Genomic DNA, 55,284 nt, shown 5'->3' with positions numbered 1-55,284 from the left:
GCGTCGCCTACCCCCGCTACCTCGGCGCCGAGGGCGTGGAGCGCTTCTGCACCGAACTCGTCGAGCAGGCGGGGGTCCTGCTGCTGCCCGCGAGCATCTACCGTTCCGAGCTCACCGATACGCCCGCCGACCGCTTCCGCGTCGGCATCGGGCGCCGCGACCCCGCCCCCGCTCTGGAGGCCTTCGACGGCTGGCTGCGGGCACGCCGATGACCGTCCCCGTCCTGGGCCCGGCGGAGATCGAGGCCGCCGCCCGGCCCGGGCTGGTGCTGGACGCCGTCCGAGCCGCGCTGATCGCCCACGCGGCGGGCCGCACCACCGTGCCGCCGCCGACCCACCTGAACTTCCCCGCCGCGGACGGCGACTGCCATGTGAAGACGGGCTGGATCGACGGATCCGACGACTTCACCGTGAAGATCGCCTCCGGCTTCTACCGCAACCCGCTGCGCGGGGAACCCGTCAACCACGGCCTGGTCTGCGTCATCAGCGCGCACACCGGCCGGGTCCGCGCCGTCCTCGACGACGGCGGACGCCTCACGGCCTGGCGCACCGCCGCCGCGGGGGCGCTCGCCGGCCACGCGCTGGCCCGGCACGACGCCCGCAGCGTCGGGGTGTTCGGTACCGGCGAGCAGGCCCGGCTCCAGGTGCGGTGGCTGGCGATGCTGCGACCCGTCGGCCCGGTCCTCGTCCACGGTCGCGACGAACGGCGGGCGGCCGCCTTCTGCGACCACCTGGCCGGGCACGGGCTGAGCGCCGCGCCCGCCCCCGCGGCGGAGGCCGCGGGCGCCGACATCGTCGTCACCGCCACACCGGCCGTCGCGCCGGTACTGGACGCCGACGCCGTCCGCCCCGGCACGCACGTCACCGCCGTCGGAGCGGACATGCCGCACAAGAACGAGCTGCCGCCCGCGCTCTTCGCCCGCGCCGGCGTCATCGCCACCGACGACCACGAACAGTGCCTCCACCACGGCGACCTCGCGCACGCCGTCCGCGCGGGCGCGGTACCGCGGGACGCCGACGTCCCCCTCGGGGCGCTGCTCCTCACCCCGCCGGACCGCACGGACACCGCCGTGACGATCGCCGACCTCACGGGCGTCGGCGCCCTCGACGCCGCCGTCGCCTCGGCGGTGGTCCGGGAACTCCTGCGCTGAGGCCGGCGCCGGGCCGCGACCGCCCCGCCGCACCTCAACGCGGCTCAGCGGCGCGGGGCGACGAACAGGCTCTGCACACCGCGTCCGATGGGGCCCTGCTCGTCGTGGAGGGCGGCCTCCGCCATGCCCACCCCGTAGGGGTCGACGGTGGTGCGGGCGTCGAGGCAGACCCACTCGCCCACGGGGTGGCGGTGGAGGTGGACGGTGAGATCGGGGTTGACGAAGAGGTGCGTGGAGAAGTCCAGCACGTTGCTCACGCCGTTGCCGGAGTCCGCGGCCACCAGCACGCGGTCCAGGGGAGCGGTCTTCTCTCCCGCGACGAGCGGGACGCGCATGCGCAGCCAGCAGGTGGCGGGCCCGCGGTCGAGGAAGGACCCGGAGGTGAAGCGGGTCTCCATGGCCGTGTGGTAGCCGGTGTCCCACGGCACGGGGAAGAACGGCTCGGGGCGGGCCTGCCCGGGTCCGGGAAGGGCGGGCTCCTGGGCTGCGGAACCGGGATCGCCACCGGGGCCCGCGGCGGGTACGGTGCCGGGCGCGATGCGGATGCGCAGGGCCCGCGCCCGCATGATCTCCGCGCCGCCGTCCGGCGCCAGGGAGGCCTCGACCAGCTCCACGCTGCGCCCCTCGCGCAGCACGCGGGTGGTCACCGTGAGCGGGGCCAGCGGCACCGGGCTGTGGATCTCGAAGGTGATCCGCACCAGGCGCATGTCCTCGCGGGCGCCGGGACGCGTCTGCACCGCGCGGCCGAGCAGGGCCGCGGGCGGCCCGGCGTGCTGGCTCGCGGCGTCCCAGGGGCCGCGTGTGAGAGCGGTCGGGACGAAGCGATCGTCCGCCACCCGCTCGTAGAAGGCCTCGACATCACTGTGGTCCGGCATGCTCACCGCTGTTCTCCCGCCCGCTGACGACGGAACCGAGGCTACTGGCGAGTAGGTGCCGTGTCACCGGGGCGGGCCGGTCCGTCAGGCGGCGGGCACCGTCAGCTCGAACCACGTCGTCTTGCCGGTCGCCGTCCGGTCGGTGCCCCAGGCGTCGCTGAGCAGCGCGAGGATCTCGATGCCGCGTCCGCCCTCCGCCTCCCCGTCGGCGACGCGCCGGACGGGGGTGCGGGGGTTGATGTCCTCGACCTCGCACCGCAGGAAGGCGCCCTGGACGCGCAGGTTCAGCCGGACCGGCCCGCGCGCGTGGCGCAGGGCGTTGGTGACCAGCTCGCTGACCAGGAGTTCCAGGGTGTCGGCGAGATCGCCGAGGCCCCAGCCGCCCGCCTGGGCCCTGACCAGCCCGCGGGCGCGGCCGACGGAGGTCAGCTCGTGCGCCAGCGGCCAGGAGGAGTGCCGGGCGGTGGTGCGTCCGGCCGGTGCGTGCAGGGGGCGCACGGGCTCCAGCGTGCGGGACCACAGTCTGAGCTGCCTGGCGAGCCAGGACGCGGGGGTGTGCGCCTCGTCCGTGCCGACGGCCTGGGTGGCCATGGTGATCATTCCCTTCGCTGCCGGAGCGCGGAGCCCGGCGACGTTTCCTGTAGCACCCGCTACATCCACCAAAGATACATGTAGCGGGTGCTACGGTAAAGAAACGGCAATTCGGGTGAATCGGCCAACCGGAGGTGTGCGATGCCGCGACGGGCCGATCCCGCCAAACGGCGGGAACTCCTCGACCGCGTGCGCGCGTACGTGGTCGCACACGGCCTGGCGGATCTGTCCCTGCGACCGATGGCCAAGGCTCTGGGTACCAGCGACCGGATGCTCCTCTACTACTTCGGCAGCAAGGAACGCCTCGTCGCCGAGGCGCTCGCGCAGGACGCCGACCGGCCGATCCTGCGCTTCCGCAAGGTCGTCGACGCCGTCGGCACACCCCGGGACGCTACGGGCATGCGGCGCCTGGCGGAGGCGCTGTGGCGGGAGATCCGCGCTCCCGAGCGGCGAGCGCTGCTGCCGCTGTACTTCCAGTCGATGGCCTCCTCCATGCTGCGGCCCGAGCGGCACGGCCCCTACCTGGGCGGCGTGATCACCGAGTGGGCAGATCTCCTCGCCCCCGTCTTCGAGGGCCTCGGAATGAGCGGGGAACGGGCCCGTATCGAGGCCCGCATGCTGGTGGACGGCGCCTTCGGCATGCTCGTCGCGTCCCTCGCCGACGGCGACGAGGAAGGCGCGGACCTCGCGTACCGCACGCTCCTCGACCGCCTCGAAGCGGGCTGGTGCGCCGGGGACCGCACCCCCGGGCCCGCCGCGGCTCCGTGATCCCGGGCCGGGTGGCCGGGTGTCACGCCCCTGCCAGTGCCTCCTCGGCCGCCTTCAGCGCCGTCTCGCGGTCGGCCGGGACGAGCCCGACGCGGGTCCGCCGGTCGAGGAGGTCGCCGGTGTCGAGCGCCCCCTCGTGGCGTACGGCCCACACCAGTTCGGCGCGCGTGACGGGGTGGCCGGGGACGACCGGCTCCCGCAGGGCCGGGTCGGCGGCCCCTAGGGCGTGCACGGCGGGGGCCTCGGTGCCGTAGCGCTGCACCAGGCGGCGCGGGGCCTGCAGGCCGGTGAGCACGTGCGGCGCGGCGGCGCCCACGAGCGGCAGCGACGTGGTGCGGCAGGGTCCGGCGCCCAGCCCGCGGGCCGCGACGGCCGCGTCGACGGCGTCCTGGGCCATGCGGCGGTAGGTGGTGAGCTTGCCGCCGACGACGGTGACCACCCCCTCGGCGGAGGTGAGCACGGCGTGCCTGCGCGAGATGTCGGCGGTGCTGCCCGAGCCGTCGGCGGAGGTGTCGAGCAGCGGGCGCAGCCCGGCGAACGCCCCCACCACGTCCCCCCGGTGGACGGGGACGTCGAGCGCCGTGCCGAGGACGTCGAGCAGGAAGCCGATGTCCGTCTCGGGCACCTCCGGCACGTCGGGGACGGCACCGTCGACCGGCTCGTCGGTCAGCCCCACGTACACCCGGCCGTCGCCCTGCGGCAGGACGAGCACAAAGCGGTTGGACTCGCCGGGGACCGGTATGTGCAGGCCCGCGGGCAGGCCGCCGAGGCCGTCGGAGCGCAGGACCAGGTGCGTGCCCCGGGACGGCCGCAGCCGCACGCCGTCCACCAGGCCGCCCGCCCACACACCGGAGGCGTTGACCACCGCGCGGGCCCGGATCGTGTGCTCCGCGCCGGTCAGTTCGTCGCGTACGAGGGCGCCCGAGCCGCCGAGCGAGACCGCGCGCACCCGCGTCAGGACACGCGCCCCGTGCGCCGCGGCGGTCCGGGCGATCGCGGTCACCAGGCGGGCGTCGTCGGCGAGTTGCCCGTCCCAGGACAGCAGGCCGCCGCGCAGCCCCGCCGTGCGCAGGGCGGGCGCGAGATGGCGGGTCTCCACCGCGGACAGCCGGCGCGGCGCCGGGAGCGTGGCCCGCGCCGTCCGGGCCGACAGGCGCAGCGCGTCGCCGGCCCGGAATCCGGACCAGGCCAGCGCCGCCTGGCCGCGCGAGACCAGCGGGGTCAGCGGCAGCACGAAGGGCTGGGCGCGGACGAGATGCGGGGCGGTGCGCTCCATCAGCACGCCGCGCTCCACCGCACTCTCGTACGCGACGTCCAACTGACCGGAGGCCAGGTAGCGCAGACCGCCGTGGATCAGTTTGGAGCTCCACCGGGAGGTGCCGAAGGCCAGGTCGTGGGCGTCGATCGCGGCGACCGACAGCCCGCGGGACGCCGCGTCGAGAGCCGCGCCCGCGCCGGTCGCGCCGAGGCCGACGACGAGGACGTCCACCTGCTCACCGGCGGCGAGTTCCGCCAGTTCGCGGGACCGCCGCGCGGCGGTGAGCGAGGACGCGGGGGAGGGGGCCGGGCTGCTCATGGGGCTCATGGGGCTCATGGGGCGAGGATCCTCTCCAGGATGTCCCGCAGCTCCCCGAGGAAGGCCGCGGAGTTGAGGTCGGGGTCGTCCTCGTCCGTCATGGTGCGCAGCGAGAGCGTGAACGACTGGACGGCCAGCAGCACGGAACGGGCCTGCCGGACGGTGTGGCCGGGGCGGACCGAGCCGTCCGCGTGGCCCTCCTCCAGGGCGCCGGCGATGAGCTCCAGCAGTGCGTCCTGACTGGCACCCCGGCGGTCCAGCACATAAGGGAGGAGGAGTTCGGGGTCGACGTCGAGGATCTTGACGAACAGCGGATGGGCGCGGAAGGCGCGCACCCCCGCCACCAGCCCCTCGACCATGTGCGTCCGGGTGCTGGTGTCCTCGCGCCGCTCGGGCATCGCCTGCACCGCGACCGAGACCCACTCACGGGTCATCAGGTCGCCGACGAGCGTGCGCACGTCGGGCCACCGCCGGTAGAGCGTCATACGGGAGACGCCGGCGCGGCGGGCCACGTCGGTCAGGGTCGTACGGCGGACGCCGACGGCCAGGACGCAGTCGCGGACCGCGTCGAGCACCGGATCGCTGTCCGAGGTGTTGTGACGAATAGGCGCCATGTGTCACAGTGTAACGCCCAGCGGGGGCCGCAGGAGACTGCACCCCCGGAAACGACCGGTGAGGACGAGCCCGTGGACATGTTGTGGAGCGGCTGGGGCGACCCGGCCGAAGCGGCCCCGCTGCCCGACACCGTGACCGGCCTGCTGCGCGACCTGCTGGGCGTCAAGCCCCGAGGCGCGGAGACCACCGCCCTGGAGGACATCGCCGTACCCGGCTCCCCGCTCACCGAAGAGGCCCGGCAGGACCTCGTCGACTGCGTGGGCGACCCGGCCCACGTGCGCACGGACGCCGAGACCCGGATCCGCCACACGCGCGGCAAGTCCACCCCCGACCTGCTGCGCATCCGCGCCGGCGACGTCGACGACACCCCGGCGGCCGTCGTGCTGCCCGCCGGCCACGACGAGGTCCTGGCGGTCCTCGCGGTCTGCGCCGAACACGGCCTCGCCGTCGTCCCCTTCGGCGGCGGCACCTCCGTCGTCGGAGGCCTCGCCCCGCAGCGGCGGCGCCCCTTCGTCGCGCTGGACCTGCGCCGCATGAACCGGCTGCTGTCCCTGGACGCCGTCTCCCGGACCGCGATCCTCCAACCGGGGCTCCGCGCCCCCGAGGCCGAGGCGCTCCTGGCCGAACAGGGCTTCACCCTGGGCCACTTCCCCCAGTCCTACGAGTGGGCCACCATCGGCGGATTCGCCGCCGCCCGCTCCAGCGGCCAGGCCTCCGCGGGCTACGGCCGCTTCGACGAGATGGTGCTGGGCCTGACCGTCGCCACCCCGCGGGGCACCCTCGACGCCGGGCGGGCCCCCCGCTCCGCGGCCGGCCCCGACCTGCGCCAGCTCGTCCTCGGCTCCGAGGGCGCTCTGGGCGTCATCACCTCCGTGACGGTGCGGATCCGCCCGATCCCCCAGGTCAAGGTCTACGAAGGCTGGCGCTTCGCCTCCTTCGCCGAGGGCGCCGCCGCCCTGCGCCGGCTCGCCCAGGACGGGCCCCGCCCGACGGTGCTCCGCCTCTCCGACGAGACCGAGACGATGGTCGGCCTCGCCCAGCCCGACGCCATCGGCTCGGAAGGCGCGGCCCCGGCCGGCTGCACGGCGATCACCGGCTACGAGGGCACCGCGCAGGACACCGCGCTGCGCCGGGAGCAGGCCGCGGCCGTACTGCGCGAGTGCGGCGGCGAGTACCTGGGCGAGGAGCCCGGCGAGCGCTGGGCGCACGGCCGCTTCTCCGCCCCCTACCTGAGGGACTCGCTCCTCGACGCGGGCGCCTTCGCCGAGACCCTGGAGACCGCCGGCTTCTGGTCCCGGATCGCGGAGCTCTACGACTCCGTGCGCGAGGCCCTCACCACGACGCTGGCGGCGGCCGGCACCCCGCCGCTGGTGATGTGCCACATCTCGCACGTCTACGAGAACGGCGCCTCACTCTACTTCACCGTCGTCTCGGCGCAGGGCGAGGACCCCGTGGCGCACTGGACCCCCGCCAAGGCGGCCGCCAACGAGGCCATCCTCGCCGCGGGCGGCACCATCACCCACCACCACGGCGTGGGCACCGACCACCGCGACTGGTACGTCCGGGAAGCCGGACCGCTCGGCATCGAGGCCCTGCGCGCCGTCAAGGACGCGCTCGACCCCGACGGGCTCCTCAACCCGGGCATCCTGCTGCCCGCCCGCTGACCCCGCCCGCTGACCCGCTGACCCCGCCCGCCGTCCCCGGAGGCACACCACATGCGACAGTTCACGGCCGTCGTCAACCCCACCGCCGGGGGCTCCACCGGGGCGGCAGCTCTCCTCCCGCTGGCGAAACTGCTCCGGGAGGCGGGCGCGGAGCTGGAGACCGCTTACAGCGACAGCCTCCGGCACGCGCAGGAACTGGCACGCCGGGCCGGGGAGCGCGGGCACGTCGTCCTCGCCGTCGGCGGCGACGGCATCGTGGGCGGCATCGGCGGCGCCCTCAGCGGCACCGGTGCCGTGCTCGGCCTCGTCCCCGCCGGCCGCGGCAACGACTTCGCGCGCGCCCTCGGCCTGCCCACCGGGCCAGCCGAACTCGCCCGGATCCTGCTGCGGAACGAGCCGCGCGCCGTCGACACCATCGAGGTCGAGTCGGCGGTCCACGACCGGACCGTCGTCCTCGGCAGCGTCTACGCCGGCGTCGACGCGGTCGCCAACCACCACGCCAACACCTCCCGGCTGCTGCGCGGTCCGGCCTCCTACTACGCGGGCGGCCTGCGGGCGGTGGCCGGCTGGCGTGCCGCGGCCTACCGCGTGACCGTCGACGGCGTCGTCCACGAACGCCGCGGCTACACAGTCGTCGCCGCCAACTCCGGCTACTACGGCTCCGGCCGGGCCATCGCGCCCGGCGCCCGGGTCGACGACGGGCTGCTCGACGTCGTCATGATCCACGACGCGCCGCGCCGCCTCTTCTTCGCGCTGATGAACGACCTCAAGACCGGCGCGCACGTCGAACGCCCCCAGGTCGAGATCGTGCGCGGCAAGGAGATCCGCATCGAGGCCGACCGCGCGGTCCCGTACGGCGCGGACGGCGAGGTGGAGGCCGCCCTCCCCGTCACCGCGCGGATCCGGCCGGGAGCCCTGCGGGTGCTGTGCTGACCCGTGCGGTGGATAGGCTCGCGCGGTGCCCGAACACGCCTACCTCGCCGCGGTCCGTGAGTCCTACGACACCGTCGCCGCCGACTACGCGGCCAAGGTCAGCACCCCGGACGGACTCGACCCCCTCTCCCGCGCCATGCTGGCCGCCTTCGCCGAGACCGTCCGCACCGCCGACCGGGGCCCGCTGGCGGACCTGGGATGCGGCCCGGGGTACGTGACGGCGCACCTTGCCGCGCTGGGCGTGCCCGCGTACGGGGTCGACGTGTCGCCGCGGATGGTCGAGCTGGCCCGGGAGGCCCACCCGCACCTGCGCTTCACCGTCGGCTCCATGACCGCGCTCGACATCGCCGACGGTGAACTCGGCGGCGCCCTCGCCTACTACTCGACCCACCACACGCCGCCCGAGCTGCTGCCCGTCGTCTTCGCCGAGGTCCACCGCGTCCTGGCACCCGGCGGCCACCTGATGCTCGCCGGCTGGGCCGGCGACGACGAGCACGTCCACCCGGAGCACGCGTACGGCGGCCATCCGGTCTCCTACGGGCTGCACCTGCTCCCGGCCCCGCGGATCGCCGCGCTGATCGAGGAGGCCGGCCTCACCGTCACGGCACGACTGGTGCAGGAGCCCGGCGCGGGTGCGAAGCGCCCCGTGGCCACGTTCCTCGCGGAAAAACCCGAACGGCCCTGACGGCCGGGCCCCTTCCTCCGTCACCCTGCGGGCGGACCGATGTCCAGCCCGTTCTCGTCCAGGGCGTTGTACACCCTCACCCGGGTCTCCTCGAACACGAAGGTGATGTCCACGGTCCCGGACGGGACATCCTGGACCAGCCATTCGTAGAGATCGACCCGCGTGAGGCGGCGGCCGAGGAGAGCACGCAACCCCGCCAGCGGTTCCGCACGCCACCGCAGGTCGAAATCGAACCAGTCGACCGGACGGCGCGGGTCGACGCTGTTCCACGTCAGCGAGAGCTCGTCCAGCTTGTTGTGGTTGACCTCGACCTGCTCGCCGGCGAAGTCGAACAGTACCGGGCAGTCACAGAACCACTGGTCGTCCCGGGCGTCCCACACCAGCCACACGCCCGTCAGCGTGCGGCCCGCCAGGGACCCCAGACGTGCCCCGTGCTCGCGCACGACGGCCTCCCGACCGCCCACCCACCGCGGCCGGTACCCCTCGATGCCGAAGTCGGACATCGCGCCATCCTGCCAGAGCCCGCGCCGCGGGCTTGAACCGGCCGTAACGGGAGGTCATAGCGTTGTCGGCGTGATCGGGAACGACGACGACAGGCGTCTGTGGAGCATCGGCGAGGTGGCCCGCGCCACCGGGACGACCGTCCGCACGCTGCGCCACTACGACGAGATCGGCCTGCTCGGGGCGAGCGCACGCACCGCTTCCGGGCACCGCCGCTACACCGCGCGGGACGTACGGCGGCTCTACCGGGTGCGGGCGCTGCGCGCGCTCGGGCTGCCGCTGGACGAGATCCAGCGCGTCCTCGCGGACACCGCGGAGGACCTCGGGTCGATGCGCGAGCTGCTGACCGCCCAGCTGTCCGCGCTGGAGGCGCAGGCCGGACGGATCCAGCAGCTCACCGCGCAGCTCCGCGGGCTCCTCGGGCGGATGGACGGGGCGTCGATGCCCGATCCCGAACAATTCATGACGACCCTGGAGACGATGTCCGTGTTCGAGACCCACTTCACCACCGAACAGCAGGAGCAACTGGCCGCGCGCAGGGCCGAGATGGGCCCGGAGGGCGTCGAGGCCGCGAAGTCCGGGTGGGCCGGGCTCGTCGAGGCGCTGCTGGCGCACGCCGAGGCGGGCACCCCCGCCGACGACCCGGAGGTCGGGGACCTGGTCGCACGGTGGGACGCCCTGGGCAGCCGCTTCCACGCCGCGGGGGAGGACGGCGAGGCGACCAAGGCGGCCGCGCGTCGGCTCTGGGACGAGCGCGGCGAGGAACTCGCGCGGAACCTGCCGTGGTCCCCGGACCGGATGCGGGCCCTGCTGCGGTACGTGGCCGAGGTCCGCGAGGCCCGGTAGGCCCGGCCCGGGCGGCGACGTCCCGGAGCCCGGGAGGGCGCGGCGCCCACGCGGGCCGGCGAGGCCCCCGGGGGCCAGGCGTTTCCGGGTCGACGCGCCGACGCCGTAGCATCCGCTGGAGGGGCACGACGTCGGAAGGGACGCGATGAGCCTGGACGGGTCCGAGGGCGCACAGGCCGAGGACGTGGCGCTCACCCGGGCCGCGCAGGCCGGTGACGTCGCGGCGCTCGGCCTGCTCCTGGAACGCCACCGGGCCGGTATGCGCGCCGTCGCCCTGAGCATCCTGGGCCCGGGGCCCGACGTGGACGACGTGCTGCAGGACGCCGCGCTGACCGCGCTGCGCCGCGTGGGCGACGTCCGCGACCCCGCGGCGGTCGGGCCGTGGCTGCGGATGGTCGTCCGCAACGGCGCCCGTTCGCTGCTGCGCGGCACGGTACCGTCCGGGCCGCTCGACGACCTCGTCCTGCGCGCTGCGGACTCCGGCCCCGAGCGGTGGCTGGAGGACAACGCGCTGCGGGACTGGATCTGGGAGGCCGTCGAGCGGCTCTCCCCGGCGCTGCGGCTGCCGCTCGTGCTGCGCCACTTCACCACCGGCGTCAGCTCGTACGAGCAGATCGCCTCGGCCTGCGGGATACCCGTCGGCACCGTCCGCAGCCGGCTCAGCCAGGCCCGGGCGAAGCTCGCCCAGGCGCTCGCGGCCACCGCCGACGGCGCCCACGACGACACCGCCCGGCGCACCAGGGCCAGCAGGACCGAGGCCCGCGAGACCCTGGCGGCGGCCGAACGCGGCCACTTCGCCGACCTCCTGCGGGAACGCTGGTCCCCCGAGGTCGCCCTGCTCAGCGGCAAGGAGCGGGTGGGGGACAGCGGCCTGCTGATCCGCGGCATGGAATGCGACCTGACCGCCGGGGTGCGCCAGAGACTCGCGCACGCCGTCGCCGGGCGCTCGCTGACGGTCTGGGAGATGGACATCGTCAACCCGCCGGAGAATCCGGACCACTGCCCGCCCACCGTCGCCTGGGTGATGACCCACGACTCCGCGGGCCGGGTCCATCGCCTGCGCCTGCACCACCCCCGCCCCGTGCCCATCCCCGGCGCCGCGGCCGCCTGAGCGGAACCGCGGCGGGGCGGGCGTCCGGGGCGGGGCCGGCCGCGCCTCAGCTGTGGAAGCGGATGTAGCCGTCGCCGTCCGCGTCGGAGCCGCGCTTGGTGTACGCGTGGACGTCCGAGCGGCCGCCGGAGGGCTTGTAGAGGTAGATCGTGTCGCGGTCGTTGTTCCACAGGAAGTTGCAGTTGTCGCGGTAGACCACGTTGTTCTTGTCCGAGTCCGTGCCGTTGCCGCCGCGCAGCTTCACGAAGTCCCCGGGCTGGAGGTAGTGGTTCGCGGTGAAGGCGAAGCGGTTGCCCGTGGCGTCCTTGACGACGTAGCCCTTGAGGTTGACCGTCGCCGAGGCCGAGTAGTTCTTGATCGTCAGGTACTCCGCGCGGGTGTTGCCGGAGGAGCAGCTGTTGGAGTCCCGCCCGGGCGCGTCGTACTGCGCCCCGCGGATCTTGAGGGCCGAGCTGTACTCGGCGGCGTGCGCCTGGGTCGGTATGAGGACGGCGGCGGCACAGGCCGCGGCGAACGCGGCCACGCCGATGCGGACGTGCTTGGTCATGGGATTCCCCCCTGTTGGGAACGGGCCGTGCGCGGGTCACGCGCGCGGCGGAAGCAGGACGTTACATCAGAGCCGGCGTCACCCGTGAACGTGTCGCCGTTCCGGCACGCGCCCCGGTCCCCGCCGAGCGTGCGCCGGGTGGCCGGCCCCTCCGCCGACGTCCTGCGAGGTATCAAACCACTTCAGGTGAACCGGAGTCGGGCTTTCCGGAACATGGCCTCGCAAGCGAGGCAACCGGTCGGCAACGGGCGTATTCCGCCAGGTCGTCACTGTGCCGGGGTCGTGCACGAGGGGGGCGCGGGACTGCCAGGATGTGCGCATGAACGAGAACGATCAGGGGCGGGACGAACTGCTGGCGGCCGCGGTGGGGCTGCGTGAGCGTGGGGAGGCGGAGGCGGCCAGACAGCAGCTGGTCGCCCTCGCGGAGCGGTTCCCGGGGGACGGGCAGGTGGCCTACCAGGCGGCGTGGGCGCACGACGTGCTGGGCCTGGAGGCGGAGGCGGTGCCCTTCTACGAGCTGGCCCTGCGCGGGGCGGGGCTGTCCGAGGACGACCGGCGCGGCGCGCTGCTGGGCCTGGGCAGCACCTACCGGATCCTCGGCCGCTACGACGAGGCGGTCCGGCTGCTGCGCGTGGCCCTGATCGACTTCCCCCACGACGGCGCGCTGCGGACCTTCCTGGCGATGGCCCTGTACAACACCGGCGGACACCGCGAGGCCATGCGCATCCTGCTGACGCTGCTGGCGGACAGCAGCACCGACCCGGACATCGCGCGCTACCGGGGGGCCGTCGCGTACTACGCCGAGGACCTCGACGCGACCTTGTGAACGCGGCGGGCCGCCAGTTCCCTCCGCGCCGGTCGTCGGATCGGACGACCGTCGCCAGGCCGTCGTTGAGGGCCCCCGTCGAGGGAGACGCGGGTGAACTGCGGGCACCGTCGACGTCGCCGAGGCCGAAGGCGTGCGGGCGGCCGGTGCGCGGGTGCCCGTCGACCACGACCGCGCCGTGTTCCGCCGCCCGTACACCCGCGGCCTCCAGGCCCGGTCCGCGGGCGGCCGGCGCGCGGCCACCCACGGCCAGGGCGGACGACGGTCGCCACGTCGTCGTCCCCCCGGCCCCGGACAGCCGCCGCCGGCGATGACGAGGTGCTCCGGCAGCGCTGTTCTGCCGATCGGATCGGTGCCGGTCACGGTGTGCTCGCCCGCCCGCAGGCCGGGGATGCCGGGATCACCGTGACGGTGAGGACCGCCCGCCCTGTGCCGACCGTGACCGTGTCCCGGCGGTGCCGCCCCCGCATCGGCCCCGCTCGCAGGCGGCCGCCGTCGCGCACACCAGGAGCGGCCGTGAGCAGACCCGCGGCCCGTCTCCCGCGTACCCCGGTGCACCGGCAGAAGCGCCGCTTATGACGTCCTTCGGGGGCGCGCATGGCGGCCCGCTTGGGATCGGGCGGAGCGCGAGGTTGTCTGGGACGAGGGGACGCACGTCCTCCCTGCCGTACGGAGCGCCCCCGTGAGGAGGAGGGACCATGGACACCAGCGACGTCCGACTCGCGGCGATGCACACGGCCTCACGGCGCCTGGGCGCCACGGTCGGCGGCCTCACCGGTGAGCAGCTGCTCCTTCCGTCGTTCGCCGACGGCTGGAGCCTCGCGCAGGTGCTGGTCCACCTCGGCACGGGCGCCGAGTTGTGCGCGGCGGCTCTGCGCCGCGGTCTCACCGGGGACCTCACCAGGCCCTCCCGGGAGGAGATCGCCGACGTCTTCGAGCAGTGGATCCCCCTGAAGCCGACGGCGCAGCGCGATGCCTGGCAGGAGGCGGAATCCGCGCTGCTGGGGCTGCTGGACTCCCTCGACGAGGGGGCGCGCGCGGCGGTGACGGTGCCGTACTTCACCGGGCCGGTGGGCTTCACGGACTTCACCGGCTACTGGCTGTCCGAGCAGTCCGTGCACACCTGGGACGCGGCGGTGGGCCTCGACGAGGCCGCCACCATCCCCGCCCCGGAAGTGGCGCTGCTGTGGGACCGCATCGACATGGTCGCCTCGCGCAGCCGCGACGGGGACACCCTCACCCGGCTCGGTCCGCGCCAGATCGCGATGGAGTTCACCGACCCCGAGCGCGTCCTGTGCCTCACCCTCGGATCCGAGCTGCACATCCTCCCCTGCGAGGGGGCCGAGACCTCGGGAGCGGTGTCCGGGCCCTCCGAGGCCGTGCTCCGCCTGGTCTACGGCCGCAACCGCCCCCAGGACGGTGTGACCGTGCGCGACGGCATCACCTTGGACGACCTGCGCGCGCTCTTTCCCGGGTTCTGAGCCGGATCGCCGCGTCAGAGCGCGATGAGGCCCGCGCTCGTCGGCCTGAACCCGCAGGCGTCGAGGTAGAACTCCCGCAGCCCGTCCTCGAAGTCGACGTGCAGCCATGAGCATCCCGCCGCGCGGGCCCGCCGTCCCGCCTCGGCGACGAGCCCGGCGCCGATCCCCGAGCGGCGGGAGCGCGGTGCGACCACCGTGTCCAGCACGAACGCGTGGACGCCCCCGTCCCAGGCGACGTTGACGAAGCCGACGAGTTCCCCTTCCCGACGTGCGCACACCCAGCCGAGACTGTGGCGGTGCACCCGGGTCAGCCAGTCGACGTCCGCACCCCGATCGCCGAATCCTTCCGCGTGGAGCGCGTTGACGGCCGCGTTGCCGAACTCGCCCCGCCACTCGTACGTGATCGTCATGGCGCGAGCGTAGGACACCGCCTCGCGTCCGCCGCCCACCTGCTCCGTCAGTCCCTGAGGCGCAGGATGATCGGGTTGGTGAGCGCGGCCATCGGGCCCCACTGCAGGTCCCGGCCCGTCGTGTTGCCCCTGCCCGGTGTGCCGTCGGCCCTGGGGTGACGCACCTCGGCCCGTACGTACGCGGCGAGCGAGGCGGTGGTGCGCCAGACGACGGTGCCCGACCCGCTCGCGTCCAGCGACTCCTGATGCGTCTGGCCCTCGTCCGTGATGAACCGGACGGTGCCGTCCGGGACGCCGGAGACCTCGAGGCGCACGTCGACCGGCGTGTCCGCGCGGAGCCGCAGCGCCTCCGCGATCCCGGCCCGGCGGCCGCCGCCGGTGGCGGTGAAGGCGAGGGCCACCGCGGCGGACTCGGCGACGTACGTCCGGCCCTCGCGGATGCCGTTCAGCACGGCCCCGCGGTCGAGGTCCTCCGCGTACACCACCGTCTGCGGCAGGCCGATCACCTGCGGGGCGCCGTGGGCGTCGCTGTTGCCGACGGCCGGCAGCCAGTCGTTGCCGGTGCGCATCGCGGTGCCGAGCATGGCGTCCCAGGTGTCGACCGCCGACTCGTCGTCGTAGGTCCACGGGCCGTTCCACACCTCGACGGCGTCGGCGTCCGCGTAGCCGAACTTCCACTGGCAGGCCACGTAGGGGCAGTAGGGGTGGGCCGGTACGACCAGCCCGCCCTGACGGTGGACCTGGTGGGCGAAGCGGGAGAACGCGTCGTCACGGGCCCGGTAGCGCCAGTCGATCCACGCGCCCGGCTCCAGGCCCAGCGCCAGCCAGTGGCCGTTGCGGGTGGTGACCTCCTCGCCGGTGACGATCAGCAGGTCGGGCCCGGCGTATGGGCCCCACACCCCGTGCGCCGAGGAGGTGTTGTGGTCGGTGGAGACGATGAAGTCCAGCCCCGCCTCGCGCGCCCCGGCCGCCACCTCCGACGGCAGCCGCCGGCCGTCGGAGTGCACGGTGTGCAGGTGCGCGTCACCCCGGTACCAGGCCCTGCCGCGGCCCTTGGCTCGCTCGGCGGGGTAGGACGGCACGAAGGGCGCCCCGGGCGCGCCGTACCGCAGGGTCACGCTGACCGAGTACTCCATGCCCTGCGGGGCGACCTGGTAGGGGCCCAGCACGATGTGCCATGTCCCGTGGTTCACCGGCCCCGGCAGGTAACCGGGCGTGGTGCTGTCGCTGTTGACGACGAACGCGGCGCGCGCACCCCCCGACCAGCCCCGGAAGCCGCGGCCGCCCAGCGCGGTGCCGCGCTCGTCGAAGAGGCCGATGTCGCAGGAGTTGCCCGGCGTTCCGGCCGGCACGGGCGGTTCGTCGTAGGTGTAGGAGACCGAGATCTGGTTGACCCCGCGGGGCACCTCGACCGGCAGGTACACGAAGTCGGCCACCCCGGAGGCGAGATGACCGGTGATCACCTTGGTGACCTCGCCGCCCTCGGGCGTACCGGACTCGGCGGCCTCGGCGAAGGCCATGGGCGCGAGCGTCGGGACGCCCGCCGCGCCGGCGATCCCGTCGGCCATCAGCAGGGACCGGCGGCCAGGTCCGGGCGTTCCTTCGCCCGCCTCGTGCGGGGTCGGGAACGGTTCGTGACGGTGTTCACAGGATCCAGGCTGGCACACGGCGGCTCTCCTGAACGGGTGGTGCGTGCACGGACCCCGGCACGCTCCTCCGCCCGGGTGAACGCCGGGCAGAGCACGGGGAACCCTCGGCGACACCTGCCTGAATCCCGTGCCGCCCGGCGTTCGTGCCGTGCGGACGCCCGGCCTCAGCGGCGCAGGAGACGGCGGCTGACGGCCGCGCAGATCGCGATGAGCGCGGCCGCGAACCCGAGGAGCGCCAGCCGCTGCGAGACGTACAGCGTGCCGACGCCGAGCCCGAGGACCGGCACCGCCAGGCCGATGTACGCGGCCAGGAACAGGCCCGCCAGGGCCTCGCCGCGACGGCGCGGCTCCGCGAGGGAGACCACCGTGGACACGGTGCCCTTGAAGAGCACTCCGGCACCGGCGCCGGCGGCCATGCCGCCGGCCAGGAACAGGCCGAAGCTCGGCAGCCACACGGCCGTGGTCACCGCGGCCAGCCCGGTCACCATCGCGGCGAGGCCGGTCGCGAGCTGACGCCGGGCGCCGACCCGCAGCAGCAGCGCCTGCGCCCCGGCCGCGCAACCGAAGTCCAGGAACGGCACCAGACCGGCCAGCGCGCGCGACGGGTGGTGCAGCGTACCGGCGACGAACGCGGGCCCCACCGACGTGAACAGGCCCAGCACCGCGAAGGCCGCCAGCGTCGCCCCGCAGGCGGCGAAGAACGCCGGGCGCGCCGCCGGGGGGACCGTGACGCGCTGCGGCCGGTAGGCGGGGGGCTCCTCGGCGGGTTCCACGGTCTCCGGCACGAGTGCCACCCCCACGGCGGCGAGCAGCAGCAGCGCCAGGAAGACCAGGTAGGGGGTGCGCAGCGGCGCGTCCGCGTACTGGGCGAGCAGTCCGGAGACCAGCGGGCCCACGGCGAAGCCGCCCATGTTGGCGGTGGTCGAGATCAGGTCGGAGCGGCCCCGCCCGGCGTGCGGCCGTGCGGTGGTGTGCAGTTCCGACAGGTGCGCGGTGGCGGTGGCCGTGATCATCCCGACGCCCAGGCCGGAGACGACGCGGGCGGCGATCACGACCCCGAGCGAGGTGGACGTCAGGAACATCACCGCCGCGAGGGCCTCGACGATCACGGCGGGCAGCAGGACGCGGCGCCGGCCGAACCGGTCGGAGACGTGCCCGGCGAGGAACAGGCTCACGACGACCCCGACCGCGTAGGCGGCGAAGACGACCGTGACCATGAAGGTCGAGAAGCCCTCGCGGGCCTGGTAGAGCGCCCACAACGGGGCCGGGACGGCGGTGAAGGCCATGGCCGTGAGGAAGGCGAAGGCGATGACCCAGAAGCCGGGGCCGTGCCCGAGGGGGCTCCGGCGGGCGGAACGGAAGGGAGGACGGGCGGTGGCGCCGGCGTGGGAGGCGGACCTGGTGGCGCGCCCTGCGGTGGCCGTCTGGGGGGACACATCTTCTCCTGAGCGGACGAAATGATTGAACCCTCAAAGAGTGGGTCGCGCGCTAGGATCACGTCCAACGATGAATTGTGCTCGCATCGATCCGTCTGATGGATGGTCAGTCATGGAGCTCCGTCACCTCGAGTACTTCCTCGCCGTCACCGAGGAGCTGAACTTCACGCGAGCCGCCCGCCGGCTGCACGTCGTGCAGTCCGGGGTGTCGGCCGCCGTCCGCGCTCTGGAGCGCGAGCTGGGGGCGCCGCTGTTCGAGCGCACCTCCAAGCAGGTCGCCCTCACCGCCGCGGGGGAGGCGCTGCTCCCCGAGGCCCGGGCGACGCTGGCCGCCGCGCAGGCGGCCCGGGACGCCGTCGGCCAGGTCGCCGGTGGGCTGCGCGGCACCGTACGCGTCGGCACGATGACCTCCATCGCCCTCATCGACCTGCCGGGGCTCTTCGGCCGCTTCCACGCCGACCATCCCCGGGTCGGCATCCGGCTCAGCGCGTCGATCGGCGGTACCGCGGGCCTCGTCCAGGGCCTCGTCGACGGCGAGCTGGACGTCGCGTTCGTCTCGCTGCCCGGCAGGCCGCCGGCCGGGCTGACCGTCCGGTCGCTGGCCACGGTGCCGCTCACGGCGGTCCTGCCCGCCGGCCACCCGGCCGGTGCCGGATCCTCGGTGGACCTCGCCGACCTGGCGGGCGAGCACTTCATCGACTCGCCCGTGGGCTTCGGGAACCGCCTGGTCGTCGACCGGGCGTTCGCCGCCGCGGGCCTGGAGCGCTTCGTGGTCATCGAGGTCACCGACATCACCATGACCGCCGACTACGTCCGGCAGGGCCTCGGCGTGGCCGTCATGCCGTCCTTCGCGGTTGCCGCGGACGACCCGGGCGTGCGCGTGCGCCCCGTCGCGGGCGGGCCCCTCGAGTGGTCGCTGGGGGTCGCCTACTCCTCGGTGCGCCGGCCCGGCGCCGCGCTCACGGCGCTGCTCGCGCTCATCGCGGAGTACGTACGCGTCCCGCCCGGAGCCCCGTGAGGACGGCCGTGGTCACCAGCGCGTACGCCACGTGCGGCACGATGTCGGAGATCCAGTCCGAACGCGACCAGGTGCGCGGATCGGTCACGCGCAGCACGGTCATCGGGCCGTTGGTGCCGATCAGCGCGCCCACGGTAGCCGTCGCCGTCAGCACGACGGTCGCGGGCCGCCAGCCGCAGCCCAGGGCGAGCCCCAGCGTCGCGCCCATGCCCGCCCCGGCCACGATGCCGGTGAGGGCGCCCAGGGACGAGATGCGGTTGTGGCGGGCGTCCGCGTCGCCGGGGATCGGCACGTGTGCGGTCTCGGAGAGTCGCTCGACAGTCGTCGCCGGTGCGGAGCTGGGGCCGCGGCCGCGCAGCAGCATGTCCAGGTAGCCCACGGTGTTGAGCGCCGTCGTGCCCGCCGCGCCCGCGGCCGCCCCGCACAGAACCCCGTGCGCGGGCCCGAAACCGTTGCGGGCCGTCACGGGATCACCGGGCCGCGGGGAGGCGCGCCGTCACGCCGGGGGGAGGGAGAACGGGTCGTGGCCTGCATACCTCCCAGTAAGGCGCGGTACCGCGGGCCCCGCCACCGGAGCCGGGAGCGGGCGCGGCGGTCATCCGGGCGTGGGCTCCAGGCCCGTCAGCAGGCGTGCCACATCCAGGCTCGCGGTGAGGTACTCCACGAAGGTCCCGTTGTTCAGCGCCCACGGCGAGCGCCGCTCCCGGACGAGCGCGACGGCGGCGCCCACCTCGTGGCCGCTCTCGACGAGCGCCTGCGCCACGACGAGCCCGGAGCGGTTGTACCCGGAGTGACAGCGCACCAGGGTGCGGCGTCCGTCCCGCACGGCGCCGGCGACCGTGCGGGCGAGCCGCTGGACCGCCTCGATCTGCCCCGGGGAGAGCGGGCCGTCCGGGATCTCGGCCACGATGTGCTCGACGCCGGGCGCCGGGCCGTGCCCGGAGCGCGTGAACAGACTGACGACGAGGTCGAACTCGCCGCCCACCACGGCCGCTTGCAGCTCGCCCCGCGGATCGGTCCAGTAGTGGCCGCCCATCCAGAGCCCCGGCGCGACCTCGCTCCACGCCGCTTCCGGCCCGGGAACGTCGCGATCCTTCTGACGTGTCCTCATGCCCCATCCCTCCGGTTCCCCAACGGCCTTCTCCCGGGCGGAGGTTCCCTTTTTCGGAACCGGCTGCATGAACTGGCCCCGCCCGGGAACCCGAGCAGTACGGCCGCGCCCGCGACTACCCACCCCCCCTGGTCGCCGGCGCGGCCTTCAGCTGCGCGTGGTCAGCCGGCCGCCTGGAAGGCGCGGCCCGCGGGGGTCGTGCGCGTGCCGTCGGTGAACAGGCCGCTGCTGGGCCGGGCCGGGTCGGCGCCGAGGCCGAACCAGGCGTAGCGCTGCACGTAGGGCAGGCCCTCCAGGGCCTTGGTGGAGGCGGTGACGAAGGCGGCCTGCTGGTCGGCGGTGGGGAAGCGGGTGCCGTGGGAGAAGTCGATGAGCGCGTACTCGGTGAGCCAGATCGGCTTGTGGTAGCGCTGGTGGACCGCCTCCAGATAGGACGTCAGCTGCGACACGGCCTCCGCGGTGCGGAAGTCGCCGCCGTACCAGTGGAGCGTGATGAAGTCGACGCGGTAGCCCTTCGCCTCGGCGCCCGACATGAAGCGGTCGAGCCAGCCGCCGGCGGTGGCGCCGTTCGTGGCGACGGCCGGGCTGCCGAGGATCCGGCCGGCGTCCATCAGGCGCGGCCACAGGGTCAGGGCCTGCTCCACCGACATGTTCGACTGCTGCGCCATGTCGGGCTCGTTGAAGCCGAGCAGGTAGGGGCCCTGCGCCTTCGCCTGGGCAAGGGAGTCCGCGGTGACGGATGCGGGCCCCCAGATCATGGGCACGAAACGGCCCGACGGCGGCGAGGCGACGTCCTGGTGGCCCGTGGACCAGGTGTAGTACCAGCTCGCACCGGACGAGGCGAGGGCCTTGCCCACCCCGGGGAAGGTCCACACGCCGACGCCCTTCTTGCCGGACGAGGCGACCCGTACCGCGGGGGCCTGCCGGGTCGGCTTCGGTGACGAGTGCTTCTTCGTGGCCTTCTTGGACGGGCTCGGCGAGGGGGACGGGCTGGGGGAGCGGTGCGAGGGCGTGGCCGTCGCCGTGGCGGCCGGTGCGGAGGCCGCCGGCAGCGCGTCCGCCTCGGGCGCCGTCGACGGACCGCTCATGAGGTGGGCGGCCACCAGGGCCGTGGCCACCACCGCCGCGACGGCCGCCGCGCCGAGGACGGGGGTCCGCAGTCCGCGTGACGTCGCCCGGCCGGCGGCCCGGTGGGCGCCGCGTCCGGCCGGGCGGGGCACCGGCGCCGGGCCGGTGGCGGCGTGCCCGGTCACGCCGTCCCCGGTCACGCCGTCCCCGGTCACGGCGGCGACGACCCGCCCCGGATCGAGCGCCGGGGGCACCGCGAGCAGCGGCAGCCCGCTGAGCAGCCGGTCCATGGGGAGCAGCCCCTCCTCCATCCCGCCGCAGACACCGCATCCCCGGATGTGCCGCGCGAACCGCTTGCGCCACAGCGGACTCGGCACGCCGTCCCAGGTGGCGGCCGTCGCCCGCAGTTCGCCGCAGCCGGGTGTCGCGCCCAGCGCCCGCACGACGACGCGGGAGGCCTCCATCTGCTTCTTCATGCGCTGCACCCGCACCGCCGCGTGGCGGTCCGACAGGCCCAGCGCGGAGGCCAGTTCGGCCCGGTCCAGTTCCCCGGTCTCCTCCAGCCACCACAGCGACAGCAGCTCACGGTCGTCCTCGTCGAGCCACCGGGTGGCCTCCGCGACCTCGCGGCGCTGCTCGGTGAGCCCGAGGCGCAGGATCGTCAGCCCGGCGAAGTCCAGGGCCGGGTCCGGTATGCGCTCGGCGTCCTCCAGTACGGCGCTGCGGTGCCGCGCCACGGCACGGTCCCGCTCACGGTCGCGGACCTGCCGGATCGTGATCGCCACCAGCCAGGACCGGAACGCCGACGGGTCCCGCAGCTCCGACAGCCCCCGCACCATGCGCAACAGCGTCTCCTGTACGACGTCGTCCACGTCGGCATGGCCGTTCAGCGCCCGTCCGACGATGTTGTAGACCAGCGGCAGGCACTCGGCCACCAGCCGGTCGAGGGCCTGCCGGTCGCCCGAGCGTGCCGCCGCCACCACCCCGGCGCCGGGTCCGCTCCGGTGCGTCTTGCGCATGTGGCCCCACTCTTCCCTCTTGGTCTCGCTGTCCACGCGCGGCCGCCCGGCGGCCGCGACGCCTCCACGTACAGGAGACGGCCCGGCCGAGCCGGGACAACACAAATCCCGTGAGATCCGTCCGGGAGAGTAGCGCGCGGTGCGCTACACGGCGTCGAGCGCCCGGCGCAGTTCGGCGAGGCCGGCCGGGCTCCCCGGGTCCTCCCAGAGCCGGGCGTGCGGGTCCTTGAGGTAGGGCGTCCCGTAGGCGGGGGTGCCGGGCTGGAAACGCCGGCCCTCGGCGAGCGGGCCGACGTCCACGGTGTCGTAGCCGAGGGTGTCGAGCAGCGCGGTGACGGCGTTCTTCGCGGCCGCGTCGTCGCCGGCGACGGGCAGGGCGCTGCGGTCCGGCGCTCCGGCGGGGCGGGCGAGGACGGCGAGGTGACGGAAGAAGATGTTGTTGAAGGCCTTCACCACGTGAGCGTCCGTCAGGTGCCGCTGCAGCAGCTCGCTCTCGGTCAGCTCCCCGGTGTCGAGCTGCGGGATCCGCCCGTCTCGCTCCGGGTAGTAGTTGCCGGTGTCGATGACGGTCTTGCCGACGAGCGGGGCGTGCGGGACCTGGGGGACGGCCTTCAGCGGGACGGTGACCACCACCCAGTCGCCGGCCCCGGCAGCCTCCGCGGGGGTGGCGGCGCGGGCCCGCGGGCCGAGTTCCGCGACGAGGCCGGAGAGCGTCTGCGGATCCCTGGAGTTGCTCAGCACCACGTCGAGGCCGGCGTCGACCGCCAGCCGGGCGAGCGTGCCGCCGATGTTGCCGCTGCCGATCAGTCCGAGAGTCGCCATGGGGCAACCGTGCCTTCCCGACCGGCGCGCTGTCGACCCGTCCCCGGTCGTTCGGCCGTACGGCCGCGGGCTCTCCGCCCGCGGCGGACGCCGCCGGACACAGCGACGTGCGAGGCGGGTCAGCCCGGCGGGGTCAGATGGTCCGGTCGGGACAGCGTCTCGGACAGCGGCAGCCCGTACCGTGCGGCGACGATCCGACGTTGCCGCAGTTCGGCGCGTGTCCGCGGGCGGTACCCGGGTTCCTTGCCGCATCCGCAGGCCGAACGCCCTTCGTAGCGCAGCCCTTCTCCCAGCACCGCGGCCACCACGGACCACCCGCGGAGGTCACGCCTGGGAGGCGGCGCGAAGTCGTGACCGGCGCAGACGAGGGGCCCGGCGCAGTTCGGGCACAGGTGCTGCCGCAACGGATCCGCGTGCCGTTTGAAGCTGACACGGCATGGGACACACGCGTAGTGCAGCTTGTAGTGGGTCATGGCGTAGTAGCACACCGGGGCACCGTACCGAGCCGCGGTCACGGCGGGCCCGACGCCGGGGGCGAGGGTGACGGGGTGGCGGTGTCGCGAGTAGGTGCTAAGGTCGAAGTCATAACTTCTGTTCTAGCAGTAACCCCGGAGCGCAGTGTGAGCATCGCCCTGAACGAATCCCTTGCCGGCCGCCGCGCGCTGGTCACCGGAGGCACCAAAGGCGTCGGCGCGGCCGTCGCCCGCAGGCTGGCCGAGGCCGGTGCGACCGTCCTGGTGACGGCCCGGCACGAGCCGGAGGACGCCGACCCGAAGACCTTCGTCGCGGCCGATCTGACCACCCCCGAGGGTGCCGCCGCCGTCGTGAGGGAGGTGGCCGACCGGGTGGGCGGGGTGGACATCCTCGTCAACAACCTCGGTCACTCCGAGGCGCCCGCCGGGGGATTCGCGGCACTGGGCGAGGACGACTGGGCGAAGGAGCTGAACACCAACCTCCTCGCCGCCGTCCGCCTCGACCGCGGCCTCCTCCCCGGCATGATCGGTGCCGGCCGGGGCGCCATCGTCCACGTCACCTCGATCCAGCGCCGGATGCCGCTGTGGAACGGCACCCTCGCGTACGCCGCGGCCAAGGCCGCCCTGGCGACCTACAGCAAGGGACTGGCCAACGAGGTCGCCCCGCACGGCGTCCGCGTCAACACCGTCTCGCCGGGCTTCGTCCGGACGGCGGCCGCCGACGCCCTCGTCGACCGCATCGCCCGTGAGGCGGGCGTCACGACCGAGGCCGCCCTCGGCCGCCTGATGGACTCCCTCGGCGGCATCCCCCTCGGCCGCCCCAGCGAACCCGAGGAGGTCGCCGAGCTGGTGGCCTTCCTCGTCTCCGACCGCGCGTCGGCCATCGTCGGTGCCGAGCACGTCATCGACGGCGGCACCGTCCCCACGCTCTGACCCGCCCCCACCCCCCTCAACGACCCCTGGAGGACACGATGAACACCACCGGCCCGCAGCCCATCCCCGCCACCGGCCTCCCCGAGGTGATCACCCGCTACCTGGCCGCCCACCGCGTCCGCGACGCCGCCACCGCCGTCTCGGCGTTCACCGCCGACGCGGTCGTGACCGACGAGGGTGCGACGCGGCAGGGCACGGCCGCGATCGGCGAATGGCTGGAGACCGCGGCGAGCGAGTACACCTACACCACGGAACTGACCGGCGCGGAGCGCGCGGACGCGCACCACTACGTCGCCCTCCAGCACCTGGAGGGGGACTTCCCCGGCGGCACCGTCGACCTGCGCTACCGGTTCACCCTGCGCGACGGCCTCATCGCAGGCTTGGTGATCGAGGTCTGACCGCCGGGCCGGACAGGCGGTGCCCGGGTTGCTGCTAACATGAAAGTGACGACGTTCGCAGACCCTGGCACCGATCGCACGGAGGTGGTCGAGATGGTGAGCCGCATCCGGCTGGAGGACCGCGAGTGCCCGCTGTCGACGACCGTCGGGCACGTCGGCGAGTGGTGGACGCTGCTCATCCTGCACGACGCCTTCGACGGGTACACCCGCTTCGACCAGTTCCAGGAGAACCTCGGCATCTCGTCGAGCATGCTCACCACCCGCTTGAAGACCCTCGTCGCGGACGGGCTTCTGGAACGGCGGCCGTACCAGACCCAGCCGACCCGCTACGAGTACCTGCTCACCGACCTCGGCCGCTCACTGCGCCCGGTCGTCGTTGCACTCGCCGCATGGGGCAACTCCCGCCTCGCGCCGGAGCAGCGCAGCATGATCCTGGTCGACGCGGAGACGGGTGAGGAGGTCGAGCCGGTCGTGGTCGACGCCACGACGGGCCGGCGGCTCGACGACAGCGAGGCCTTCGTCTACGCGGCGGGCCCCGCCGCGAGCGAGCTCATGCGGGCCCGCTACGCCGACCGCGACCGCGACTGACCCGCGACAGGAACCACAGGAACCGGAGGAAGAGGCCCCGTGCCCACCGCGGACGAACTGCTCGGCCCCGCCGCCGTCGCCGGACTCGCCGACTGTCTGGCGGCGGCCGGCCCGGCACCGATGGCCGCCGCGGTGCGCGACACCCTGCCGGCGCTGCACGGCCTGGCGCTGCGCGAGCGCAGCGACCTCGTCCGGGACGCGATGCTCGCCTCCGGCCCGGCCGACCCGGCGGCCCTGGAGGCCGTCGTACGGGCCGCGCTGCCCGATCCGCGTTTCACCGGCTGGATGATCTGGCCGGTCACCGAGGCCGTGGCCGCCCTGGCCTCCGGCACGTCCGAGGGCACGGCCTTCGAGGACGGGCTCCACCTGCTGGCGGACCTGACGCCGCGCCTGACCGCCGAGTTCGCCATCCGCCGCATGCTCAACGCCGACCTCGACCGGGCGCTCGCCGTCGTCACCGGGTGGACCGGGCACCCGGACGAGCACGTACGCCGCCTGGCCAGTGAGGGAACCCGCCCCCGCCTGCCGTGGGCGGTGCGCGTACCGGCGATCCTCGCCCGGCCCGAGGCCACCCTGCCGATCCTGGGCGCGCTCTACAAGGACCCCTCGGAGTACGTCCGCAGGTCCGTCGCCAACCACGTCAACGACATCAGCCACGCCCGCGCGGACCTGGCCGTCGAGACGGCCCGCGGGTGGTCGGCGGCCCCCGACGCGCACACGCCCCGGGTCGTCCGGCACGCGCTGCGCACCGCGGTCAAGCGCGGCGACCAGGGAGCGCTGGCGCTGCTGGGATTCGAGCCGGCCACGGGCCTGACCGTCGAAGGGCCGTCCGTGCCCCGGTCCGTCGTCGCGGTCGGCGGTGAACTGCGCTTCGCCTTCACCCTGCAGAACCACGGCGACAAGCCGCTCCGCCTCGTCGTCGACTACGTCGTGCACTACCGGAAGGCGAACGGCAGCACGGCGCCCAAGGTCTACAAGCTGACGACCCGCACCCTCCAGCCGGGGGAGCGCAGCGAGCACACCGGCACGCGCTCGTTCAAGCCGATCAGCACCCGGGTCTTCCACCCCGGCGAGCACGCCCTCGAACTGCAGGTCAACGGGGAGCCGCGCGGAAAGATCCGCTTCGACGTCGTCACCGTCTGACACACCCCTCGATACGCTGTGGCGCGTGAAGAGGAAGCAGGCGGCGGCCGCCGAGCAGCCGACCCTGGACACCGTCGCGGAGACGGCACTCGCCGTCATCGACGAGGACGGTCCCGCGGGGCTCAGTTTCCGCGCGGTGGCCCAGCGCCTCGGCGTCTCCCACGCCACCGTCTTCCGGCGCTGCGGCGACTTCGACGGGCTGCTGAGCGCCTGCGCCGACCACGTCGCCGCGTCGCTGCCGCTGGTGCCCCCGGAGGGCGACTGGGCCGACGCGACGGAGACCCGCTTCACCGGCCTGTACCGCCTGCTCAGCCGGCACCCCGGGCTGGTGGCGCTGCGCGCCGGGCGTTCCTGGCTGGGCCCGCAGATGCTGGGCCGGCTCGTAGAGCCGCAGATGGCGCACAGCGTCGCCGCCGGCATGGACTCGGACACGGCCATCCGCGTCTACCGCAGGCTCTACCTGCTCACCCTCGGCGCCGTCGCCTTCGGCGACCACCGGGACGAGAAGAAGGCCGTCACCTCCGCCCGTGCGGCCCTGGCCGCACTCGACCCCGAGGACTTCCCCACGCTGACCGGGGCGATGAACGCCGTCCTTCCCGTCCTGGTCGACCACGGGGTCTACTACGAGGCGCTGCGCGCCCTCATCCACGCCGCCCGCGCCGAGCACCTTCCGGCCGGGCACCGCTGACTTCGCGCGGCCGCGGCGCGAGGTGCCGGTTCACGATCGCGCGCAGCCCTTCCGTCTCCACCTCCGCCTCCGCTACGCCGTCCCCGCCCCGCTTCGGCAGCAGGCTCATGCTGCCCATGCCGTCGTCGTGGACCAGCAGGAAGAGCCGCGGCGTCTCGACGTAGTGGGTGAGCGACGTCCAGGGCACCTTGAACTCGGTGAGGGCGGAGTCGGTGCGGACGCCGTCGTCGTCCACACGCATGGTGCACTCGCCCTGGGCGCGGGCGTGTGCGGTCACGTTCCGCAGTTGGCGCCTCCGGTCGAGCACTCCGGCAACGAGCCAGGTCAGCGTTCCCACGCCGCCGGCGGCGGCCAGCGCGACGATGTCGGCCGCACCGGGAGCGAACTCCCGCAGTCCGGCGATCACCGCCACCGTGACGGTGGCCGAGCACAGCGGGCCCCGCCAGAGCTCGAAGCGGCGCCGCTGCGCGCCGAGCACCTCGGCGATGTCGTCCCTGCTCGGCGTCCAGGTGGACTCCACGGCGCGTACGCCGTCGCCGGCTCGCCCGGCCGCGCCGGGGTCCGTCGTGTGCATGTCGTTCGTCACCGCGGCATTCAACCGCCCCGGGACGGCGGACGCCAGGCCCGTGACATGGCGTCGGACGGACCCTCAGGAAGCGCGCACCAGGTCGGACGGATCCGTGTTCGCCCCGCAGACGATGACGGCGACGCGCTCGCCGGGGGCGGGCCGGTGGGCGCCGGAGGTGAGGGCGGCGAGGGCGGTCGCGGAGCCGTGCTCGACGGCCAGGCGGCGGTGGTCCCACAGCGTGCGGCGGGCCGCGACGATCGCCTCGTCGGGGACGAGGACGGAGCGTACGCCGTCCTGCAGCGCCCACTCCAGGGCCGTGCGGGAGGCCCGGCGCGCGCCCAGGGAGTCCGCCGCGACGGAGCGGACGGGTACGTCCACCACCTCGCCGGCCGCGACGGCCGCATGCAGCGCGCACGACCCCTCGGGCTCCACCGCCACCACGCGCACCCCGTGCTCCAGCGCGGACGCCGCGACCCCGGCGAACAGCCCGCCGCCCCCGACCGCGACGACCACCGTGTCCAGGCCGGGGAGCGCCGCGACGATCTCCTCCATCAAGGTCCCCGCCCCCGCCGCGATGAGCGGATGGTCGTAGGCGTGGGACTCCAGCGCGCCGCTCTCGGCGGCGTACTTCTGCGAGGCTTCCAGGGCCTCGGCGTACTCGCTGCCGACCTGGCGTACGTCCGCGCCGAGGTCGCGCAGCTTCGCGACCTTGACCGCGGGGGCCGTCTCGGGGATGAACACCGCGGCGGGCACGCCGTGCCGGGCCGCGGCCCAGGCGCAGGCCAGGCCCGCGTTGCCGCCGGAGGCGATGACCACGCCGGCCTCGGGCATGGCGTCCCGCTCGACGTGGCTGCGGACGAAGTTGAATGCGCCGCGTGCCTTGAACGACCCCGTGTGCTGCATGGACTCCAGCGCCAGCCAGCCCTGTACGGCGGCCCCGAACGCCCCCGGGTCCACCGGGGTCAGCGTGACGGGGCGGGTGTGCCCGGAGATACGGGCGGCCGCGGCCCGTACGTCGGCGTGGGTGATGGTCACGATGCGCTCCGGGCTGGTGGGCGAGTCCGGAGAAACAGTGTAACAACCACTGTTCCGGCAGGTCGGGCCTTCGGTGCGACGATCAGCGGACGACGAGCCGGTGCTCACCGGCCGCCACCAGCTCCCCGATGACCGGGGCGCCGGGCACCTCACCGGCCACCAGCAGGCCGCCCGAGGTCTGGGCGTCCGCCAGCAGCAGCCGGGTCAGCTCGTCCGCGCCGCCGAAGTCGGTGTGCGGTGCCACCCAGGCGAGGTTGCGGCGGGTGCCGCCGCTGACGTGGCCGGCCTCGGCGGCCTCCCGCGCCCCGTCGAGGTACGGGACCGCCGAGGCGTGGACCACGGCGCTCACCCCGGAGGCGCGCGCGAGTTTGTACAGGTGGCCCAGGAGCCCGAAGCCGGTCACATCGGTCGCGCACACCGCGCCCGCCGCCAGCGCCCGCCCGGCGGCGTCCCGGTTGAGCGTCGTCATCGTCTCGACGGCCTGCGGGAAGACCTCGCCGGTCGTCTTGTGGCGGTTGTTGAGCACGCCCAGGCCCAGGGGCTTGGTCAGCGACAGCGGCACACCCGGCCGGCCCGCGTCGTTGCGCAGCAGGCGGTCCGGGTCGGCGGTGCCCGTGACGGCCATGCCGTACTTCGGCTCCGGGTCGTCGACGCTGTGGCCGCCTCCCACGACGCAGCCCGCCAGGGTCGCGACGTCCAGCCCGCCGCGCAGCACCTCCCGGGCCAGCTCCAGCGGCAGGAGGTCCCGCGGCCAGCTCAGCAGGTTGACCGCCACGAGCGGGGTGCCGCCCATGGCGTAGACGTCGGAGAGGGCGTTGGCGGCGGCGATCCGGCCCCAGTCGTAGGGATCGTCGACCACCGGGGTGAAGAAGTCCGCGGTGGTCACGACCGCCCGCCCGTCGGGCAGCCGGACGACGGCCGCGTCGTCACCGGTGTCCAGGCCGACGATCAGGTCGCCCGCGGGGAAGCCCGCCGGGCCCCCCGGGGTCAGCCCGGCCACCATCTCCTCCAGCTCCCCCGGGGGGATCTTGCAGGCGCAGCCGCCGCCGTGGGCGTACTGCGTCAGCCGCACGCTGTCCTGCCGGACACCGGTTCCCGTCATGGCCGTCGTGGTCCTTCCGCGGTGGGCGCCGGCAGCGCGGTCGCCCGGGCCCGGGCGACACCGCCGTGTGGCGCGTTGACTTGGGTGGGGGCCGGAGGTTCGATGGGCGTCCGGCCCGGCAGGGAGACGTCAGGGTGCCTGGTGGCCCTCCCGGTCTTCAAAACCGAGGTGTCCGAGCAACTCGGGCAGGCGGGTTCGATTCCCGTCCGTCTCCGCCGGCCGGTCCGCCGCATCCGTGCGTCACCGCGCATCGCGCCCGTCCCCCGCGTCGGGGGCCTCCGCGCAGCGCCTCAGCGCACCGTCCAGGCGTACGGTGCGGCCCTGCCGGTCGAGGTGCTCCAGCAGCGGGATGACGACCCGCCGGGTGGTGTCCAGCGCCCGGCGCGCCTCGCTCGCGGTGAACGGCTGCCCCAGCCGCGCCAGTACGTCCGCCGCCCGTGCGTCGGCGCCCGGCAGCAGCACGATGCCCTCGCCGATCCTGAGCAGCGCTCCCGCCGATTCGGCCGCCGCGAGGAGCTTCGGGGTCAGCCCGAGGCGCTCGAGCCGTTCGGCCTCCGGCGCGCGGAACGGCGTACGCGCCAGGTCGGCGCGCACCGCGTCGACGGCGGCCTGGGCCGCGGGCGGCAGCTCCGGGCGGGCGCGGCTGCCGTACAGCCGGCCGTCGCCGTGCCGCAGGCCCGGTGCGGCGCCGGCGAGCGCCTCCACCAGGGAGCGGTCCGGCAGGCCGAGCGCCTGGCGGGCCGCATCCAGGGGCATACCCGGATCCAGGGGATGGCGTACGGCGTGCTCCTCGACCGTCTCCCGCAGCCGGTCGCGCAGGGCGGCCCAGTGGTCGGGGTCCGCCAGCCAGTCGCCCGCCACCGGTTCGCCCGGTGGCCGGACGCCCATGGCGAGCAGTTCCGCGCGCCGGGCCAGCCCCCGGCGGCGCAGTTCCGCGGCCCCGTCCGCGACTCCGGGGAGGTCCCGCAGCTCGCGCGCCCGTGCCGCCGCCGCGCCACGGCGGGTCAGCCGGGGCGGACGTACGTCGAGGACGGTGAGCCCCGCGGGGACGCGGTGCCGCCCCGGATCGCGCAACAGGGCGGTGTCGGCGACCCGCAGGGGCAGCGCCGAGGCGAGCCGCAGGCGCGCACTGTCGTCGCCGAGCGGGCGGACCGTCACCGGCACGGCTGCCGAGCCGGCGTGCAGCATGAGCTCGCGGGGCAGATCCCCGGCGGCGTCGCCGCGCAGCCGCACGTCGACCACATCGGTGGTCAGCCAGCGCTCCGGGGTCAGCAGCGCGTCCCCGCGCCGCAGGGACCCGGCGCCCGGTCCGGTCACGTTGACCGCCACCCGGGCGACCGCGCCGGCCTCCTGCCGCGGCTCCTTCAGGGACTCCAGACCCCGCACGCGCAACAGCCGTCCATCACGCGCGAGTTGGACGTGGTCGCCGACCCGGACGGTGCCCGCGGCGAGCGTCCCGGTGACGACGGTGCCCCGGCCCCGCACCGTGAAGGCGCGATCGACCCACAGCCGCACGTCCGCCGCCGGGTCGGGGGGCGGCAGTGTGCCCGTCAGCCGGACGAGGGCCGCCCGCAGCCCGTCGAGTCCGGCGCCGGTCACGGGGCTCACGGCCACGCACTCCACCTCGCCGAGGGAGGACTCCGCGATGCGGGCCCGCGCCTCCTTCCGCGCCGCGTCGGGGTCCGCCAGGTCGCAGCGCGAGACGGCGAGGACGCCGTGCCGTACGCCGAGCGCGTCCAGGACGGCGAGGTGCTCCTCGGACTGCGGCTGCCAGCCCTGGTCGGCGGCGACCACGAAGAGCACCGCGGGCACCGGGCCGACGCCGGCCAGCATGTTGCCCACGAGGCGTTCGTGGCCGGGGACGTCCACGAAGGCGATGTCCCCGGCGCCCGGGAGTCGCGTCCACACGAACCCGAGGTCCAGGGTCATGCCGCGCCGCCGCTCCTCCGCCCAGCGGTCGGGCTCCATGCCCGTCAGGGCCCGCAGCAGGGCGGACTTCCCGTGGTCGACATGGCCCGCGGTGGCGACGACGTGCACGTCAGTCTCCCGTCCCGGGGAGCACCCCGGCCCGGCGCACGGCCACCGCCAGCTCCTCGTCCGCCTCCTCCGGCACGGCCCGCAGGTCGAGAAGGCACCGGCCGTCCTCCACGCGGGCCATCACCGCGGGATCCGCTTGCCGCAGCAGGGCGGCGTACGCGACGGGCAGCGACACGGCGGCACTGGGCAGGGTGACGCCCGGCGCACCGCCGCCTCCGACGACCGCCAGGGTGTCGCAGGCCCGGCTGTCGAAGCCGTGCGCGCGCAGCTCGGCCGCGAGGCGTCCGGCGCGGTCCCGCAGCCGTGCGGGGTCGGCGTGCAGTGCCGTCCACGTCGGGGTTTCGGGACCGCGTACGGTCGCCTCCAGCGCCGCCAGGGTCAGCTTGTCCACCCGCAGCGCACGGGCCAGCGGATGGCGGGCCATCCGCCGCACCAGATCGGCGCGGCCCAGCACGAGCCCGCACTGCGGCCCGCCCAGCAGTTTGTCGCCGCTGGCGGTGACCAGGGACGCCCCGGCGCGCAGCCAGGAGGCCGCGTCCGGTTCGTCCGGCAGCACCGGGTCGGCGGCGAGCAGACCCGAACCGATGTCGGCCACCACGGGCACGCCGAGCCGCGCCAGTTCCGCGACGGGCACGTCCCGGGTGAAACCGGTGATGCGGAAGTTGGAGGGGTGCACCTTCAGGATGAACCCGGTGTCGGGTCCGACGGCCGCGGCGTAGTCCCGCGGCGCGGACCGATTGGTCGTCCCCACCTCGCGGAGCCGCGCGCCGGTGGAGACCAGCAGGTCGGGCAGCCGGAAGCCGTCCCCGATCTCCACCAGCTCACCGCGGCTGACGACGATCTCGCGCCCCTGTGCCAGCGCCGTGGCCGCCAGCACCAGCGCCGCGGCACCGTTGTTGACCACGTGCGCCGCCTCGGCGGCGGGCACCTGCCGCAGCAACGCCTCCAGCGCGGACCGCCCCCGGCGGGAACGCTCGCCGGTGGCGAGGTCGAGCTCCACGTCCGTCGTGCCGGAGGCGGCGAGTACGGCGTCGCGGGCGGCCCGCGACAGCGGGGCGCGGCCGAGGTTGGTGTGCAGCAGCACCCCGGTGGCGTTGAGCACCGGACGCAGCCCGGCCGCGGTCGCGGGGAGCGCCGCGACGGCGAGTTCGGCGAGCCCGTCGACGGGCACCTCCCCGGCACGCGCCCGCTCCTGCACCCCGGCCACCACCTCCTTGACCACGGACCGCCCCAGCCGCTGCGCCGCGGCGGCGAGCCGGGGTTCCGCCAGCAGCGCGTCCGTGCGTGGCACGTGCCTGCGTGCGTCGGCGGGTGGGGAGGGAGCGGTGGAGGTCTGGTCGCGGTCCATCAGCAGCACCTTCGCTCTGGGCTGGCTGCGGCCAAGGGTACGGCGGTGGGGGCCGCGGGGCGCTGCCGCCACACCGGCGCGGTTCTCGGGGCCCGGTTGTCGTGTGCGGGTGCGTCGTGGTTACGGTTGGGGGTTCTCCCACCCGCCCTCCCGATTGCCCGGTGCGGTTGGTGCGGGCCTCGCGCGGTTCGTGGGTGGGCCGGGGGCGGGGCCTCCGGGGTGGGCATTCTGTACCGCATATTTATGTGCATGGCGGGCGGTCGTTGTTGGTGCCGTGTGTGCCGCACAACAAATACACGTCAGCGTCCAGAACGCCCACCCCTACGACCCCGCCCCCTCCGTTTCGTCGGGCGACCAATGGCCGGAGGGTGGTGATGGGGGGCACCCCTCCCCACACCGCTGGGAACTGCCCCCAGCAGGGGGTCTCCCGGCCGGAGGCCGAGCAAGGGTGCGCGCAGCGGTGGCCGGGGGCACGGCGAGCGCCGGGGTGGGGGCGCGCCCTGTCCTCCGGTGAGCGGCCGACCTGGCGTCCGCTCGCCCTTCCGCCGGCATCGGCCCGAGCGCCCCGATAGCCCTTGACCGATCCGCTCCGTGATCGTTTGGAAAGGGGCCTGACGACCGCGGGCGTTCGGTAAGGCGCGTGCGGCAACCTCGGACCGCCTTCTCACCCCCCTCCGGCCGTTATGCGCTCATACGACGGGAGGGGGTGTGGCGGGGTGCGCCCGGAAACGACGAGCGGCGGACCCGGTGCGGAATGATGTTGGGCCAAACCGCGAGCGTTGAGGACGTGCGCCGGCGCGGCCCCGACCCAGGCACACGTTGCGGGGCCCGCACTGACTGCGCCGGGCAATCGGGCGGGAGGGCGGGGGACAGCCCGCCGCAGGTGCAACGTACCCGCAGACGGGGACGGCGCGCCGGGCTCAGCCCCCGCCCCTAGCCCATCACGCAGGCCCGCACCAACCGCGCCGGATGGGGGTCCCCCCGGCCGAAGGCTGGGGGAGGGCGGGAGGCGGGGGATGCCCGCCGCAGGCGCAAACGACCCGCACACGACAACGGGCCGCAAGGGGCACCCCCCGCCCCCGGCCCACCACGAACCGCGCGAGGCCCGCACCAACCATCCGGGGCAATCGGGAGGGAGGGTGGGTGGACGCCCGCCGCAGGCGCAACGTACCCGCAGACGGGGACGGCGCGCCGGGCTCACCCCCCGCCCTCGGCGCGAGCCGCGAGGCGTTCGCGCTGGGGCTTCACCACGTAGGCCGGGTCCTTCGTGGACACCACGCCCGCCTCGAACGTGCCGAAGCGCTGCAGCACACTCCCGGCCAGCAGGGCGAGCCCGCCCGCGGCCGCCGCGGCACGGCTGCGCCGGGCGAGGGTGAGCGCGGTGAGCGCGCCGCCGAGGGTGAGGTACTCGGAGGCCTGGCGCAGCCGGTGCGGGCGGCCGGTGGTGTAGGCCTCCGTCACCAGGCCTGGGCGGCGGTCGACGAGCCGGGACGCGACGAGTTCGGCCGCCGCGCCGACCACCCCGAGGCGCCGCGCGGGGCCCGCCTCGGCCACGGGGGCCAGGAGCATGCCCAGGCCCGCGCCGCTCGCCGCCGCCGAGCCGGTGAAGACGAAGGGCAGTTCGCGGCGGGCGTCGTGCCACGCCGGCACGGCCGTCTGCGACAGGAGCACGGCCGTGTACGAGGCGAGGCCGGGGGCGAGGAGGGCCGCCGACAGCCCGGCCGGGCGCGCGGCCATGCGCAGCAGCCTCCCGGGCAGCGAGGCACGCACGCCCGCGGGCAGCAACTCGGCCGCGGCCGCCAGCGCGCTGCCGGGCCCGTAGGCGACGAGGATCCAGGTGCCCATGGACATGGGCGAACTCGGCTTGGCCACCCGCAGCATGTGGTGGAAGCGTTCCGGCCGTCCGAGGTCGGCGACCAGCAGGTACGTGCTCACGAGCAGCGCGCCGAAGCCGCCGATCCGGCCCGCGCGGGCCAGTTCGGGGCGCCGCGTCAGGTCCGCGCCCGCCGCGAGCAGGGCGGAGCCGGCCGACAGCCCGCCGGTGAACAGATACGCCGGGACCTTCCACTCCCACACCGGCGGCTTGAGCACCGGACGCCCGTAGTAGGAGCGGAACGTGGCCTTCGGCACCATGGAGCGCTCGCGGCTGCCGTCGTCGTCGCGACCGCCGCGGCCGTGCCGCCCGGCCCCTTCGCGGCTCACCGCCGCGCTCCGCCGAGGAACACCGCGGCCGAGGCCGCCAGCAGAGCCGACGCCGCGACGCCCGCGTGCTTCCACATCGACATCAGGTCGCGGGTCGGCACCACCGGGTCCGGCGGGAACCCGTACACCTCCGGGTCGTCCAGCAGCAGGAAGAACGCGCCGTCCCCGCCCACCCCGTCGTCCGGGTCGCGGCCGTACAGCTGGGCTTCGGTGACGCCCGCCTCGTGGAGCTGCGCCAGGCGCCGGTCGGCGCGTTCGCGCAGCTCGTCCAGCGGGCCGTACTGGATGGAGTCGGTGGGGCAGGCCTTGGCGCAGGCCGGTTCCATGCCGTCGCGGAGCCGGTCGTAGCACATGGTGCACTTCCAGGCCCGGCCGTCGTCGGGCCGCCGGTCGATGACGCCGTACGGGCAGCCGGACACGCAGTAGCCGCAGCCGTTGCAGATGTCGGGCTGCACGACGACCGTGCCGAACTCCGTGCGGAACAGCGCACCCGTGGGGCACACGTCGAGACAGCCCGCGTGCGTGCAGTGCTTGCACACGTCGGAGGACATCAGCCAGCGGAACTCGGTGCGGGCCTCCGCGCCCGTCCCGGCGCCGGGCAGGTCGAACGAGGGGAACCCCAGGTCCACCGGGGCCGTGCCGAGGTCGCCGCCGCCCCGCTTGGCGACCTCCAGGGCGTCGGCCACCACCTCGGCCGTCTCCTGCGTGCTGGAGGGGCCCACGGGCAGGTCGGCCAGGCCCGCGTCCTGCCGGCCGAGCGGGCGCTGCTGCTCGACGAAGGCCACGTGCCGCCACGAACTCGCCCCGAGCATGCCGGTGTTGTCGAACGACATGCCCAGCAGGTCGATGCCGTCCTCGGGGATGGCGTTCCACTCCTTGCAGGCCACCTCGCACGCCTTGCAGCCGATGCACACCGAGGTGTCGGTGAAGAAGCCCACCCGCGGCGGGTGGTCGGTGTGGCCGGCGTTCCCCGCGGGGTCGGAGAGTGGCCCGTAGAAGCTGTTGTCCTGCGTCATGACGGCTCCTCCGGCCGGTCCGGTTCGATGTGCGCCCGCTCGATGTGGCCGCCCGCCGTCGCTATGCGGGTGCCGGTCTCCGTGGTGATGCCGGCCCGCCGGCGGTAGTCCGCGACGTACTCGAGCAGGGCGGGTCCCCTGGGGCGCCGTCCGGGTCTGACGTCGCAGGTCAGCACCTTGCTCTCCTGGATGAACACGTTGGGGTCGGCGACCACGCCGATGAGGTCGTTGACCACGTCGCCCTTGGTGAGTCCGGTCGGGCCCCAGTGGTACGGCATCCAGACCTGGTGCACGACCCGTCCGTCGACGCGCAGCGGCGCCATCCGGTCGGTCACCACCACGCGCGCGTCGACCGCGGTCCTGCTGGTGACCACGTGCGCCCAGTCCAGGTGTCGCAGCCCCCGCTCGGCGGCCAGCTCCGGCGAGACCTCGACGAACAACTCCGGCTGGAGCTCGGCGAGATAGGGCAGCTGCCGGCTCATCGCGCCCGCCGTGTGGTGCTCGGTCAGCCGTGCCGCGGTGAACACGTACGGGAAGACCTCGGAGTGCGCCTCGGGCGGCGCCGGGTTGGACGGGTTGTCAGGGCGCCCGTAGACCTTGCGCACGGGGTTGCCCTGCTGGCCGTAGAGCAGGTTGCGCATCGGCGACTCGTGCGGCTCGTAGTGTGTGGGCAGCGGGCCGTCGGCGAGTCCGGCGGGGGCGAACAGCCAGCCCTTCCCGTCGCGCATCATGATGAACGCGTCGTCGCCGTCGAGCGCCTCGATGCCCGACGCCCCTGCCGGGGCCTTGTAGTCCGGCGGCTTGTGCTTCTCGAAGTCGGGGGTGTCGCGGCCGGTCCACTCGCCCGCCTCCGCGTCCCACCAGACCAGCTTCTTCCGTTCGCTCCAGGGCCGCCCCTGCGGGTCGGCGGAGGCGCGGTTGTACAGCACACGGCGGTTGAGCGGCCATGTCCAGCCCCACTCCGCGTCGTACGGACCGGTCTCGAAGCGGGAGGTGCGGCGGCGGGACTGGTTGGTCTCGTTCGCGTAGACCCCGCTGTAGATCCAGCAGCCGCAGACCGTCGAGCCGTCCGCCTTGAGGTCGAGGTAGCCGTCGACGGTCCGGCCGGTGCGCAGGTCGATCCCGTTGATGTGGCGCAGCACGTCCGACGGGGACGGCTCGTCGCCCTCGGTCTCGTAGTCCCAGGCAAGGTCCAGCAGCGGGCGGTCGCGCTCGTCGGCCGAGCCCGCCAGCCTCTCCTTCAGCCGTACGCCGAGCTGGTGGAAGAACCACAGCTCCGAGCGCTGGTCGCCGGACGGTTCCACGGCCTTGTCGCGCCACTGGAGCATGCGCTGCGTCTGCGTGAAGGTGCCGGCCTTCTCCACGTGCGAGGCGGCCGGGAAGAAGAACACCTCGGTGCGGCACCGCTCGGTGACGATCTCCCCGGTCTCGATCTCCGGCGCGTCCTTCCAGAAGGTGGCGCTCTCGATCATGGCGAGGTCGCGGACGACCAGCCAGTCGAGGTTCGCCATGCCCAGGCGCTGCAGCCGGCCGTGGGCGGAGCCGACCGCGGGGTTCTGCCCGAGCAGGAAGTAGCCGAAGACCTTGCCGCCGTCGACCATGTCCATCACGGTGCGGTAGGTGCCGTGGTCGCCGTTGATCCGGGGCAGGTAGTCGAAGCAGTAGTCGTTCTCCGCCGTCGCGGCGTCGCCCCAGTACTCCTTGAGCAGCGACACCATGTACGCGTCGGCGGCGCCCCAGAACCCCTTCTGCCCCCGCCCTCGGACCCCGTCCAGGTACGTGGTCAGGTCCTCGTGCGTCACGTCCGGCATCGGCAGGTAGCCCGGCAGCAGGTTGAACAGCGTGGGCACGTCCGTGGAGCCCTGGATGCTGGCGTGGCCGCGCAGCGCGAAGATCCCGCCGCCCGGCCGCCCGATGTTGCCCAGCAGCAGCTGGACGATCGACCCGGCCCGGATGAACTGGGCGCCCACCGAGTGCTGGGTCCAGCCGACGCTGTACACCAGCGCGGTGGTGCGCTCCCGGCCGGAGTTCTCCGTCCAGGCCCGGCACACCTCCTGGAACAGCTCCTGCGGCACCCCGCAGATCCGCTCCACCATCTCGGGCGTGTAGCGGGAGAAGTGCCGCTTGAGCACCTGGAACACGCAGCGCGGGTGCTCCAGGGTGGGGTCGGACTCGATGCCGCCCGCGGCGCCCTCGATGAACGGCCCGCCCGCGCCGTGCTGGTACGGGGCGGACACCTCCTTCAGCAGCCGGCCCGGCTGCTCCTCCATGGGCACGCTCGCGTACGACCAGCTCGACGCGTCATAGGCCGCGGTGTACGGGTCGTAGCCGCTGAACAGGCCGTCCAGGTCCTCGGTGTCCTGGTACCGCTCGCTCAGCAGGTAGGGCGCGTTGGTGTACGCCGTCACGTACTCCCGGAAGTCGAGGTCGTGCGTGAGGATGTGGTTGATCACGCCGCCGAGGAACGCGATGTCGGTGCCGGCCCGGATGGTGACGTGCTGGTCCGCGTGCGCGCTCGTGCGTGTGAAGCGCGGGTCGATGTGGAAGACCTTGGCGCCGCGCGCCTTGGCCTCCATGACCCACTGGAACCCGACCGGATGGGCCTCGGCCATGTTGGAGCCCATGATGATGATGCAGTCGGAGTTGATCAGGTCCTGCTGGTAGTCCGTGGCGCCGCCACGTCCGAACGAGGCTCCCAGACCGGGAACCGTGGCGGAGTGTCAAATACGGGCCTGGTTCTCGATCTGCAGGGCGCCGAGGGCGGTGAACAACTTCTTGATGAGGTAGTTCTCCTCGTTGTCCAGCGTCGCCCCGCCGAGGCTGGCCAGACCCATCGTGCGGCGCAGGACCTTCCCGTCCTCGTCGGTGTCCTGCCAGCCCTTGCGCCGTGCGTCGAGCACGCGGTCCGCCACCATGTCCATGGCCGTGTCGAGGTCCAGCTCCTGCCAGGCGGTGCCGTACGGCGGGCGGTAGAGCACCCGCTGCTCCCGCTGCGGACCCGTGACCAGCTGCTTGCTCGCCGAGCCCTTCGGGCACAGCCGGCCGCGCGAGATGGGACTGGCCGGGTCGCCCTCGATCTGGACGACCTTCTCGTCCTTGACGAAGACGCGCTGCGCGCAGCCCACGGCGCAGTAGGGACACACCGAGCCGGCCACCCGGTCGGCGCTCTCCGTACGGGATCCGAGCCCGGCCGAGCGGGCCGACTGCGCGGCCTTGCCCCGGCCCAGCGGGTCCGTCCCGGTGAGCTGCCGGAACACCGGCCAGGCGTCGAGCCACCGTTTCACGCCCATCCGCCTGCTCCTTCGTGCGGTGGTCCCACCTCCTCTCGACGCTACCGGGCGGGGAGCCGCCCGCAAGTCCGGAGGCGGTCTCAGCCGGGGGAGCCGGAGCGCGCCGTGAGGGCGCCGACGGCCGCGGCGAGCAGCCCCGCCGCCAGGTCGACCTCGTCCCCGGTCGTCCAGCGCCCGACCGACAGCCGTACGGCGGTCAGGGCGCGGTCGTCGTCCAGGCCCATCGCCCGCAGGACCGGGGAGGGTGTGCGGCCGCCGGTGTGGCAGGCGGACCCGGTGGAGGCCGCGATCCGGGGCACCGCGGCGAGCAGCTCATGGCCCGGGACGCCGTCGACCCCGACGTTCAGGGTGGTGGGCAGGCGGTGGCGGACGGACCCGTTGAGGTGGACCCGGCCGGGCAGCGCCCGGGTCAGACCCCCGTGCAGGCGGTCGCGGAGTGCCGCCGCGCGCTCGCCGGCGCCGTCGGCGAGTTCCGCCGCGGCCAGTTCGGCGGCGGCCCCCAGGGCCACCGCGAGGGCGACGTTCTCGGTGCCGGCCCGTAGTCCGCCCTCCTGCCCGCCCCCGTACACCAGGGGCTCCAGACGGAGGCCCGGGCGCACGTAGAGGGCGGCGACGCCCTTCGGCGCGTACATCTTGTGCCCCACCACCGTCAGCAGGTCCACGCCCAGACCCTCCACGTCCAGCGGGACCTTCCCGGCGGCCTGGGCGGCGTCGCAGTGGAACAGCGCGCCCCGGGCGCGGGCGAGCGCGGCGAGCTCCGCGACGGGCTGCAGCGTGCCGGTCTCGTTGTTGGCGGCCATGACGGAGACCAGCACGGTTTGCGGGGTGAGTGCCGCGGCCAGCACGGCCGGGTCGAGACGCCCCTCCCGGTCCACCGGCAGCAACGTCACCCGCACCCCGTGCAGCCGCCGCAGCGCGCGGCAGGTCTCCAGCACCGCCGGGTGCTCGGTGACCTGGGTGATCACCTGGGGACGGTCGGCATCCGCGGCGAGCACCGCGCCGCGCAGCGCGAGGTTGTTCGCCTCGGACCCCGACCCGGTGAACACGATCCCCTCCGCCGTCGCCCCGATCAGCGCGGCGATCCGCGCGCGGGCCCGCGCGAGCGCCGCGGCCGGCTCCGCGGCCCAGGCGTGGCCGCTGGAGGGGTTGCCGAACCCGGTGGTGAACCAGGGCCCCATCGCCTCCACCACCCGCGGGTCGACGGGTGTGGTGGCGTTGTGGTCCAGGTAGACGGCGTCCCCGGCGAGGCCGGGATGCGGCGGCACCTTCATCGGGGGTGGGTCCCTTCGGGTCCGGAGGGGGCGGGCGGCGCGCCGGGTCGTCGCGGGCGTCAGCCGATCGCCTGCTGACCGCCGTACGCGCCGAGGACGGTGCCGGTGACGTATCCGGCCCGGTCCGAGGCGAGGAAGACGATCGCCTCGACGATCTCGTCGAGTTCGCCGACCCGGTCCAGGACGGTGTTGTGCGCGATGGCCGCCAGCGTGTCCTCGCCCATCTCCACGGTGCCGGGGGTGCGCACCGGCCCGGAGGCCACGGCGTTCACCCGAACCCCGCGGGCCCCGAACTCGTCGGCCCACACGCGTGTCATGATCTCCAGCGCCGCCTTGGAGGCCCCGTAGACGGCGCCCCCGCGCGCGGGGATGCTCGCCGCCAGGGTGCTCAGGTTGACGACCGCCCCGCGGCCGCGGGCCGCCATGCCCGGCGCGAGGGCGCCGACCAGCAGCATGGGCGCCCGGGCGTTGACGGCCATGTGGAGGTCGAACATCTCGGCCGTGGAACCGGCGGCGTCCGCGAAGCGGTAGATGCCCGCGTTGTTGACCAGCACGTCCACCGCGCCCGCCGCCTCGGCCAGGCGCAACACGTCGCCGGGCGGACAGGTCGGCGGCGACGAACCGGGCCCGCCCGCCCGCGTCGCCCACCTCCGCGACGACCTCCGCGCCGCGCTCCGGGTCCCGCCCGTGGACGACGACCTCGGCGCCCAGCGCGGCCAGCCGCAGCGCGACGCCCCGCCCGATGCCGGCGGTGCCGCCGGTGACGAGGGCGGTGGATCCGGAGAACTCCTGGGTCACGGCTGGCTCCTCGGGGCGGCGGTGCGGTCGGCGGACCCGTCACCGCCGGTGTCCGCGCTGGTTGTCTATCTCACGTACCGTCACCGCCGAAGTCGCCTCGCCGCCGCGGCGGCCGTTCGGGGCGTCCCGTCCCGGCGGTTCCGTGGCGGCGGTGCCGCCCCTCACGCCTCGCCCTCCAGCACGCCCGCGAAGTGCCGGAACCCCGTCCGGTCCCTGTGCAGCGCCCACAGGGCGCCCGCCAGCGCGGCGGGATCGTTGCGGGGGTGCCCGGGTCTGATGACCCCGGGCACGATCAGCTGCGCGACGTGGATGTCCTCGCCGGCCAGAGTGTCGTGCAGCATCCGGGCGTAGGCGCTCTCCGCCGCGTACGCCACCGAGGTCCCCGCGCGGGCGGGCAGCGGCCGCACCGCGCTGCCGCCGTTGACGAAGAGGATCGTGCCGCGGCCCAGGAAGCGCATGTCGGGCAGCACCGCGTGGACGGCGGTGACCGCGCCGTACAGGGAGAACTCCAGGGGCCCCGCGAAGTCGGCCGGGGTGGTCTCCAGGAGGGGCCTCATGAACTCGGCGGGCGGCGCCGGACTGTACTGCAGCACCTCGATCGGCCCGAGCGCGGCCGCGGCGGCGTCCAGCGCGGCGCCGAGCGCGAGCGGGTCGCGGACGTCGGCCGCGAAGCCCTGTGCGGTGACGCCGTCCTTGTCCAGGGCGGCCGCCAGGGTGTCCAGACGGTCCTGGTCCCGGGCGACGAGCGCGACGTCGAAGCCGTCGCTGCCGAACTGGCGCGCCACGGCGGCGCCCAGCCCCCGCCCCGCACCGACGATGACCATGGTCGCCATGTCTGTCCCGTGCTCCGTTGTGCGGGCGCGCTCAGCGCGGTACGAGCTTGAGCGTCGCGGCGCGCGCGGCCCCGGCCACCATGGGCTCCACGTACTCCGCGCTGTAGCGGCCGTACTTGCCGCGGTAGGCGGCGTCGAGCCGTTCGTTGACGGCCGGGTCGTCGACCTCCACGAAGGTGACGTCCCGCTCGACCCCGCCGGCGCTGATCCGGCCCTCGTGCCGGGCCCGCGCGGCGCGGAACCAGGTGCCGCCGCGCCCGCGGTAGGCCCGTACGTAGAGGTCGGCACCGTCGCGGACCACCCAGATGGTGGTCGGCGGGTCGAGGGTGCCGGGGTCGCGCCGGGGCGCGATGGAGAGCTCGTCGGCGTGCTCGATGCGGTCCAGTTCGTCCTTCGTCCACGTCGTCATCGGCGCGACTCCTCGGCGGTGTCGGGAACCAGTTCCGTGCTTCCTGGCGCAATGATCGACAACTTCGGCCCCGGGCTGAAGCCGCGTGCGGCCAGACGGGTTCACGACGGCGCCGGCCGCCCACCGGGGCGGGCCGTTTTCCGGAGCCGGACGGCGGCGGCGGGACGGCCCCGCGGCCCGTGCCGACCGTGCTCCCACCGGGCGGTTCACTCCGGGGGAGGGTCTGCGGTGGCCGCGGGGGAGACCGCCGGGGGAACCTGAAGGGATCGCCAGCGGCGGAGATCGGGAGGGTGCGTGGGGAGGGCCGACGAAGGGGGCCTCTGCGGCCCGGCCGAGGTGGCCTGGTACATCAGGTTGCTCCCGGTCGTGGTCCTCGTCGGCGGCTTCCTCGTCGACATGCTGACCCCGACGCAGTACACGAGCGCCGCCTTCTACTCGGTCGCACCGGTGCTCGCGGCGCCGCTGCTGTCGCTGCAGGGGACGATGGTGGTCGGACTCGCGGCGATCACCGCGGACGCGGGTGTCCTTGCCCACTACGGCCGCCTGCGGGGGCTGAGCGGGATGAGCGAGTTGCTGACGGTCTCGCTGGTCGCCGTGGTCGCGGTGTTCATCAACCGGCTGCTGGAGGCGCGGGAGTCCCGGTTGCGTTCCGCCCGCTCGGTCACCGCGACCGTGCAGCGTGCGGTGCTCCCCGAACCGCCCGCGCGCGTGGGCGACCTGAGGATCGCGGCGTGCTACGAGGCGGCGGAGGCGGAGGCCGAGATCGGCGGGGACCTGTACGCCGTCCAGGACACGCCGTACGGGCTGCGCTGCATCGTCGGGGACGTACGGGGCAAGGGCCTGGACGCGGTGGAGGCGGCGACCTTGGTCCTCGGGACCTTCCGGATGGCGGCCGACGAGCAGGCGACCCTGGCCGACGTGGCGGGGCAGATGCACCGGGCCCTGCGGCGGGAGCTGGGCCGGCGCGAGGACGGCGAGCGGCTGGAGTGGTTCGCCACCGCGGTCCTGGCCGAGTTCCCGCACGGCGGCGAGCACGTCCGGCTGGTGAACCTGGGCCACCCGGCGCCCCTGCTGCTGCGCGGCGGACGGGTGCGCACCGTCGAGCCGTCGGAGTACGGGCTGCTCCTGGTGGAGGGGCTGGCGGAGGGAGTGGCCGAGGGGGACGTGGTGGTGGACACGGTGCCGTTCCCGGCGGGTTCGACGCTGCTGCTGTGCACGGACGGCGTCACCGAGGCCCGTGACGCGCGGGGCCGCTTCTACGACCCGCCGGCGCGGCTGGCCGGGGTGCGGCGCGGCGGTCCCGCCGAGTTGCTGGAGGCGCTGCTCGCGGACGTGCACCGGCACACGGGCGGGCCGACGGACGACGACATGGCACTCCTGGCGGTGACGCGCGACGCCCCGTCGCCGTCGCCGGACCCCGGTCCGGGTCGCCGGGCCCCGTGAAATGCGGTGGAGCGGGACGGAACCCGCTGCCTAGAGTCGGCGGATGAGCACACGCACCTTCCGCGTCACCGTCCGCGGCGTCTTCGACGGACTCACCGCCGAGCAGCGCTCGGAACTCCTCTCCCGCGCGCCGGAGCACGACGTCCTGCGCGCGGCCTTCACCCCCGAGGGCCACCTCACCTACGACATCGCGGCACGTCCCGCCTTCACCTTCCGCTTCCTCGACTCCGGGGAGGCGGAGGAGGACATCCTCGAGGCGACCGAACGTGCCGAGGAGGCGGCCAGGGCGTGGCTGGGGGAGCGCGGCTACGGCCACAAGAACCTCAGGTCCCAGGCGGAGGACCTCTCCCAGGCGCCGCTGGGGAAGCGGCAGCGCCGTGCCGCCGCGCGAGGGGACGCCTGACACATCGTCCCTGACACATCGCCCTTGCCCCGCCGTGCTGTCAACTCGGGTTGACACTCCCCCGACTGTCAACGTAAATTGACAGACATGACCGAGGCAACCGATCTCGCCGAGCGGGCGGGCGACCGCGACCCCAGGGTCGGGCTGCGGGCCGTCGCCGCGCTGCGGCGGCTGCTGGAGCAGCTGGAGACCGTACAAGTCAGGAGCGCGCGGGCGCAGGGGTGGTCGTGGCAGGAGATCGCCCACGAACTCGGCGTCAGCAGGCAGGCCGTGCACAAGAAGTACGGGAGGCATTGAGGATGTTCGAGAAGTTCACCAAGAGCGCGCGGGGGGTCGTCGAGGGCGCGGTCGGGCACGCCGAGCGAGCGGGCGACCCGACGGTCACCGAGGACCACCTGCTGCTGTCGCTGCTCGACCGGCAGGGCACCCGGGCCTCCGCGGCCCTGGCCGCACTGGGCGTCGACCGGCGCCGCGCGGCCCTGGAGGAGGCGCTGGGGGAGACCCGCCGGCGCGGCGGGGTCTCGCGGGCCGACGCCGAGGCGCTGGCCGGCCTCGGCATCGACGTCGCCGAGATCGTCGCCCGTGTCGAGGACGCCCACGGCGCCGGCGCCCTCGCCGCCGGTCGCGGGCCCCGGCGGTGGCGGCCCGCGGGGCGGCGTCCGTTCACCCGCGGGGCCAAGGGCGTCCTGGAGCGTTCCCTGCGGTCCGCCGTGGCCCGGGGCGACCGCCACATCGGGGACGAGCACATCCTGCTCGCCCTCACCGTCGGCCCCGGCGTGGTCGCGGACGTCCTCGCCGAGCACGGCGCCTCGTGGGCCGACGTCGAGCGGGTACTCGCGGCGGAGGGCGGGGGCCGGGCCGAGGCGAGCTGAACGTGCCGCCCACGGCGGGTAATCCGGTTGATCGTGCGACGGCGGCCGTGCTAACTCTGACGGGTTTCCGAGACGACGATCATGCCGACCCGAAGGGGGGCCGCCCCATGGTGCCCGGACGACTGGTGACCCTGCGCCCGATGGAGCCCTCGGACGCCGAGGCGCTGTGGCGCTGGAACCACGACCCCGAGGTCATGCGCTGGATGGACGACGGCTACGCCCAGCCCCTTGCGCAGGTGAGGAAGCGCATGGAGGAGCGGCCCCGCAACGCCTACGGCGACGTGCTCCACGGGATCGAGGTGCAGGAGGACGGACGGCTCATCGGCCTCGTGCGGCTGCGTGACGCCGAGCCCGAGACCGGGTGCGCCGAACTCGACATCTACCTCGGCGAGAAGGAGTGCTGGGGCCGCGGTTACGCCACCGACGCCATGCGCACGATGTGCCGCTACGGCTTCGAGAAGATGCGCCTGCACAAGATCTCGCTCACCGTCGTGACCGAGAACGAGGCGGCGCACCACGTCTACCGGAAGGTCGGCTTCGTCGACGAGGGCCGGCTGCGGCAGGTCTTCCGGCGAGACGGCCGGTGGTACGACATGTTCACCATGGGCCTCCTGGAGGGCGAACTCCGCAACTGAGGGCGCGGGCCCCGCGCCGGGACGCCCCGGGACGTTGATCGCGCGCGGCGCGGGGTTGACGTAGCCTGGGGCGTCCATCGGCAGTGATCCGCAGACGGCATTGGGGGCCGGCGTGACAACAGCAGCATGTCCCGATCTCGAGCAGGCCCCGGCCGACGTCGCCGCCACACCGCCGGACGACGGCTGCGCCGACTGCCTGGCCGCCGGACACCACGACTGGGTCCATCTGCGGCTGTGCCTCACCTGCGGCCACATCGGCTGCTGCGACAGCTCCCCGGGCCGGCACGCCACCGCGCACTACGAGGCCACCGGCCACCCCGTGATCCGCTCGTACCAGCCGGGCGAGGACTGGCGCTGGTGCTTCGTCCACGAGTCCATGGGCTGAGGCCGGGGCCCCCGCTACTCGCGCTGCAGCGCCGCCTCCTCCAGGTCCAGTTCGCGCATGACGTGGCGCAGCACCTCGTCGTCGATGAGGCGTTCGTCGCGGTAGCGCACGAACTCCTGGCGTTCGGCGTCCAGCATCGCGCGGCGCAGCCGCCGGTAGGCCACGCTCGGCGGCTCCGCGCCGCCGCCGGTCGGGCCGCCCAGCCGTTCCCAGGCGGCGTTGCGGCGGGCCTCCGCGGTCTGCCGGAGGGTCTCCAGCACGGCCTGGTGGGAGGCCTGGTCCCCGGCCAGTTCCTCCAGGCGTGCCAGTGCCGCCCGGGCGGCACTGTGCTGGGCGTTCGCCTCCGCCAGAGCGTCCTCGTACGCCTCCTTGTTGCAGATGCCGAGCCGCCGGATGAGCGGGGGCAGCGTCATCCCGTGCAGCAGCAGCGTTCCGACCGTGACGAAGAAGGTCAGGAACAGGATCTCGTCGCGGCCGGGGAACGGCGCGCCGCTGTCGGTGGTCTCCGGCACCGCGAAGGCGGCGGCCAGCGAGACCACGCCGCGCATGCCCGCCCAGGAGAGCACCACCGGGTACTGCCACGGGGGATACGGGTCGCGTGCCCGGATCCGCGGGAACATCAGCCGTGGCAGGTACGTCCCGGGGTAGACCCACACGACGCGCGCGACGACGGTCACCGCCGTCAGCGCGGCACCGGCCGCGACCAGTCGCCCCACGCCCGTGTCGACGGTGTCGACGATGCCCCGCACCTGCAGGCCGATCAGGGCGAAGACGAGGGCTTCCAGCACCGTGTCGAGGGCGCTCCACACCGCGTACACCTGCAGCCGGGAGGTCGCCTCCGTGTCGGGCGACCGGTGCCCCAGGTACAGGCCGGCCACGACGACCGCCAGCACCCCGGAGGTGTGCGCCTCCTCGCCGACGAGGTAGGCGAGGAACGGCACGAGCAGCCCGAGCGCGCTGGCCAGGTCACCGGGCAGGAAGCGGTGGCCGATGCGGGCCAGCCAGCCGATCGCCAGGCCGATCAGCGAGCCCCCGACGGCCGCCATCAGGAAGACCCCCACGCCCTGCAGCAGGGTGTAGCCGGCGCCGGCCACGGACGCGATGGCCACGCGATAGGCCGTCAGCCCGGTGGCGTCGTTCACCAGGCTCTCGCCGCCGAGTACGGTCAGCAGCCGGCGCGGCAGCCCCAGCCGGCGCCCGATGGAGGTCGCCGCCACCGCGTCGGGCGGCGACAGCACCGCGCCGAGCACCAGCGCCGAGCCCAGGGGCAGCCCCGGAACCAGCCAGAACGCCGCGTAGCCGATCACGACGGTGGTGAACAGCACCAGCCCCACGGCCAGCAGACCGATGGGGCGCAGATTGTCCCGGAAGCGCAGATAGGAACTCTCCCGCGCCGAGGAGTACAGCAGCGGGGGCAGGACCAGCACCATCACCAGTTCGGGCTCGATGGCGTAGGCGGGGATCCCCGGCACGAAGGACGCGCACAGGCCGACGGCGACCAGCAGCAGCGGGGGAGACACCCCCAGACGCCGGGCGACGGCGGTGACCAGCACCGCACCGGCCATGAGCGTGACGAGCGCCAGCCCCTCCACGGACGTCTCCTCCACCCCTGTGGCGGCGCACGCCGCACGTGTGGCTCGACTGTACTGGTGGGGCGGGCGGATCAGCGCCCGGCGGTGGCGGCGGTCCCGGGCACGGCCTCGGGGAGGCCGATGAACATCGTCCGGTGCAGCGTCTGGACGTGCTCCTGGGCGACCGCGGCCGCCGCCGCGCGATCCCCCTGGCGCAGTGCGCCGACCAGGGCCCGGTGCTCGGCGTTGGAGGCGCGCAGCGCGTCGAGCGGGTACGGCAGGTAGTACCGGTAGAGCTCGCGGACGACCGCCGCGTACGGGACGACGACCGACGGGGTCCCGGTGGCGGAGGCGACGGCGAGGTGGAACTCCTCGTCATGGCGGTGGAACTCGGCCCAGCCGGTCACCCGGTCCATGGCGTCGACCAGGCGCTCCAGCTCGCGCAGCGCGGCGTCGTCGGCGTGGCCGGCGGCGAGGTGGGCGATGCCGCACTCCAGGACCAGCCGGTGGTCGATCAGCCGGCGCACCGCGTCGGTGTCGGAGCGGTAGCTGCCGACCGCGCTGACCGAGCCCTTCGCCGGGTGCTGCGCGACCAGAGTGCCGCCGTTGCGGCCCCGGCGGCGCTCCAGCAACCCGTCGTCGCACAGGGCCACCAGCGCCCGGCGCACCGTGATCTCGCCGACGTCCAGCGCCGCGGCGATCTCCGCCGCGGCGGGCAGCCGCTCGCCCGGGGCGAGCAGGCCGAGGTCGATGGCCATGGCTATCCGGGCGCGCACCGTGTCGAGTGCGGACAGACGGCGGATGCCGCCCAGGGCCGGGGTGCTCAGCGGCGGGCCGGCGGCCGTCGTGGCCTGGCCGGTCCGGTTCTCCGTGTCGGGCATGGGACCGACTGTAGTACCGGAAAACATCTCACCTTGAGCACTCTTGTTTATCTGATCAGAATGCTCTAATTTCCTCAGCACTCGAACGAAGCAGGTGAACCATGTCCCGACCCCTTCCCGTGGCCCTCGCCCAGGCCGGGCCCCGCCCCGCCGGAGCACCCCTGTCCGGCTTCGCGGAAGAGGCCGGGGCCCTGCTGGCCCGCTTCCCGCAGACCCGGCTGATGGCCTTCCCCGAGCTGCACCTGTTCGGCGTGGACGGGAGCCCGCAGGACGCCGAGCGGCGGCTGCGCGAGTCCGCGCAGCCGCTGGACGGACGCCTCGTACGGGAGCTCGGAGAGATCGCCGGGGACCTGGGCGTCTGGCTGCTGCCCGGCAGCATCTGCGAACGCGGGCCGGAGGGCGAGCTGTTCAACACGGCGCTCGCCTTCTCGCCCGAGGGGCGGCTCGTCGCGCACTACCGCAAGGTCTTCCCCTGGCGGCCCCGCGAGCCCTACACCCCGGGTGACCGTTTCGTCGTCTTCGACATCCCCGGGGCCGGCCGCGTCGGATTCTCCATCTGCTACGACGCATGGTTCCCCGAGGTGGCCCGGCACCTGGCCTGGATGGGCGCCGAGGTCATCGTCAACCCGGTCATGACCACGACGGGCGACCGTGCCCAGGAACTCGTCCTGGCCCGCGCCAACGCCATCACCAACCAGGTCTACGTGGTCAGCGTCAACACCGCCGGACCCCTCGGCACCGGACGCAGCCTCGTCGTCGACCCCGAGGGACGCGTCCGCACCGAGGCGCCCGACGGCTCCGCCACCGTCCTCACCGACGTCCTGGACCTGGACGACGTGACCCGGGTCCGCACCTACGGCACGGCCGGCCTCAACCGCATGTGGTCCCAGTTCACCGACACCGACCGCCCCCTCGAACTCCCCCTGTACGACGGGCGCATAGACCCTCGCAGCTGGCGCCCCGCCCGCCGCGGCTGACCCATCCCCGGAGCCCCACGATGACCGACAACGCCGCGCGCTCCGCCACCACGGCCCCCGCGCTGTCCCGCACCCTCGGACTCAGAGCCGTCGTCTCCTTCGGCCTGGCCTACATGACCCCGCTGATCGTGCTCGGCACCTTCGGCGTCGTCGCCGAGAAGACCGGTGGCGCGGTCCCCACCGCGTACGCCCTGGCGCTGGTCGCCATGCTCTTCACCGCCTACAGCTACGGCAAGATGGCCGCCGAGCACCCCGTCGCAGGCTCCGCCTACACCTACGTACGGCGCTCCATCGACGGGCGGGCCGGCTTTCTCGTCGGCTGGGCCACGCTCCTGGACTACTTCTTCCTGCCCATGGTCATCTGGCTCATCGGCGGCGCTTATCTGCAGGCCGAGTGGCCAGGGGTGCCGATGTGGGTGTGGATCCTCGCCTTCATCGTCATCACCACGGCGCTCAACCTGCTCGGCATCCAGGCCGCGGACCGGGCCAACTCCCTGCTGATGGCGTTCCAGATCCTCGTCATCGTCATCTTCGCACTGCTCTCGCTGCGGCACGTCTTCCACGCCGAGGGCGCCGGGGGCCTGTTCAGCACCGGGCCGTTCCACAACGACGCCACCACGCTGGCCGGGATCTCCGGCGGCGCGGCCATCGCGGCGTACTCCTTCCTCGGTTTCGACGCGGTCACCACGCTCACCGAGGAGACCGTCGAGCCGCGCAGGACCATGCCCCGCGCGATCATGCTCACCGCCCTCATCGGCGGCGGTATCTTCATTGCGCTCGCCTACACCACTCAACTGGCCCACCCCGGCAGCAGCTTCGACGACCCCAGCTCCGCCGCCTTCGAGATCGCCAAGACCATCGGCGGCGACCTCTTCTCGTCGGTCTTCCTCGCCGGACTGGTCGTCGCGCAGTTCGCCTCCGGTGTCGCCGCCCAGGCCAGCACCTCCCGCCTGCTGTACGCCATGGGCCGCGACAACGTGCTGCCCCGCAAGCTGTTCGGCTACATCCACCCCCGCCACCTGACGCCTGCCTTCAACATCCTGCTGACCGGCGTGGTCGGCCTCGTCGCGCTCCGCCTCGACGTCGCCACCTCGACCTCCTTCATCAACTTCGGCGCCTTCACCGCCTTCACCTTCGTCAACCTCAGCGTGATCGCGACCTTCCTGCGCAAGCGCCGTGCGGGCGAGCAGGTCGGCGTGTTCGGCTACGCCGTCGTCCCGGCCGTCGGCGCCCTGATCGACCTGTGGCTCCTGCTGCACCTCGACGGGAAGGCCCTCACCCTCGGCGTCATCTGGCTCGCCCTCGGCGTCGCCTACCTCGCCTACCTGACCCGCGGCTTCCGCAGGCCGCCGCCCGAGCTCACCTTCGACGAGCGGGAAGGGACACCGCAGGCCGGCTGACGGCCCTGGCGGGGCGGTTGTCGGTGCCCGCTCCTAGAGTCGCGGCATGACCACTTGGATGCACGGCTCGTTCCCCGGCCACGAGGTGAACCTGGTCTTCGCCCGCGGGATGGCGCTCGACGCGCTGACGCGGAGCCTGCGCGAGGCACGGCGGGAGCCGCTCGCGCACGGCGAGGCGGGCGGATGGGCATGGGCGGTGCACGACATGCACAACTACGAGGCCGAGGACTACGAGGACGTGGACTACCGAGGTCTGAGCGGCGAGGGCGCGGAGATCGTCGTGTTCGAGACCGAGCCGTGCAGCGCCAAGGCCCATCCGCCGTCCTTCGGCTACTTCCGCGACGGCCGTTCCATCCTCCACTTCGCCTTCGGCGACCAGCAGCAGCGGGTCGGGGAGAACCCCGACCACCTCTCGCCCGAACTCCTGGCCGCCAACCTTATCGGTCCCGGCTCGGAGTGCCCGCGTGAAGCGGACGTGGACCACGACTGCTTCGACCACCACTACGAGGACCACGCACGTCTTGTGAAGGTGATCGCCGGCTTCTTCCTCCTTCCCACCCCGCCGCTGTCCGCGGAGGTGGCGGCCCGGTGAGCTGGCTGGCCACGAACACCTTCGTCACCTTCGTGAAGGGCATGACCCTGCCCACGGTCGTGTCCGTCTACTCCGAGGCGGGGCGCCCCGCCCAGGCGAGCGGCGAGTCGTCCGGCTGGGTCTGGCTGACCCACGAGGCCTACCGTGCCCCGCACCGGTCGACAGCCTGGGAACTGGCAAGCGGGCTCACCGGATTCCGCCACACGCACCGCGCGAGCGACCCCGGCCGAGTGCCCGTGGAATCCGTCTTCCTGGCTTCCACGCCCGCGTGCGCCTGCCCCCACGGCCAGAACTACATGGTTCCGCACTGCGACGAGCACCCCTTCCAGTTCGCCTACAGCCGCGGGGGGTTCGTGCAGACCTACTTCAACTTCGGCATGCGACGCGAGTCCCGGCGCGCGGGCGGCACGCCCGACCTGCTCGTCCGCGAACTCCTGGACGCGGGCATTGTCGGCCGCGACACCCCGCGGTACGACGCCGACCCCGCGTTCAACGCCGACGGCACCCACACGGTGCGCATCATCGCCGACCACTTCGGGCTGCCCTCACCGCCCCTCGCGCTCGCGCCGGCCGGGTGAGGACGAGGAGCGGAGCCGGGCCAGGGTGCGCAGTCCGCGTGCGAGAACTTCGGGATCGCCCTCCGCCGCGCCGTAGCGGATGCCCGAGACCGCGTCGAGGGCGGAGTCGACGGCCAGGCGTTCCTCCTCGCTCGGGGTGAGCGGGCGCCCGTAGCCGGTCAGGAAGGCCTCGTGGAGGTCCGGCCGGCCGGTCCAGGCGTCGGAGAGCCGTACGAGGTCCCGGAGAGCGGGTTGTGGCTCGCTGCGCTCGAAGTCGATCACGGCGAGCCGTCCGGACCAGAGCAGGTTGCGCAATTGGAAGTCGCCGTGCGTGGGGACCAGGTCGAGCGGGGGAAGGGAGGCCGACCGGGCCGTCAGCGTCCGGACGAACTCCTCGTCCCCCGGAGCCAGGTGGGCACGAGCGCCGTCCAGGTGCCGGTCGAGCTTCCACGCGGCCGGCCCCTCGTCCGCGGACCGGGGCCGGGGCGGCGCGCTGCCGTGGATGGCGGCGGCGAGCGCGCCGATGCGTACGAAGAGGGTTCGTTCCTCGTTCGGGGCGCGCCGCACACCATCACTGAGGGGGCGGCCGGGGACGGCGGTGACGACGACCGCCCGCAGCCGTGCGTCGGCCGCGATCAGTCGCGGTGCGGCGCCGCCCAGGGCCGGTACCCACGTCCGGTAGGCGGTCACCTCCCGGGCGTGGAACCGGTCGTTCAGGTGGACCTTGACATACCCGGTGCGGCCGTCCGCACCGTCGACCCGCCACACCCGGCTGGCCTCGCGGGGCCAGGACGTGTCCGTCCAGCGCGTGATCCGGCCGACCGCGTGTTCCGCGAAGCGGCGTACCGCGGATCCCGGGTCGCCCGGTGCGGAGTTCATGTCCAGCCCGACTCGGTGTAGGGGCGGCCCGCGCGGATGCCCTCGATCGCGGCCCGGGTGTACGGCACCAGGCGTTCGGGGAGGGCGTCCGGGTGCCACCAGCGCCAGGACAGGCACTTGTCGGGCTCACGGACCACCGGTTCGCCCTGCCAGCGACGTACCCGGAAGACCAACTGCATCCGGGGCCGCCCGCCCGCCGCGTCCACGAGGTGCACGGCGTGCGCGAACTCGGCGTCCTCCGGGCTGATTCGCAGGCCCGCCTCCTCGTCCGCCTCCCGGACCAGGCACGCCACGGCGCTCTCCCGTTCGCAGTGCCCGGCGGGGAAGTGCCACTCGCCGCCGGCGAACGCGGAGTCGGGGTGGCGCAGTCCGAGCAGGACCTCGCCGGCGGGGTTCTCCAGGTACAGGTGCGCACCGACGATGTGCAGCACGCTCCCGCCGCCCGCCGTGGCCCGGCCGGCGTGCCGGCGGACGAGCTCCAGGGTCGCGTGGCTCAACCGGAGCCGCGGCATGACCTCCGGCCGGAACCACCGGAGCATGACGCCTTCCGTCGGTTCCAGGGCGTCCGGGTCGCCGTTCCAGCGGGCGGTGAACACCTGGACCGGGAGGGGTGACCCTTCCCGGTCGTGTACGTGCTCCACCGCGAAGGCGCGCAGTGCCGGCAGGTCGAGCCCCGCTTCCTCGCGCAGCTTCCGCCGGGCCGCGGCCTCCAGGGACGTGTCGTGCGGCTCACGGCCGCCGCCGGGCAGCGACCACGTACCGGGGTTCCGGATGTCCGGACGGTGGTCCCGCAGGTGCAGGAGGTACTCGCCCCGGTCGTTGTGGACGAGCACCGAGGCGCTGCGGGGTTCTGCGGCCGGTTCAGCGGCGTGGAGCGAGGTCAAGCGAGCCTCCAGGGCAGTTCCGGGGCCGTGCGGTCACCAAGGTCAACGATCGGGTACGCCCGACGGCAGGCCCGTTCCGGCCTTTCTGCGCGCACCCCTTCACGGACCGCGCGGGCGAGTCGGTGGGGGTGGCACCAACTCGCCGTTTCACCAGCTAAGTTGTGTGCAGATCAGATCGCGTATTCGAGTCCCCAGGGGATGGCCATGACCAGCGGCAGCGACGCTCCCAACGACTACGACTCCGCCGAGCAGCTCCGCAGGCGGATCGACACCACCAAGGCGCATCCGGCGCGCGTCTACGACGTCTTCCTCGGCGGCAAGGACAACTACCCCGTCGACCGCGATGCGGCCGCGGCCGCGCTGGCCGCCAATCCCCGCGGCTACCTGGACGTGCGGCACAACCGGGACTTCCTGCGCCGCGCGGTGAACCACATCGCGGGCGAGACCGGCATCCGCCAGTTCCTGGACATCGGCACCGGGCTGCCCACGCAGGAGAACGTGCACCAGATCGCGCAGCGCATCGTCCCCGATGCGCGCGTCGTGTACGTCGACAACGACCCGGTGGTCCTGGCCCACGCGCGCGCCCTGCTGACCAGCGGTCCGGAGGGCCGGACCGACTACATCGACGCGGACCTGCGCGACCCCGCCGCGATCCTGCGCGACGCGGCCGGCACGCTGGACCTCGCCGAGCCCGTCGCGCTCGTGCTCGTCGCCGTCCTGCACTTCGTCGAGGACGACGAGGCGTACGGCATCGTCAAGCACCTCGTCGACGCGCTGCCCTCGGGCAGCCACGTCGTGCTGAGCCACCTCACCTCCGACCTCAACGCGGAGCAGATCGCCAAGGTCGCCAAGACCTACAAGGACCGCGGCTTCTCCTTCGTGCTCCGCGAGCACGCCGAGGTCCTGCGCTTCATCACGGACAACGGCCTGGAGATCGTGGAGCCCGGCCTCGTCCCCGTGCACCACTGGCG

At 74.2% G+C, this 55,284-nt stretch carries 56 protein-coding genes, 1 tRNA gene and 1 pseudogene (2 of these 58 running past the window's edge); 28 read left to right on the top strand and 30 right to left on the bottom strand.

What is annotated here, in order from left to right; all coding sequences use genetic code 11:
• Positions 1-212, top strand: partial view of an aminotransferase class I/II-fold pyridoxal phosphate-dependent enzyme gene (locus tag CHF15_RS35960; protein ID WP_089228115.1) — the end only. It extends 922 nt beyond the left edge of the window; 212 of the gene's 1,134 nt are visible here — the last part of the coding sequence; the start codon falls outside the window, past its left edge; it ends in the stop codon at positions 210-212.
• Positions 209-1,150 carry an ornithine cyclodeaminase family protein gene (locus CHF15_RS35955; protein WP_089228114.1) on the top strand — a complete coding sequence of 314 codons (942 nt, stop codon included), beginning with the start codon at positions 209-211 and terminating at the stop codon, positions 1,148-1,150. The genes CHF15_RS35960 and CHF15_RS35955 overlap by 4 nt, the downstream gene beginning before the upstream one ends.
• A gap of 44 nt (positions 1,151-1,194) precedes the next feature.
• Here CHF15_RS35955 and CHF15_RS35950 read toward each other — a convergent pair whose 3' ends face one another.
• On the bottom strand, positions 1,195-2,025 hold the full coding sequence (locus CHF15_RS35950) for a thioesterase family protein (protein ID WP_089228141.1): 831 nt from the start codon (positions 2,023-2,025) through the stop codon (positions 1,195-1,197).
• Positions 2,026-2,109: 84 nt separating this feature from the next.
• Entirely contained in the window at positions 2,110-2,616 is a 507-nt protein-coding gene (locus CHF15_RS35945; protein WP_245939217.1) for an ATP-binding protein, read from the bottom strand.
• A 141-nt stretch (positions 2,617-2,757) separates the two neighbouring features.
• On the opposite strand from CHF15_RS35945, the gene CHF15_RS35940 reads away from it, so the two are divergent.
• On the top strand, positions 2,758-3,384 hold the full coding sequence (locus CHF15_RS35940) for a TetR/AcrR family transcriptional regulator (RefSeq protein WP_089228112.1): 627 nt from the start codon (positions 2,758-2,760) through the stop codon (positions 3,382-3,384).
• A 22-nt stretch (positions 3,385-3,406) separates the two neighbouring features.
• On the opposite strand, the gene CHF15_RS35935 is transcribed toward CHF15_RS35940, so the two are convergent.
• Complete coding sequence (locus CHF15_RS35935) at positions 3,407-4,969, bottom strand: glycerol-3-phosphate dehydrogenase/oxidase (RefSeq protein WP_089228111.1); 1,563 nt, start codon at positions 4,967-4,969, stop codon at positions 3,407-3,409.
• A 5-nt stretch (positions 4,970-4,974) separates the two neighbouring features.
• Positions 4,975-5,574, bottom strand: a complete 600-nt coding sequence (locus CHF15_RS35930) for a TetR/AcrR family transcriptional regulator (protein WP_089228110.1) — start codon at positions 5,572-5,574, stop codon at positions 4,975-4,977.
• A gap of 78 nt (positions 5,575-5,652) precedes the next feature.
• On the opposite strand from CHF15_RS35930, the gene CHF15_RS35925 reads away from it, so the two are divergent.
• The 3 genes from CHF15_RS35925 to CHF15_RS35915 are packed head-to-tail and all read left to right on the top strand — an operon-like array spanning position 5,653 to position 8,857.
• Positions 5,653-7,239, top strand: a complete 1,587-nt coding sequence (locus tag CHF15_RS35925; RefSeq protein WP_089228140.1) for an FAD-binding oxidoreductase — start codon at positions 5,653-5,655, stop codon at positions 7,237-7,239.
• A 51-nt stretch (positions 7,240-7,290) separates the two neighbouring features.
• On the top strand, positions 7,291-8,172 hold the full coding sequence (locus CHF15_RS35920) for a diacylglycerol kinase family protein (protein ID WP_089228109.1): 882 nt from the start codon (positions 7,291-7,293) through the stop codon (positions 8,170-8,172).
• 25 nt (positions 8,173-8,197) lie between these two features.
• On the top strand, positions 8,198-8,857 hold the full coding sequence (locus tag CHF15_RS35915; protein WP_089228108.1) for a class I SAM-dependent methyltransferase: 660 nt from the start codon (positions 8,198-8,200) through the stop codon (positions 8,855-8,857).
• 20 nt (positions 8,858-8,877) lie between these two features.
• On the opposite strand, the gene CHF15_RS35910 is transcribed toward CHF15_RS35915, so the two are convergent.
• Complete coding sequence (locus CHF15_RS35910) at positions 8,878-9,360, bottom strand: hypothetical protein (protein ID WP_089228107.1); 483 nt, start codon at positions 9,358-9,360, stop codon at positions 8,878-8,880.
• A gap of 70 nt (positions 9,361-9,430) precedes the next feature.
• Between CHF15_RS35910 and CHF15_RS35905 the strand changes: the two genes are divergently transcribed.
• Positions 9,431-10,204 (top strand): MerR family transcriptional regulator, encoded by a 774-nt coding sequence (locus tag CHF15_RS35905; RefSeq protein WP_089228106.1) that lies wholly within the window; start codon positions 9,431-9,433, stop codon positions 10,202-10,204.
• A 145-nt stretch (positions 10,205-10,349) separates the two neighbouring features.
• Positions 10,350-11,315: an RNA polymerase sigma factor gene (locus CHF15_RS35900; RefSeq protein ID WP_089228105.1), complete on the top strand. Its 966-nt coding sequence runs from the start codon at positions 10,350-10,352 to the stop codon at positions 11,313-11,315.
• Positions 11,316-11,361: 46 nt separating this feature from the next.
• Here CHF15_RS35900 and CHF15_RS35895 read toward each other — a convergent pair whose 3' ends face one another.
• Complete coding sequence (locus CHF15_RS35895) at positions 11,362-11,862, bottom strand: lamin tail domain-containing protein (protein ID WP_089228104.1); 501 nt, start codon at positions 11,860-11,862, stop codon at positions 11,362-11,364.
• 319 nt (positions 11,863-12,181) lie between these two features.
• Between CHF15_RS35895 and CHF15_RS35890 the strand changes: the two genes are divergently transcribed.
• Together CHF15_RS35890 and CHF15_RS35885 are read left to right on the top strand one after the other, a co-directional pair.
• Entirely contained in the window at positions 12,182-12,688 is a 507-nt protein-coding gene (locus tag CHF15_RS35890) for a tetratricopeptide repeat protein (protein ID WP_089228103.1), read from the top strand.
• A 698-nt stretch (positions 12,689-13,386) separates the two neighbouring features.
• Positions 13,387-14,169, top strand: coding sequence for a maleylpyruvate isomerase N-terminal domain-containing protein (locus CHF15_RS35885; protein WP_089228102.1), 783 nt, complete (start codon positions 13,387-13,389; stop codon positions 14,167-14,169).
• Between the two features lie 14 nt (positions 14,170-14,183).
• Here CHF15_RS35885 and CHF15_RS35880 read toward each other — a convergent pair whose 3' ends face one another.
• The 3 genes from CHF15_RS35880 to CHF15_RS35870 form a co-directional block, all read right to left on the bottom strand.
• Positions 14,184-14,579: a GNAT family N-acetyltransferase gene (locus CHF15_RS35880; RefSeq protein ID WP_089228139.1), complete on the bottom strand. Its 396-nt coding sequence runs from the start codon at positions 14,577-14,579 to the stop codon at positions 14,184-14,186.
• Between the two features lie 47 nt (positions 14,580-14,626).
• The gene (locus CHF15_RS35875) at positions 14,627-16,147 is read right to left on the bottom strand and encodes a CehA/McbA family metallohydrolase (protein ID WP_089228101.1); all 1,521 of its coding nucleotides are present in this window, start codon (positions 16,145-16,147) and stop codon (positions 14,627-14,629) included.
• Positions 16,148-16,392: 245 nt separating this feature from the next.
• Entirely contained in the window at positions 16,393-17,664 is a 1,272-nt protein-coding gene (locus CHF15_RS35870; protein WP_220093367.1) for an MFS transporter, read from the bottom strand.
• Positions 17,665-17,776: 112 nt separating this feature from the next.
• On the opposite strand from CHF15_RS35870, the gene CHF15_RS35865 reads away from it, so the two are divergent.
• Positions 17,777-18,682 carry a LysR family transcriptional regulator gene (locus tag CHF15_RS35865; protein WP_089228100.1) on the top strand — a complete coding sequence of 302 codons (906 nt, stop codon included), beginning with the start codon at positions 17,777-17,779 and terminating at the stop codon, positions 18,680-18,682.
• Here CHF15_RS35865 and CHF15_RS35860 read toward each other — a convergent pair.
• From CHF15_RS35860 to CHF15_RS35845, 4 genes are all read right to left on the bottom strand, one after another.
• On the bottom strand, positions 18,642-19,148 hold the full coding sequence (locus CHF15_RS35860; RefSeq protein ID WP_089228099.1) for a hypothetical protein: 507 nt from the start codon (positions 19,146-19,148) through the stop codon (positions 18,642-18,644). The two genes, CHF15_RS35865 and CHF15_RS35860, sit on opposite strands and share 41 nt — an antisense overlap.
• A 129-nt stretch (positions 19,149-19,277) precedes the next feature.
• Positions 19,278-19,793 carry a protein-tyrosine phosphatase family protein gene (locus tag CHF15_RS35855; RefSeq protein ID WP_089228098.1) on the bottom strand — a complete coding sequence of 172 codons (516 nt, stop codon included), beginning with the start codon at positions 19,791-19,793 and terminating at the stop codon, positions 19,278-19,280.
• 161 nt (positions 19,794-19,954) lie between these two features.
• Entirely contained in the window at positions 19,955-21,880 is a 1,926-nt protein-coding gene (locus CHF15_RS35850; RefSeq protein ID WP_089228097.1) for a sigma-70 family RNA polymerase sigma factor, read from the bottom strand.
• A 144-nt stretch (positions 21,881-22,024) separates the two neighbouring features.
• Positions 22,025-22,702: an NADPH-dependent F420 reductase gene (locus tag CHF15_RS35845; protein ID WP_089228096.1), complete on the bottom strand. Its 678-nt coding sequence runs from the start codon at positions 22,700-22,702 to the stop codon at positions 22,025-22,027.
• A gap of 620 nt (positions 22,703-23,322) precedes the next feature.
• Here CHF15_RS35845 and CHF15_RS35835 point away from each other — a divergent pair.
• From CHF15_RS35835 to CHF15_RS35815, 5 genes are all read left to right on the top strand, one after another.
• Positions 23,323-24,108, top strand: coding sequence for an SDR family oxidoreductase (locus CHF15_RS35835; RefSeq protein ID WP_089228094.1), 786 nt, complete (start codon positions 23,323-23,325; stop codon positions 24,106-24,108).
• Between the two features lie 38 nt (positions 24,109-24,146).
• The gene (locus tag CHF15_RS35830) at positions 24,147-24,506 is read left to right on the top strand and encodes a nuclear transport factor 2 family protein (protein ID WP_089228093.1); all 360 of its coding nucleotides are present in this window, start codon (positions 24,147-24,149) and stop codon (positions 24,504-24,506) included.
• Positions 24,507-24,599: 93 nt separating this feature from the next.
• Positions 24,600-25,094: a winged helix-turn-helix transcriptional regulator gene (locus CHF15_RS35825; RefSeq protein WP_089228137.1), complete on the top strand. Its 495-nt coding sequence runs from the start codon at positions 24,600-24,602 to the stop codon at positions 25,092-25,094.
• Positions 25,095-25,133: 39 nt separating this feature from the next.
• Complete coding sequence (locus tag CHF15_RS35820) at positions 25,134-26,237, top strand: DNA alkylation repair protein (RefSeq protein ID WP_089228092.1); 1,104 nt, start codon at positions 25,134-25,136, stop codon at positions 26,235-26,237.
• A 25-nt stretch (positions 26,238-26,262) separates the two neighbouring features.
• Positions 26,263-26,925, top strand: a complete 663-nt coding sequence (locus CHF15_RS35815) for a TetR/AcrR family transcriptional regulator (RefSeq protein ID WP_089228091.1) — start codon at positions 26,263-26,265, stop codon at positions 26,923-26,925.
• On the opposite strand, the gene CHF15_RS35810 is transcribed toward CHF15_RS35815, so the two are convergent.
• The 3 genes from CHF15_RS35810 to selD all read right to left on the bottom strand — a co-directional run bounded on the left by CHF15_RS35810 (position 26,879) and on the right by selD (position 29,630).
• Complete coding sequence (locus tag CHF15_RS35810) at positions 26,879-27,511, bottom strand: YcxB family protein (RefSeq protein ID WP_089228090.1); 633 nt, start codon at positions 27,509-27,511, stop codon at positions 26,879-26,881. The two genes, CHF15_RS35815 and CHF15_RS35810, sit on opposite strands and share 47 nt — an antisense overlap.
• 63 nt (positions 27,512-27,574) lie before the next feature.
• Positions 27,575-28,531 carry a threonine/serine dehydratase gene (locus CHF15_RS35805; RefSeq protein WP_089228136.1) on the bottom strand — a complete coding sequence of 319 codons (957 nt, stop codon included), beginning with the start codon at positions 28,529-28,531 and terminating at the stop codon, positions 27,575-27,577.
• Positions 28,532-28,610: 79 nt separating this feature from the next.
• The gene (gene selD, locus CHF15_RS35800) at positions 28,611-29,630 is read right to left on the bottom strand and encodes a selenide, water dikinase SelD (RefSeq protein WP_089228089.1); all 1,020 of its coding nucleotides are present in this window, start codon (positions 29,628-29,630) and stop codon (positions 28,611-28,613) included.
• A gap of 122 nt (positions 29,631-29,752) precedes the next feature.
• Between selD and CHF15_RS45230 the strand changes: the two genes are divergently transcribed.
• A tRNA-Sec gene (locus CHF15_RS45230) sits at positions 29,753-29,845 on the top strand.
• 25 nt (positions 29,846-29,870) lie between these two features.
• Here CHF15_RS45230 and selB read toward each other — a convergent pair.
• The 10 genes and pseudogenes from selB to CHF15_RS35750 form a co-directional block, all read right to left on the bottom strand.
• On the bottom strand, positions 29,871-31,667 hold the full coding sequence (selB, locus tag CHF15_RS35795) for a selenocysteine-specific translation elongation factor (protein WP_089228088.1): 1,797 nt from the start codon (positions 31,665-31,667) through the stop codon (positions 29,871-29,873).
• Between the two features lies 1 nt (position 31,668).
• Complete coding sequence (selA, locus tag CHF15_RS35790; RefSeq protein ID WP_089228087.1) at positions 31,669-33,015, bottom strand: L-seryl-tRNA(Sec) selenium transferase; 1,347 nt, start codon at positions 33,013-33,015, stop codon at positions 31,669-31,671.
• 1,197 nt (positions 33,016-34,212) lie between these two features.
• Positions 34,213-35,217: an NrfD/PsrC family molybdoenzyme membrane anchor subunit gene (gene nrfD, locus CHF15_RS35785; protein ID WP_089228086.1), complete on the bottom strand. Its 1,005-nt coding sequence runs from the start codon at positions 35,215-35,217 to the stop codon at positions 34,213-34,215.
• A complete protein-coding gene (locus CHF15_RS35780; RefSeq protein ID WP_089228085.1) occupies positions 35,214-36,233 on the bottom strand; it encodes a 4Fe-4S dicluster domain-containing protein in 1,020 nt (339 codons plus the stop codon). Before CHF15_RS35780 ends, nrfD begins: the two co-directional genes overlap by 4 nt.
• Positions 36,230-39,523 carry a formate dehydrogenase gene (gene fdh, locus CHF15_RS35775; RefSeq protein WP_245939216.1) on the bottom strand — a complete coding sequence of 1,098 codons (3,294 nt, stop codon included), beginning with the start codon at positions 39,521-39,523 and terminating at the stop codon, positions 36,230-36,232. Before fdh ends, CHF15_RS35780 begins: the two co-directional genes overlap by 4 nt.
• Before the next feature lie 80 nt (positions 39,524-39,603).
• Positions 39,604-40,794, bottom strand: coding sequence for a cysteine desulfurase family protein (locus CHF15_RS35765; protein ID WP_089228082.1), 1,191 nt, complete (start codon positions 40,792-40,794; stop codon positions 39,604-39,606).
• 59 nt (positions 40,795-40,853) lie between these two features.
• Positions 40,854-41,384: an SDR family NAD(P)-dependent oxidoreductase gene (locus CHF15_RS35760; protein ID WP_322975714.1), complete on the bottom strand. Its 531-nt coding sequence runs from the start codon at positions 41,382-41,384 to the stop codon at positions 40,854-40,856.
• 55 nt (positions 41,385-41,439) lie between these two features.
• A pseudogene (locus CHF15_RS46630) lies at positions 41,440-41,592 on the bottom strand (SDR family NAD(P)-dependent oxidoreductase); the annotation flags it as partial.
• A gap of 161 nt (positions 41,593-41,753) precedes the next feature.
• Positions 41,754-42,425, bottom strand: coding sequence for an SDR family NAD(P)-dependent oxidoreductase (locus CHF15_RS35755; protein WP_089228081.1), 672 nt, complete (start codon positions 42,423-42,425; stop codon positions 41,754-41,756).
• A 31-nt stretch (positions 42,426-42,456) separates the two neighbouring features.
• Positions 42,457-42,834 (bottom strand): DUF2255 family protein, encoded by a 378-nt coding sequence (locus CHF15_RS35750; RefSeq protein ID WP_089228080.1) that lies wholly within the window; start codon positions 42,832-42,834, stop codon positions 42,457-42,459.
• Positions 42,835-43,128: 294 nt separating this feature from the next.
• On the opposite strand from CHF15_RS35750, the gene CHF15_RS35745 reads away from it, so the two are divergent.
• From CHF15_RS35745 to CHF15_RS35720, 6 genes are all read left to right on the top strand, one after another.
• Complete coding sequence (locus CHF15_RS35745; protein ID WP_089228079.1) at positions 43,129-44,277, top strand: PP2C family protein-serine/threonine phosphatase; 1,149 nt, start codon at positions 43,129-43,131, stop codon at positions 44,275-44,277.
• Between the two features lie 43 nt (positions 44,278-44,320).
• Positions 44,321-44,680, top strand: coding sequence for a DUF6204 family protein (locus tag CHF15_RS35740; protein WP_018557909.1), 360 nt, complete (start codon positions 44,321-44,323; stop codon positions 44,678-44,680).
• Between the two features lie 87 nt (positions 44,681-44,767).
• Positions 44,768-44,977 (top strand): HTH domain-containing protein, encoded by a 210-nt coding sequence (locus CHF15_RS35735; RefSeq protein ID WP_018557908.1) that lies wholly within the window; start codon positions 44,768-44,770, stop codon positions 44,975-44,977.
• Positions 44,978-44,979: 2 nt separating this feature from the next.
• Positions 44,980-45,552, top strand: coding sequence for a Clp protease N-terminal domain-containing protein (locus CHF15_RS35730; RefSeq protein ID WP_089228078.1), 573 nt, complete (start codon positions 44,980-44,982; stop codon positions 45,550-45,552).
• 107 nt (positions 45,553-45,659) lie between these two features.
• Positions 45,660-46,187: a GNAT family N-acetyltransferase gene (locus tag CHF15_RS35725; protein WP_089228077.1), complete on the top strand. Its 528-nt coding sequence runs from the start codon at positions 45,660-45,662 to the stop codon at positions 46,185-46,187.
• A gap of 112 nt (positions 46,188-46,299) precedes the next feature.
• Positions 46,300-46,572 (top strand): UBP-type zinc finger domain-containing protein, encoded by a 273-nt coding sequence (locus tag CHF15_RS35720; RefSeq protein ID WP_089228135.1) that lies wholly within the window; start codon positions 46,300-46,302, stop codon positions 46,570-46,572.
• A 14-nt stretch (positions 46,573-46,586) separates the two neighbouring features.
• On the opposite strand, the gene CHF15_RS35715 is transcribed toward CHF15_RS35720, so the two are convergent.
• Both CHF15_RS35715 and CHF15_RS35710 read right to left on the bottom strand, forming a co-directional pair.
• Positions 46,587-48,164: a Na+/H+ antiporter gene (locus CHF15_RS35715; protein ID WP_220093365.1), complete on the bottom strand. Its 1,578-nt coding sequence runs from the start codon at positions 48,162-48,164 to the stop codon at positions 46,587-46,589.
• A gap of 71 nt (positions 48,165-48,235) precedes the next feature.
• The gene (locus tag CHF15_RS35710) at positions 48,236-49,024 is read right to left on the bottom strand and encodes a FadR/GntR family transcriptional regulator (RefSeq protein ID WP_089228076.1); all 789 of its coding nucleotides are present in this window, start codon (positions 49,022-49,024) and stop codon (positions 48,236-48,238) included.
• Positions 49,025-49,125: 101 nt separating this feature from the next.
• On the opposite strand from CHF15_RS35710, the gene CHF15_RS35705 reads away from it, so the two are divergent.
• The 4 genes from CHF15_RS35705 to CHF15_RS46060 are packed head-to-tail and all read left to right on the top strand — an operon-like array spanning position 49,126 to position 52,571.
• The gene (locus tag CHF15_RS35705) at positions 49,126-50,001 is read left to right on the top strand and encodes a carbon-nitrogen hydrolase family protein (RefSeq protein WP_089228075.1); all 876 of its coding nucleotides are present in this window, start codon (positions 49,126-49,128) and stop codon (positions 49,999-50,001) included.
• A 20-nt stretch (positions 50,002-50,021) separates the two neighbouring features.
• Complete coding sequence (locus tag CHF15_RS35700; RefSeq protein WP_089228074.1) at positions 50,022-51,401, top strand: APC family permease; 1,380 nt, start codon at positions 50,022-50,024, stop codon at positions 51,399-51,401.
• 46 nt (positions 51,402-51,447) lie between these two features.
• Positions 51,448-51,993, top strand: a complete 546-nt coding sequence (locus CHF15_RS35695) for a hypothetical protein (protein ID WP_089228073.1) — start codon at positions 51,448-51,450, stop codon at positions 51,991-51,993.
• Positions 51,990-52,571: a hypothetical protein gene (locus tag CHF15_RS46060; protein ID WP_245939215.1), complete on the top strand. Its 582-nt coding sequence runs from the start codon at positions 51,990-51,992 to the stop codon at positions 52,569-52,571. Before CHF15_RS35695 ends, CHF15_RS46060 begins: the two co-directional genes overlap by 4 nt.
• Here CHF15_RS46060 and CHF15_RS35685 read toward each other — a convergent pair.
• Complete coding sequence (locus CHF15_RS35685) at positions 52,539-53,429, bottom strand: phosphotransferase enzyme family protein (protein ID WP_089228072.1); 891 nt, start codon at positions 53,427-53,429, stop codon at positions 52,539-52,541. The genes CHF15_RS46060 and CHF15_RS35685 overlap by 33 nt on opposite strands.
• Entirely contained in the window at positions 53,426-54,313 is an 888-nt protein-coding gene (locus CHF15_RS35680; protein WP_089228071.1) for an NUDIX hydrolase, read from the bottom strand. Before CHF15_RS35680 ends, CHF15_RS35685 begins: the two co-directional genes overlap by 4 nt.
• A gap of 204 nt (positions 54,314-54,517) precedes the next feature.
• Here CHF15_RS35680 and CHF15_RS35675 point away from each other — a divergent pair, with 204 nt between their 5' ends.
• Positions 54,518-55,284, top strand: partial view of an SAM-dependent methyltransferase gene (locus tag CHF15_RS35675; RefSeq protein ID WP_089228070.1) — the 5' portion only. The gene runs 157 nt beyond the window's last position; only the first 767 of its 924 coding nucleotides appear in the window; the start codon lies at positions 54,518-54,520; the stop codon falls past the right edge of the window.

It is taken from the genome of Actinacidiphila glaucinigra (genome assembly GCF_900188405.1).
GTDB classification, from domain to species: domain Bacteria; phylum Actinomycetota; class Actinomycetes; order Streptomycetales; family Streptomycetaceae; genus Actinacidiphila; species Actinacidiphila glaucinigra.
The sequence above is the reverse complement of the archived record's forward strand: the minus strand, read 5'-3'. Positions and strand labels throughout refer to the sequence as shown.

Bases quoted from the DNA above. Each gene is read 5' to 3' on its own strand.
- CHF15_RS35955 (WP_089228114.1), top strand. From the start codon at position 209: ATGACCGTCCCCGTCCTGGGCCCGGCGGAGATCGAGGCCGCCGCCCGG.
- CHF15_RS35950 (WP_089228141.1), bottom strand. From the start codon at position 2,025: ATGCCGGACCACAGTGATGTCGAGGCCTTCTACGAGCGGGTGGCGGAC.
- CHF15_RS35945 (WP_245939217.1), bottom strand. From the start codon at position 2,616: ATGGCCACCCAGGCCGTCGGCACGGACGAGGCGCACACCCCCGCGTCC.
- CHF15_RS35940 (WP_089228112.1), top strand. From the start codon at position 2,758: ATGCCGCGACGGGCCGATCCCGCCAAACGGCGGGAACTCCTCGACCGC.
- CHF15_RS35935 (WP_089228111.1), bottom strand. From the start codon at position 4,969: ATGAGCCCCATGAGCAGCCCGGCCCCCTCCCCCGCGTCCTCGCTCACC.
- CHF15_RS35930 (WP_089228110.1), bottom strand. From the start codon at position 5,574: ATGGCGCCTATTCGTCACAACACCTCGGACAGCGATCCGGTGCTCGAC.
- CHF15_RS35925 (WP_089228140.1), top strand. From the start codon at position 5,653: ATGTTGTGGAGCGGCTGGGGCGACCCGGCCGAAGCGGCCCCGCTGCCC.
- CHF15_RS35920 (WP_089228109.1), top strand. From the start codon at position 7,291: ATGCGACAGTTCACGGCCGTCGTCAACCCCACCGCCGGGGGCTCCACC.
- CHF15_RS35910 (WP_089228107.1), bottom strand. From the start codon at position 9,360: ATGTCCGACTTCGGCATCGAGGGGTACCGGCCGCGGTGGGTGGGCGGT.
- CHF15_RS35900 (WP_089228105.1), top strand. From the start codon at position 10,350: ATGAGCCTGGACGGGTCCGAGGGCGCACAGGCCGAGGACGTGGCGCTC.
- CHF15_RS35895 (WP_089228104.1), bottom strand. From the start codon at position 11,862: ATGACCAAGCACGTCCGCATCGGCGTGGCCGCGTTCGCCGCGGCCTGT.
- CHF15_RS35890 (WP_089228103.1), top strand. From the start codon at position 12,182: ATGAACGAGAACGATCAGGGGCGGGACGAACTGCTGGCGGCCGCGGTG.
- CHF15_RS35885 (WP_089228102.1), top strand. From the start codon at position 13,387: ATGGACACCAGCGACGTCCGACTCGCGGCGATGCACACGGCCTCACGG.
- CHF15_RS35880 (WP_089228139.1), bottom strand. From the start codon at position 14,579: ATGACGATCACGTACGAGTGGCGGGGCGAGTTCGGCAACGCGGCCGTC.
- CHF15_RS35875 (WP_089228101.1), bottom strand. From the start codon at position 16,147: ATGGCCGACGGGATCGCCGGCGCGGCGGGCGTCCCGACGCTCGCGCCC.
- CHF15_RS35865 (WP_089228100.1), top strand. From the start codon at position 17,777: ATGGAGCTCCGTCACCTCGAGTACTTCCTCGCCGTCACCGAGGAGCTG.
- CHF15_RS35855 (WP_089228098.1), bottom strand. From the start codon at position 19,793: ATGAGGACACGTCAGAAGGATCGCGACGTTCCCGGGCCGGAAGCGGCG.
- CHF15_RS35850 (WP_089228097.1), bottom strand. From the start codon at position 21,880: ATGCGCAAGACGCACCGGAGCGGACCCGGCGCCGGGGTGGTGGCGGCG.
- CHF15_RS35845 (WP_089228096.1), bottom strand. From the start codon at position 22,702: ATGGCGACTCTCGGACTGATCGGCAGCGGCAACATCGGCGGCACGCTC.
- CHF15_RS35830 (WP_089228093.1), top strand. From the start codon at position 24,147: ATGAACACCACCGGCCCGCAGCCCATCCCCGCCACCGGCCTCCCCGAG.
- CHF15_RS35825 (WP_089228137.1), top strand. From the start codon at position 24,600: ATGGTGAGCCGCATCCGGCTGGAGGACCGCGAGTGCCCGCTGTCGACG.
- selD (WP_089228089.1), bottom strand. From the start codon at position 29,630: ATGACGGGAACCGGTGTCCGGCAGGACAGCGTGCGGCTGACGCAGTAC.
- selA (WP_089228087.1), bottom strand. From the start codon at position 33,015: ATGGACCGCGACCAGACCTCCACCGCTCCCTCCCCACCCGCCGACGCA.
- CHF15_RS35780 (WP_089228085.1), bottom strand. From the start codon at position 36,233: ATGACGCAGGACAACAGCTTCTACGGGCCACTCTCCGACCCCGCGGGG.
- CHF15_RS35765 (WP_089228082.1), bottom strand. From the start codon at position 40,794: ATGAAGGTGCCGCCGCATCCCGGCCTCGCCGGGGACGCCGTCTACCTG.
- CHF15_RS35755 (WP_089228081.1), bottom strand. From the start codon at position 42,425: ATGGCGACCATGGTCATCGTCGGTGCGGGGCGGGGGCTGGGCGCCGCC.
- CHF15_RS35750 (WP_089228080.1), bottom strand. From the start codon at position 42,834: ATGACGACGTGGACGAAGGACGAACTGGACCGCATCGAGCACGCCGAC.
- CHF15_RS35740 (WP_018557909.1), top strand. From the start codon at position 44,321: ATGAGCACACGCACCTTCCGCGTCACCGTCCGCGGCGTCTTCGACGGA.
- CHF15_RS35735 (WP_018557908.1), top strand. From the start codon at position 44,768: ATGACCGAGGCAACCGATCTCGCCGAGCGGGCGGGCGACCGCGACCCC.
- CHF15_RS35730 (WP_089228078.1), top strand. From the start codon at position 44,980: ATGTTCGAGAAGTTCACCAAGAGCGCGCGGGGGGTCGTCGAGGGCGCG.
- CHF15_RS35725 (WP_089228077.1), top strand. From the start codon at position 45,660: ATGGTGCCCGGACGACTGGTGACCCTGCGCCCGATGGAGCCCTCGGAC.
- CHF15_RS35710 (WP_089228076.1), bottom strand. From the start codon at position 49,024: ATGCCCGACACGGAGAACCGGACCGGCCAGGCCACGACGGCCGCCGGC.
- CHF15_RS35705 (WP_089228075.1), top strand. From the start codon at position 49,126: ATGTCCCGACCCCTTCCCGTGGCCCTCGCCCAGGCCGGGCCCCGCCCC.
- CHF15_RS35700 (WP_089228074.1), top strand. From the start codon at position 50,022: ATGACCGACAACGCCGCGCGCTCCGCCACCACGGCCCCCGCGCTGTCC.
- CHF15_RS35695 (WP_089228073.1), top strand. From the start codon at position 51,448: ATGACCACTTGGATGCACGGCTCGTTCCCCGGCCACGAGGTGAACCTG.
- CHF15_RS35685 (WP_089228072.1), bottom strand. From the start codon at position 53,429: ATGAACTCCGCACCGGGCGACCCGGGATCCGCGGTACGCCGCTTCGCG.